Raw genomic sequence first — 54025 nt, 5'->3', positions numbered from 1 at the left:
ATCATGACGTCCACCGACTGGCCCGTCTACAGCCCCTTCGCCCGCGAACACTACGGCCGCGGCCTCGAAGAAGGCCAGATCAAGGGCAAAGCGCAAGGCCGAGCAGAAGGCAAAGCTGAGGGTAAGGTCGAGGGCAAGGCGGAAGAGGGGGCCAAGTCGATCCTGCTCGTGCTGACCGCCCGCGGCTTCCACGTGCCAGAGGATGCCCGCGTCCGGATCACCTCCTGCACCGACCTCGCCCAACTCGAAACCTGGCTCACCCGCGCCGCCACCGCCCACACCCTCGACGATCTGTTCATCTGAGCCCGGCCCCGCTGCACCTTCTCCAGGGCCGCGGCTCACCACGTTGCCGCGATCACCATGCCGACCACGATCAAGGTGGCGATGGTGACGCGTAACGCGGTGAGCGCGTGCCCCCGGCCGGTGGTGGTCAACCGGGCCTCTCAGGTGTCCGTGCCGACCCGCTCCTCCAGGCGTTCGAGGCGCTGGACGAGGGGTTGCAGCTCGTTCCTGATCGCCGCGGTCAGCAGTGCCTGGACCTGGGCCTGACCCTGCCCCTGCCCTGGAGCCGGGGTGCTCTGCTGCTGGGCCTGGGCGCGTAGGTGGACGTAGCCGGCCAGAGCGGCGGTGACGGCGCGGCGGGTGAGCCGGGAGTCGGCGCCCAGTGCGCGCAGGACCTGGCCGGCGCTCCCGTCGGGCTCGGCGACCAGGCCGAGCAGCAGGTGCTCGCAGCCGACGTAGTTGTGGCCGAGGGAGGTGGCCTCGGTGACGGCGAACTCGAGGGCGTTGGCGGCGTCCCCGCTGAACGTGCGCGGCCCGGCGGCGGCCGGCTCGGAGGTGGCCGACCCGGGGGTGGCGGATCCGGAGGTGGCCGACCCGGAGGTGGCGGATCCGGCAGGGGCCGGCTCGGGGGTGGGGAGGTGGCGGGCGAGGTCGCGGCCGACCTGGTCGACGTCGATGTCCATGGCCTCCAGGACGCGCAGCGCCAGGTTGCCGCCCTCCGCCAGCATGCCGGCGAGCAGGTGCTCGGTCCCGACGCTCGCCGCCCCCTCGGCCCCCGCCCGGTCGGCGGCGAGCTTGAGGACGGCGCGCGCCCGCTGCGTCAGGTGGGTCAGCGCTCCCGACGGCTGGTCCCAGTCGACGTCAGCCAGGACGGTCTGCCTGATGGCGGTCACCCGCCGCACCGCCTGCTCCAGCGCGCGCTGGCAGACGGCCGACACCGGCACGCCGCTCTCCTTGACGGCTTCGGCGAGCTCGTCCGGCAAATACACGTTGATCTTCGGCATGCCCCCACTGTAACCCCCTAGGGGTTACAGGACAATCCCCGGCTCAGGATCGGTCGCACGTCGCGGGGCAGAAGGTCACCTCGGGGTAGCGCGAGGACGGCTTGTCCAGGAGGGGCCGCGGCTGCGACTTCAGGTGTCTGTCCAGGAAGGCCGCCACGTACGTCCGGGTCAGCTCGGAGGAGCGCGCCGCCGCCATGACGCCGTAAGCGGGCTCGACGCCGTAGGCGCCCGTCAGCAAGGGGCCGTCGGTGAAGGACTGGTGTTCCGCGCCCGACAGCACGAGCCAGCGCTTCCACCCGGTCAGCAGCTTCCAGTCGCGGTCCCACGAGGGGTCGCGCCCGCCCACGGTGTGCTGCGGCGACCCCATGAACATGAACGGCCGGGAGAACCCGCTCTTGGGGATCCGGGCGTACGTGGTGCCGTCCATGTCGATCCCGGCGCGCACGCGCGGGTCCTTCACCATGGCCGCGATGGCGCCGGCCCCGCCGATCGACTGGCCGACCATCGCGATCCTGGACAGGTCGAGCACGCGCGACCCGTCCCACCTCGACGGCAACCGGTCGAGCACGTACGAGACGTCGGCCGCCCGCCCCTGGACCACCAAGGGGCCGAAGCCGGGGTCGGTGTCGCTGTCGCACGCGAGGCACTCGGCGACCCGCCCGTCGGCGAGGGTCGTGGCGTAGCTCTCGTAGGTGTGGTCGATACCGGCCACGACGTACCCGCGGCTGGCCAGGTCCTCGGCCAGGGACGTGAGCGTGCTCACGGGCTTGGTGAAGCCGGGCGAGAGCACCACCAGCGGCAGCCTCCGCCCCGCGGGCTTCGCGTCCTTGAAGGCGTTCGTACGCGTCCTGCTCAGCGCGTCGAACGGTATGGCCGCGATCTTCGAGCCCTTCAGCACGAGCTCCGACTCCTCGGGCGTCATGTACGGCGCCCGCTCCCCGTCCCGCTGCTCGGTCGGGTACCACAGGGTGACCTTGAGTTCCCGGGCGTCGGCGTCGAGGTTCCAGGGGTCGGGGCGGGAGGTGTCCGTCAGGTACAGGGCGGTGGTGCCGACCGGATGGTCGCCGGTGGGGGCCGGCAGGGTGGCGGGGCCGGTCGGCTTGGCCGAGGGGACGGTGTCGGACCGGGGCGGCACGGGCGCGGAGCAGGCGGACGCGGCGAGGACGGCCAGTCCCGCGGCGACGGCCAGGAGGTGTCTCATCGGGAGGTCCCTTCACTGGTGCAGCAAGGTCAGCGCCTTGGCCAGCACGGGGTCGCGCCCGGCGGCCGCGTCCTTCGGGGTCGTCGGCACGTAGTGGTCGGGCGCCACGCCGATCCGGTCGATCACCTCGCGATCCGGCCCCAGGTGGTGCCTCGCGGGGAGGCTCAGCATGGTGTTGTTGCGCAGCAGGTACGACTGCGCCGGCCCGGAGATGACGCCGGCGGTCCTGGTGCCGATCAGCCGGCCGAAGCCCAGGTCCTTGGCCGCCGAGCTGAAGTGCTCGCACGCCGAGGCGCAGCCGCGGTCGGTGAGCGCCATCAGCGGCAGGCCGACCAGCTCGACGGTGTCGTCGGTCCGCAGGGCCTGGCACGTGCCGTCCACGGCGCAGGTGTAGGCGGTGGCCTTGCCGTGCACGAACGCGCTCACCAGCCGGACCGCCTCCGTCGGGCTGCCGCCGCCGTTGCCGCGCAGGTCCAGCACGACGCCGGACAGCGTCCGGCCCTCGCGCAGCCTGGCGATGGCCTTGAGCACCCGGTCCGCCGAGTCCGGCGCGAACCCGCGCATCCGCACGTACGCGACGCCATCGTCCAGCAGCTTCGACTGCACCACCTGGAGCTCGGCCAGGTTCCGCTGGTAGAGGCCGGGCTTGAGCGTCACGCTCCAGCGGCGGCCGGTGGTCCGGCGCAGGAGCCGCAGCCGGACCGGGCGCGCCTCCGGGTAGCGCGGGTAGAGGGCGGGGATCGCGGGGGTGGGCTCGCCGTCGATGAAGGGTGCGGAGCCGTTGACCGCTTCGATGACGTCTCCCGGCCGCAGCCCGGCGGCCCGCGCCGCGCCGCCCTGCACGGTGGTGACGAACAGCGGGGGCAGGGCGACGCCGGGATTGCCGTCCAGCTGCGGGCCGTAGACGCTGGCCTGGAGGCCCAGGCCGTAGCCGTCGCCGTCGTAGTAGCCGGGCGGGCGCTCGCCGCCGCCGTGCGCCCAGCTGGCGTGATCGTCGCCGAGGGCGGCCACGAGGGCTTCGAGGGTGACGACGGCCAGCGTGTCGCGCAGGTCGGGCACCTGATCGGTGATCTTCCGGTAGGCGGTCTCGAACGCGGCCCAGTCGGCCTTCCGGTCGCCGGCCAGCGCGGGCATGGTGGCCTCGGGCAGGTCGTGCCCGTTGCGGTTGAGCTCCCGCGTCAGGGCGACGAATCCGGCGAGCAGCAGCGAGCGGGCGTCGAGGGTGGAGCCGCTGTAGTAGGTGCCGAGGATGCAGAAGTACGCCTGCTCGATGACGTCGATCGTGGTGGGCGTCTCCGCCTCGGGGGGTTTCTGGGGCGGCGCGCAGACCGTGCCGCCCGGCGCGCTCGCATGACTGCGCGGCGGCGTCGGCGCGGTGCAGGCCGCCGCCAGCAGGAGGGCGAGCCCGGCGGCCGCGGCCCTCACGGCGTTCATGACAGGCGCCTTCTGATCCACCAGAAGGAGAACCAGGTGAGGCCGGCGGTGAGCAGGGCGTAGATCCCGGTCTCGATCCACTGGAAGGGCCAGAAGCGCTCAAGGGGCTGGTAGGTCGCCTGCTGCCGGTAGCCGAGCCGGTTGATCTCGACCAGGCACAGGTCCATGCCGGTCCCTCCCGACGGTGCGCACGGTCCCGACGTCGTGGAGACCTCGATGGGCGCCCCCTGGCCGGCGCCGGCGATCGGGCGTCCCGACGGATCGAGCAGCTCGTTGGAGAGCACCCAGGCGCCCGCGTCGCCGGGAACGGCGTCCTTCAGGGCGATGTCCGGGGGCCCGGCTCCGTGCCGGGGGATGCCGAAGTGGTCCATGTTGCTCTCGCTGAGCTCGAAGGTGCCCGTGACCGGCGGCATCAGGTGGGGACGGACCAGCAGCGGCATGGCGAGCTGGAGCGCGGCGAAGACGGCCAGGGTGAGGGCCATGGCGGGCAGCGTGCGGCGCACCAGCATGCCCACGGTCACGCCGAGGGCGAAGGCGAAGGCCGCGTACCCCATCGGGGCGATGCCGCGCGCCCCGAACACCAGCGGAGCCATCAGGGCCAGCTCCTCGGGGGCCGACTTGTCGAGTGGGCTCGACCACCAGGTCACCGCGAGGCCGCACAGGCACGTGGCGGCCATCGCGACCAGGCCGATGAGCCCGAGCTTGACCGTCAGCCAGCGGGCGCGGGTGATGCCCTGGTTCCACACCAGCAGGTGCGTGCCCGCCTCCAGCTCGCGGGTGATCAGCGGCGCTCCCCAGAAGAGCCCGACGAGGGCGGGCAGGAGCAGCACGACCAGGCTGACGGCCAGGAAGGGGAGCTGGTACGTGCCGAAGAACTGGTCGTAGAAGTTCTTGCAGCTGTCGCTCTGCACGCAGGAGGCGATTCCGGTGGAGTAGCCGGAGGACAGGCCGGGGCCGGTCAGGGCCAGGGCGACGGCGAGCACGACGAGCACGGCGGCCGTCATCGCGGCCGCCCCGCGGAACTGGCGCCAGGTCAGCCAGATCATCGCCGCACCTCCAGGGCGACCCGCCGGTTCTCCACGGTGCGCCTGTCCATGTAGGCGAGGACGAGGTCCTCCAGGCTGAGCCCGGTGACCGTCCAGGCGGGGTCGTGGATCGGGGCGTCGGTACGGATCACGTACGTGCTCTGCCGCTCGGTGTGGCTGGCGGAGATGACGTGCTGGTCGGCGGGCAGCCGGTCGGGATCGCGGCGCGGGCCGGTGAGCCGGTAGTGGGTGGCCAGCAGCTTGTCGGTCTCCCCCGCCACCTGGACGCGGGAGTCGACGATGACGATCAGGAAGTCGCAGACCCGTTCCAGGTCGGAGACCAGATGGGACGAGAGCACGACGCTGAACTCGTGCTCGACGGTGGCCTCCATGAGCCCCTGCATGAACTCCCGGCGGGCCAGGGGGTCGAGCGAGGCCACGGGCTCGTCCAGGATCAGCAGCTCGGGCCGCTTGGCCAGGCCCAGGGTGAGGGCGAGCTGGGCGCGCTGGCCGCCCGACAGCTTGCCGGCGCGCTGGGCCGGGGCGAGGCCGAGCCGGGCGATGCGCTCCCGCGCCATGGCGGCGTCCCAGCGGAGGTTGAGCCGCGCGCCCAGCCGCAGGTGGTCGGCGACGCTCAGCCCGGCGTAGACGGGGGTGTCCTGCGCGACGAAGCCGACCTTGGCGAGCTGCGCGCGGCCGCCGGCGGGGCGGCCGCCCAGCACGGTGATGCCGCCCGTCGTGGGCTCCAGCTGGCCGCTGGCCAGCTTCAGCAGCGTGGTCTTGCCGGCTCCGTTGGGGCCCACGAGCCCGACGACGTGGCCCGCCGGGATGTCGATGCTGCACTCGCGCAGCGCCCAGCGCCTGCCGTATCTCTTGCCCAGTCCATGGGCCTCCAGGACGGACGTCATGAGAGCTCCTCCGGAGCCTTCATGACGTAGGCGCTGTGCCTGCTGGTGGCCTCGCTTCGCTCGGTCACGCTATGTCCTCCTCAGCGGCGGTCCGAAAAGTGGTCATGAAGAGGGCCTCGATGCTCTCGTCGTCGAGGCCCGCCCTGCGGGCCTTGGCCAGCCACCGCCGCAGCTCCAGCCGCAGCGGGCCGTGCGCGGCCAGCGAGGTGTCGGTGAGCGTCGCCGTCACGAACGTCCCGACCCCCGGCCGGGCGGCGACCAGGCCCTCGTGCTCGAGCTCCCGGTACGCCTTGAGGACGGTGTTGGCGTTGATCGCCAGTTGCGCCACGACCTCCTTGACGGTCGGCAGCTGGTCGCCCTCCCGCAGCATGCCGAGCCGGAGCGCGTGCCGTACCTGCTGGACCAGCTGCAGGTACGGCGAGAGGCCGGACTTCGCATCCAGATGGAACTCGATCACCGAAATCTCCATTTATCTACTGTCCTAGGACTTTAGATTCTTACATGTATGGAGCCGGTAAAGAAGGCAGGCGAAGGCGACCGGGCGTCCCCGGGACTCTCAGGCGGGTGTCAGCGCAGGAGCAGGCGGTCGCGCAGGCGGGTGGTGAGCGGGGTCGCGGCGCGTACGGCCCGGCGGACGGCGTCGCTGCGCTGCCAGGCGGCGGTGGCGGCGTCCTCGGTGGCCGTGTCCGGCGCGTACCGGACATAGTTAAAGATTTCCGCCAACGGCGCGATATTTGCGGCTATCTCGCCGGATTGCTGGACGACGACGTCCTCGGCCGTGAGCGCGTCCCGGCCCTTGAGACCCAGATCGTCGCAGGCCTGCCGCCACGCGCCCAGCACGCGCAGCTCCGGCCCCTGCGCCCGGCGGCGCCGGCGCCGCCGCCACCACGGCAGGGCCACCACCACCCCCGCGTACGCCGCCAGCAGCGCCCCGCCCGCAACCGACGCCCACACCCAGGCCGGCGGGCCGCTCGCGGGCTCCTCACCGTTCCCCGTGGGCTTCGGCCGGGACGGCTCGGCCCGGTCGCTCCCGCCCTTGCCGAGCTCGCTCTCCAGCTTCTCGCTCTCCTCGATGGACGAGGACACGACGTCGTGGTCGTCCTTGGCGCCGCTGCGCCCCGGCGTGGGGTAGAACGGCCGCCAGCCCAGCCCGTCGAACTTGATCTCCGCCCACGCCATCACGTGGCCCGACCTGACGTGGTAGACCCCACCGGACTCCTGCCCGGGCCGGAAGCCCACCACGACCCGTGACGGCAGCCCGAGCGTCCTCGCCATGAGCGCGAACGCGGACGCGAACTGCTCCGACGTCCCCCGGTGCGTCGTCTGCAGGAAGAACTCCAGCCCCTTGAGCGAGTGCCCCGGGGGCGCGGTGACGTCGTAGCTCGCGCTGGTGCGCAGGTAGCGCTGCAGCCGGTACGCCTGCGTGATCGGCGTGGTCGCGCCCTTGGTGGCCTCCTGGGCGAGCCGCTGGAACAGCCGCTCCTGCGGCCCGGCCGGGAACGCCGTCAGGCTCGGGTCGTTCGCGGGGGTGGCGGCGAGCAGGTCCTCCTTGGACGGCTTGGGCACCCGCGAGGTCACCTCGTAGCTCGTCCCCCTGGCGGGCGCCCGCTCGGCGATCAGCGCCCCGCTATCGGGGTCGACCGCGAGGCCGCGCACGCCGCTGACCTGCTCGGGCCGCTCGGCGGCGGGCAGCCAGGTGCCCGGCAGGCCGTCGAACGTCACCCTCTGCCGGACGACGTCCACCTCGCCCGTCCACTCACCCTCGGGCACCTGGCCGCCGGTGGCCCGGAAGCTCGCGCCGGAGGTCCAGCGCACGCCGTCGTACCGGTCGAGCACGGCCAGCCGCCAGTTGAGCGGTTCGCCGGCCTCGACGGTGAACAGCTCCCTGTCGGGGATCTGCAGCCACGCCGAGACCCGGTCCAGCGGGCTGACGCTGTCGACCTGCCGGGGCGGCGGGAGGTCGGCGGCGTCGCGCGGGTTGTACGGGCGGGCGGCGATCGGCAGCAGCGGGCCCACGACCAGCGCCAGCGCGGCCAGCGCGGCGGCGGCCGGGATGCCGGCGAGCAGCCAGAGCGGCGGCCGGTCGTCGCGCAGCAGCGCCAGCGCCGCGACGAGCACGAACAGCGCCGCCGCGACCGGCAGGTTCGAGCCCTCGCCGTCCACGCCCAGGAGCAGCGCCGCGCCGAAGACGAGCAAGGCGGGGACGGCGGCCACGATCCTGGTACGGGTCCTCGCCACGGTCTCGGCGCCGATCGTGGCGGCCGCCCAGACGAGGGTGTGCACGAGGACGAGCAGGCGCGGCTCGGGTTGGGCGGGGAGGAGGGTGGTGAGCAGCGCGTGCCAGGAGTTCGCCACGTCGGCGACGATCCCGGGCTCGACGCCCTGGTAGAGGGGGATGGTGCCGGCGAACCAGAGGACGACGTCGAGGGCGAGGGCCAGCCACAGGGGGCGGCTGCGGGCGAGGGCGGCGACGGCCGCGGGCGCGGTGGCCGCCGGGACGACGGCGAGCAGCAGGCCGGGGTCGGGGAAGACGCGGTGGAAGCCCCAGCCCGCGGTGCCGGCGACGGCCGCGACCAGCGCCGCTCCGGCCGCCCGCCGCCACAACGCCGTCCCGTCCCGCCGGCCCTGCACCGTCCCGTCCCGCCGGCCCTGCACCGTGCCGTCCCGCCGCCCCTGCACCGTGCCGTCCCGCCGTTCCTGTGCGGAACCGTCCCGCCACGTCTCCGCGGGCGCGGGCGGGCCGGGGCGCGAGGCGTGGCGGGTCATCGGGACCTCCACGCGAGCGGCAGCTCCTCCAGCGCGGCCATCGGCAGGACGGTGACGCCGGGCACGGCGACCTGTCCCGCGCCGACGTACACGCAGATCACCCGGTCGAAGCGGCGGCGGACCCCGGCGGCGCGCCCGGCCTCCGCCGGGTCCGCCGTGACGAGGACCAGGGAGCCGCCGCCCCTGGCCACCCGCATCGGCTCCGTGACCCCGGCCGTGCCCGCCCGCACGAGGGCCAGGCGGTCCAGCACCGATTCGGGGTCCTTGATGTCCGGTACGGGTCCTTCGCCGGTGATGAGCCGTACCGGGAAGCCGGCCCTGGCGGCGGCCAGCGCGACCGAGGCCGCGGCGTCCACGGCCGGTTCCGTCAGGTCGCGGGTGTCCAGGACGACCGTGGTGGTCGGCAGGCTCGCGTCGATGAGCTGGCGGACCATGAGCGTGCCCGTGCGGGCGCTGGATCGCCAGTGGACGTGGCGCAGGTCGTCGCCGACCACGTACTCGCGCAGGGTGTGGAAGGTGACCGTGCCGCTGGGCGCGTTGTCGCTGGTGGGGCCCTCCAGGTGGTGGGCCCGGCCGGACGGCGGGACGGGCAGCGCGACCGTGCGGGGCCGTACCAGGAGGGTGACGGGCGAGCCGTACTCCCTGACGCGGCGCGTGAGCCCGAACGGGTCGGCCCGCACGAGCAGCAGCGGCCCCACCGGGATCTCGCCGCGCACGTCCGTCGGCAGCGGGTACGACACCGTGCGCGCGCCCCCCTTCGGCAGTCTGGGCAGGTCGACCGTGTGCTCCGAGGCGCCGATCCGGTCCTGGGCCCGCAGCCCCGACAGGGCGCGGCGGCCGAGGTTGGTGACGTTGAGCACGGCCACGGCGGCCTCCCCGCGCGGCACCTTCAGCGGCGTGACCTCGCGGCGCACCTCCAGGCGCGGCTTGGGAGCGGTCCAGGCGAGCGCGAGCGCCAGGGCGAGCAGGCCGCCGGTGGCGAGCACGACCGGCTCGGGGTAGCCGAGCGCGAACCCGGCCGCGTACAGCACGGCGGACCCGGCCAGCGTGCCCCACCCGAGCGGGGTCAGCACCGCCGTCAGCCGGTTCACCGTCGTCGGCCGCACGCTACGCCGCCTGCGGCACCGGCATCCCGGCGAGGATCTCGCCGAGCGCGGCCGCCGCGGTGACCTCCCGCAGCTCCGCCTCGGGGGTGAGGATCAGGCGGTGCGCCAGCACCGGCACGGCCAGCGCCTTGACGTCCTCCGGCACCACGTAGTGGCGCCCGGCGGCGGCCGCCTTGACCCTGGCCGCGCGCAGCAGCGCCAGGCTGCCCCGGGGGCTGGCGCCGAGCTTGAGGTGCGGGCTGGTGCGGGTGGCCGCGCACAGCGCGACGATGTAGTCGTAGACCGGGTCGGCCACGTGGATGCGCGAGGCGAAGTCGATCATTCCCGACACGTCGGACGCGCGCGCGACCACCGGCAACCGCTCGACCTGCGGTCCCGTCGGCATGCCTTTGAGCACCTCCACCTCCGAGACGTGGTCGGGGTAGCCGACGGAGATCTTCATCAGGAACCGGTCCAGCTGCGCCTCGGGCAGCGGGTACGTGCCGTCCATGTCGACCGGGTTCTGCGTGGCCACCACCAGGAACGGCCTGGGCACCGGATGCGGCTCGGCGTCCACCGTGACCCTGCGCTCCTCCATGACCTCCAGCAGCGCGGCCTGGGTCTTCGGGGAGGCGCGGTTGATCTCGTCCGCGAGCACGATGTTGGCGAAGACAGGGCCGTGGTGGAACTCGAACTTCTGGTGCGCCTGGTTGAAGATCGACACGCCGGTGATGTCGCTCGGCAGCAGGTCGGGGGTGAACTGGATGCGCCGCCACTCGGCGTCCACGCTGGCCGCGACGGACCGGGCGAGCGTGGTCTTGCCGGTGCCCGGCACGTCCTCGACGAGGAGGTGGCCCTCGGAGAAGAGGCAGATCAGGGCCAGCTCGATCGCCTCGTGCTTGCCTCGGATGATGCGCTCGATGTTGGTGGCGAGCAGCTGGAAGCGCTGCGAGAACTGCCCGGCCAGCTGCGCGCTCTGCTGCTGCGGCTGCTGCTGGTAGGACAGCTCGGCGTGGTGCTGCGGGTAGGACTGCTCGGCGTGCTGCGGGGGCTGCTGGTAGCTCTGCTCAGAGTGCTGCGGCTGCTGCTGGTACGGCTGCGAGGTCTGCTCGAACGGGTCCTGGTAGTGGTACTGGGTCAACCGAGACCCCTCCTCAGTCGGTGCACTCGAAGAGCGGCGCGGCCGGGAAGCCGCCGCGCGGCGTGGTCATCAGGGTGTCGCTGATGTAGGCGGTGCCCCCCTTCCACTCGATCCTGTCCCAGATGCTGCTGGTCTCGTTGGACTGGTCCTCGTGCACCGACATGCCCTTGACCTGGCAGATCACCGTCAGGTTCAGGTACTTGCCCTTGTCGATCTGCCCGATCTGGCAGCCGCCCGTGGCGCACGAGTTGATCTTGGAGTTGGTCTGGTCGTTGTTGGCGTTCTTGTAGGCGTGCCTCGGGTAGGCCAGGTCCACCTCGGTCGTGGCGACGTCGGGGCTCTCGCCGGCCGCGTTCTTGGCCTTGAGCTTGAACGTGTACTTCTGGTTGTTCTTCAGCCCGCCGACCGAGAACGAGGTGCCCGTGATGCCGCTGTTCGTGGCGGCGCCGGTCAGCTCGTAGGTGACGCCGTCACCGGCGTTGGCGGGGGCGCTCCAGCTCAGGTCGGCGCCCCGGTTCTTGGCCTTGGCGGCGAACCCGCTCGGGGAGCCGGGCGCCACGCACGGCTTGGCCCCGGCGCTCGGCTCCGACTCGACCTCGCCGCCCGCCCAGTGCGCGACCACCACGAACGTGTACTCGCTCGCGCAGTCCCCGCCCGTGAACTCGAACCGGAACGGCCCGTTCGCGTCCACCGACTCCGGCATCGGCCTGCCGCCACCGGAGGTGGTCTTCAGCGTGTACCGCTCGACCTCGCCGCCGGTGGACGGGCTGAAGCTCACCGTCACCGTGCCGGGCCCGGACCTGGCGCTCACGGCGCCGGGCGGGGAGGGCGCGCTGGGCGTCGGCGTGGGGGTGGGAGTGGGCGTGGGTGACCTGGTCGGTTCGCGCGTCGGCGTGGGCTCCTCGCTCTCACGGGTACGCGTGGGGCGGGCCGGCTCCGTGCGCGTCGGGAGGGGGTCGGGCCGGTCCACCGTCTGGTCCGTGTCGTCCGTCTGGGTGGGGTCGGTGCGCGGCGTCTGCTTGGGTTTGGGGGTGCTGGTCGGCCCCGGTACGTCGGAGTCGTCCTTGTCGATGTCGTGCTTGCGGCCTTCCGGGTCGATGACGACGGCCTTGTCGCCGTTCTCGTCGTTGGCCCAGAGCAGGCCGTCCTTGACGAACACGTCCACCGGGCCCGGCTTCTCGGCCACCTGGAGGGTCGTGGGCCGGCCGCCGTCCGCGCTGTCCCAGACGATCAGCGAGCCGTGGCCCTGGTCCGGCACGTACACCTTCGTGCCCAGCACCTGCGGCACCCCGAGGTTGCCGGGGTCGTCCGCCTCGACCTTGGTGCTGAGCACCGCGTTGGAGGCGGTGTCGATGACCACGAGCAGCCCCGAGTCGCCCGGCGTCAGGATCGGGACCAGGGAGCCCTCGGTCGTGGCCGGGGTGAGCACGCCGCCCTGGGCGGCCTGGGCCACGCCCTTGGGCAGCGTGATCTCGCCGACGCCGCCGTCGGCGCCGATGATCGTGGCGGTGGCGGCGCGGGTGTTGACCACGACCGGCAGGCCGCCGGCGATGGTGACCGACAGCTCCTCGCCCGGCTCGCCGACCTTGAGCGGTGCCGCCGCCACGCCCTTGGTGACGGGCACGACCTCGCCCTTGGCGGTCACGGGCACCCACAGGCGGCCGCCGCCGTCGATGCGGGCCGCGCCGAGCGGCCCCGGCAGCGTGATCGGGGTGCCGACGGTGTTGAGGGTGACGGGGTCGATCTGCTGGACCTTGCCGGAGGCGGGGTCCACGGCGTACGCGGTCCTGCCGGACACCGCCAGTTGCAGCCCGGCCGCGCCGAGGTCGCGGGTCTGGGAGACGGTCAGCTGGCTGGGCTCGACGCGGCTGACGTAGCCGGTGCTGTCGTCGACGAGCAGCACGTTGCCGCCGTCCTGCACGACGCGCAGCTGCCGGCCCGCCTTGTCGTTCAGATAGCCGTCGACCTCGCCCGACAGGCCGTTGACGTGCACGATCTTGCCTCTGGCCGTGGTCCAGAGCCAGGCGCCGACGTCGGCCAGCTTGGGGCTGGCGCTGGACACGCCCACGCCGAACCACGCGGCCGCGGCCACCAGGATCGTGGCCACCGCGCCGGCGATCACCGCTGTGGCCCTGTCTCCTCGGAGCATGCGCCTCCGCACGCGTAACTCACCCCGTATGTACGACTACATAGCGTTTTGCCCCCGATTATCGGGCATCACATTAGCGTTCACCGGTCGCTCATGCGTAGATACTGGCTGGTAGCGCTTCTGAGGTTGCCGTCGAGTACCGAGACTGTCGGTGCGAAGCCGTACCTTAGTCCCCGTGCCGGAAGAGCCTCTGACCCTCGACGCCGTCCTCACCGACGAGGCCGTCCTGTCGACCTACCGCCGGATGTTCGCCGCGCTGGCGCGCGACAGCGGGGCGGTGGTCGACGACCCTGCCCTGGTCGACATCGCCGAGACGTTGTTCTCGGCGTTCGCGGAGGCCGGCGAGGAGTGGCTGACGCACGAGCAGATGCGCTTCGCCTGCCGGGCCTATCCGGCCGACCAGTTCGACAACCGGCTGCGGGTGCTCAAGGGGCTCGGGGCCGTCCGCGAGGTGTTCCCCAAGCCCAACCAGCTGCGTTACCGCGCCTCGTTCACCAGCGTCGTGGGGCTGATGTTCATCAGGCGGATGATGTCCGACGGCGGCCAGTCGGAGATGCACCGGCTGCTGGCGCTCGAAGACCTCAACGTCGCCGATCCGCGCACCACGATGGAGGAGGCCCGGCAGAGCGCGGTCAACCTGGCGCGGGCGTTCCGGCTGTGGGCGCTGGAGCTGATCACCCTCACCACGGGCACCATCGAGGAGCTGCGCGAGCAGGCGCCCAAGCTCTGGGGCACCGAGGAGATCGCCCGGCGCGCGCAGGGCCTGCACGGCACCATCCTGACCCGCTGGCCCGAGCTCGACCGGGTCTGCACCGACCTGCGGGCGGCGATCTACGCCTACAGCGACGCCTCCCGCCGCGCCGCCGGCCGCCTGGCCGACTCGGCCGGCACCACGCGCAACCTGACGTTGCTGCCGACCGAAACGTGGCGCACGTTCGCGCAGACCGCGTCGCGGGAGCGGCTGGCGGCCGTGCTCGACGGGTTCGTCTTCGACGCGCCCGCGCCGTGGCACGACCCGGCCGCCATCGCCAGGGCCGTGGACGAGGCCCCGCGCCCCGCCCCCGCGCAGCCCACTCCCCCGCGCTCCCACCTGCCCGATCCCGGGCCTGACTCCGCGCTCGACAGCTCGCCCGACGCGGCCGCGGAGCGGCTGCGCGAGGTGGCCGAGTCGCTGCTGGGCGACGGCTCCCGGGTCGCCCTGGCCGACGTGCTCGGCGACGACTGGCCGTCGGCGCGGCGCGTGCTCGCCGACCTGACGACCGTGGATCTGCGGCCGGAGCTTCCCTACCGGCTGGCGTGGTCCGACGGGCTCACGATCGACCCCGAGGGGGAGCCGTCCTGGCTCTCCCACGGCTACCTGGAGCGCACGTGATGACTTCCACCGACCACTCGGGCGCCGTCGCTCATGTGCGGGCGCGGGCGGGCGGGCCGCTGTGGCTGGACGCCGGCGTGCCCGCGCCGGCCGGGATGGTGCGGCTCACCCGTCCCGACGCCACAGGCCAGGCGTTGCCGGTGTGGCCCGACGGGGTGACGCCGTCGTTGCTGGAGGAGTACCAGGTGGCGCCCGTTCCGGTGGAGCGGGCCGGCGAGACGCGCCGGGTGCTGGCGGCCGTGCTCAAGTGCTGCTGGGCCGACCTGTCCGTCGACCCGTGGCCAGGCCGCCCGGCGCCCGTGGAGCTGGTGCTCGACACGTACCGCGCGCTGATCGGCCGCACCGACGACCTGATGCGCAACTGGGCGATCGGCGCGCTGCGCCGCCTGCACGACTCGGCGTGGATCGTCATGAGCGACGGCGTGGTCGTCCTCGGCCCGCGCTGCGCGCTGTGGCCGGTCGAGTCGCACGCGCAGCTGCAGGAGCTCGTACGCCGCCTGCCCGAGCCCGAGCGCCCCGAGCTGACCGTGGTCCGCGACGCCGACATCGTGGCCGCCGCCGAGTCCGCCCCCGAGGGCGCGGGCGGCCGGGTCGAGGGTGGCGCGCCGGAGTTCGGCGATGTGCTGGGAGCCTATGACGAGCGGCGGCGGGCGGAGCTGGTGGCGGCGTACATGGCGGTGGAGCACGCCGCCGAGCCGGTGCAGGAGGTGCGCTTCGCCGCCCTGCGCGACCCGGCGCTGCGTCACACGCTGGGTGAGATGCTGGCCAGGCGCGGCCGTGCCCTGATCCAGCACCGCGACCGCTGGACCTCCGGCTTCGACGACGCCCATGCCAGGGCGGCGACCACGTACGAGCCACTCACGCGGGCGGACGGTGAGGCGGGGGCCACCGTCCCGGACGCGGCGCCCGAGGCCGCCGGAGAAGCCGTGGCAGGAGCCGGCTCCCCCGATCACCACGGCACCGCGAGCGGCGACGGATCCCTGCCCCACCACGGCACCTCGATCGACGCCGGGTCTCCGCCCGGCCACCGCACCGTGGCGGGCGACGGTGGCGGCGCGGGGCGTGGGCGCCACGCCGCGGAGACGGGGCTGGGGGTGAGCGAGCGGGCGGTCCTGACGCTCGTCCTCGTCCATTCGGTCGCGATCCCGAGGGCGGAGGGGCTGCTGCCCGAGGATTCATGGCTGTCGCCGCACCCCACCCCGGTGGACGAGCTGCGCCGCCACACCCAGCTCCCCATCGGCGAGCTGGAGGCCGCGTTGCGCGGGTTGCGGCACGCGGGGCTGTTGAGCCAGGTCAAGGCCGGCGAGGAGGCGGGCGGTTACGTGCCGGGGCCGCAGTTCCACCGGCTCACTCCGGCGGCCCGGCGGCGGTTGCAGGAGGAGCTCATCCTGGCGGCCGGTCCGAGCACGCCGCTGGCGGCGGCCGTACGCGCCCGGAGATCGGCGCAGACGAGAGAACCACGGGGGTAGCAGGTGTCGCAGTTGGAGAACGTCGTCGGGGACCGCGTACTGATCGCCGTGCAGGCGGTCAACATTTCGCGGCTTTCGACCCATCCGGTGCCCACCGTGCCCGGCACCCTCATCGTCGTCGCGGGCGCCGGTCCGAAGGACTCCAACGGCGCCGGCAAGTCGTCGTTCATCGCGTCGATCACGGCGTTGCTCGGCGACGAGCAGTGGCGTTTCGCCTCCGGGGCCAAGGCGGTGTCCGAGCTGCTCTTCAACGCGGAGCTGGCCAGCGGCGCCGGGGCGCGGCAGTGGGCGAGCGCCGATCACGGCTACATCGTGGGCGTGTTCGGCCGGCCCGGCATGGACGGCTTCGACCAGCCCGGCACGGACCACCCTGAGCAACCTGCCCCGGGGGGCGTCGCTTCACCCGGCCCCGGTCCGGCGGCCGCGACCCCTGAGCGGGCGGGCGAGGGTCCGGCGGCCGGCGGCACAGGGGTGGACCGTGCCGAGGGTGAGCTCGTGCTCGAAAGCCAGGACGGCGAGTTGTTCGAGGTGCCCGACACCTCGGGCGGCGCGCTCACCGTGTGGCTCAAGGTCAACCAGGAGGCGCCGCACCTGGAGATCCGCTGGCGCGAGGGGGTGCACCTGGCGGGCTCCCCGTCCGAGGCGGAGCGGGTGGCGCGGGCCGACGAGATCTGGGCGTCCCTGCCCAAGTCGGCCGGACGGCGCGACGTGGTGGCGCGCGACCTGACCAAGGTCCTCTACGGCGACAAGGTCAGGTGCGTGTCGTTCCTGTCCACGTCCGTACGCAGCAAGGTCGCCACCAACCTGCTCTCCCAGCCGCTCAACGAGATCTCCCCCGAACGCGTCTTCGAGGCCATCGCCGCCCTGACCGGCCTCGACGCCGAGCTGGAGCAGGAGCGCGAGGCCCGCCGTGACGAGCACGCCAAGCGGGTGCGCGCGGCGCAGGCGGCCGAACGCCTGGCGGAGTTCGAGGGTGAGTCGAAGGCGCTGCTGACCACGTTCGACCGGCGCGACCAGGCGCGGGTGCGGCTGGCGGACGCGCTGCGCTGCTGGCGGGGCAGGCAGGCGCGCAAGCTGGCCGACGCGGCGGCCAAGGACGAGTCGCTGGCCGCCGATCTGGAGCGGCACCACGCGGCCGGCGAGGCGGCGGCCGAGGCGATCGCGCTGACGAGGGCGGAGATCGCCACGCTGCGGGAGGACACCCTCGACCGGCAGGTCTCGCAGGCCCGCAAGGAGCTGGCGGCGCTCCAGGCGCGGTCGGCCAAGCTCGACGCCGACCGCGCGGTGGCGGAGAACTCCGCCGACGAGCTGCGCGCGATGATCCCGGCGCTTGAGGAGACGCGGCGGTTCGCCGACGGGCGCGACGTGCCCACGGCGGAGCGGGAGCTGGAGGAGGTGCGCCTGCGGCTCAACGAGGCGCTCAAGGCGCTGGGCGTGGCCGACCAGGAGGTGGCGAGCGCGCAGGCGGCGCTGGACGACGCGGAGGGCGGGCCGGCGGCGGCCCAGCTCAACGCGCTGGCGGCGGCCGGCATCGGCGCGACGGGGCTGCTGGACGCGCTGGACGTGGCCGAGCAGGCCCGCGACGCCGCCCACACGTCCGCTGTCGCGTCACCCTCCCGTGCGGTACGCGGGCCAGGTGCCGGAGATCTCGGCCCCCGGAACGGCGACGGTGAGCGGAACGGCGACGTCCCGAATGCCGGGGCGCCTGACGTCCAGGGTGACGACGGGGCGTCGCGGGACGGCCAGGCTGGAGATGCGGAGGCTGCGCGCAGCGGGCAGAGGGCCGAGGCACTGGGAGCCGCGCTCAAGGCCCGCTACGGGAAGGCGAACGGCGGTGGGGCGAACGGCGGTGGGGCGAAGGCGGCCGGCGGGGTCGTTCTGGGCGGGCTGCGCGGCTGGCCCAACGAGCACGCGGTGATCGTGGACGCGGCGCAGCTGGGTGAGGCCGCTGCCGCGCTGGCCGGATTGCCCGGTTCCGTGCTGGTCAGCTCGGCCGGGGTGAGCGTCGTGGGGGCGTTCGACGGGGTGGCGACCGGGCGGGAAGCCCGGATCAAGGCGGCCGAGCAGCGGCTCAACCGGGCGAAGGACAGCCAGGAGGCGGCGGCGCAGGCCGTACACCATGGGGAGGAAGCCGTCGCCGAGGCGCAGCGGCGGCTCGAAGGGGCCAGGGCCGGGGTGCGGCTGGCCGAGCTGGAGGCGAAGCTGGGCGAGCGGCGGGCGAGGCTGGCCGAGCTCAACGCGGCGATCGAGGAGGTCGCGCCGAAGGTCGCCGAGGCCGAGCGGCAGGCTGGGGCGCTGGACTTCCGGGCCAGGACCAGGGACATGGAGATCGAACGCCTGGAGGGGCGGCGGCACCGGCACGAGGCCGAGCGCTCGCAGGCCCGCGACCAGGCCGCCAAGGTCGCCGCCGAACGCGACTCGCTCAAGCTCGACGCGCTGGCCGCCGACTGGGGCGGCACGGTGGAGATGGCACGCGCATGGCTGGACGCCCTGCCGGAGGAGGAGCGGCCGCGCGCGGCGGAGGAGTGGTGGCGGATCGCCGAGCGCCACTTCGACCAGGCGCTGCGCGACACGTTCCCGGAGGAGGACGCGGAGATCCCGGAGGAGCTGCGGTTCCTGCTGAGCGAGCGGGGCGGCAGCGCGGCGCGGGAGCAGGCGACGTTCGGGGCGGTGTGCGGGGCGCTGGCGTCCTATCTGCGGGGCCAGGAGGAGTACGAACGGCACCAGCGGCGCCAGATCGAGGCCCAGGTCGTCTCCAGGCAGCGCGACCTGGCCGCGGCGGCGCGGGGCGCCGAGGAGGCGGCGCAGTCGACGGCCGTGCACCGGGCGGCGCTGACGGCGGCGATCAAGGCGCGGCTCACGCGGGTGGCGGAGGAGTTCGAGAAGCTGGACACGTCGTACGGCGGGTACGGCGCGACGCTGGAGTTCCCCGTGCCGCCCGCGCCCGCCGACCCCGAGCAGCGCTGGCAGTGGCGGGTGACGCCGAAGTGGCGGCGCGGCGAGGGGCAGGGGTTCGTGCCGTACAACCGGCGGGCCAACACCGCGCTCATGGACGAGAAGGCCGTCAAACTGGTGTGCGCGGCGGCCATCGCCTCGTCAGGGGGCGGGCATCTGTGCCTGGTGCTCGACGAGCTGGGGCGCAACCTGGGCAAGGAGCACCGCCGGGAGGCGGTCGCGCTGTTCAGGCGGATCGGCGAGACGTACGGGATCACGGTGATCGGGGCGTTGCAGGACGACATGGAACCGTACGCGATCGACGCCTGCGGCCAGTACATCAAGCTGCGGCGCTCGTCGGACGCGATGCCGTACAACGAGCCGCCGGTGATCGTGGGGCACGACGAGCACGCCGAACGGGTGCGCGCCCTGGCGGCCTACGTCGAGCGCCCGGCCACCACCTGACGGGTCGGCCGGCGTCGCGTGGGGCGGTCGGCCGCCGGCCTGGTCGGGGCGGCTGCGGCGCGTAGGGCGGTCAACCGGTGACCTGGCCGGGTGGGCCGCGTCGCGTAGGGCCGCCGGCCTGGCCGGGCCGCCGGCGCACGTCCACCGCCCTGCCACCAATTAACCGGCGGGCTCGCGTACGTCGACCGTCCTGCCCCCAACGAGACAGGCAGTGTGCATGCATGCGTCGGACACCCTGGCATCGACGGCATCGGCAGCCCTGCGTGTGTGGACCGCTCGGCTGCTAAGTGGGCGTGCGTCGGGCGGTCGGCCGCTGGTGTCTGGTCGGGTGGGCTGTGTGGCTCGGACGCCCGGCCATCCACGGGTCCTGTCGGGTGCGTGGCTCGGACGGCCGTTCATGTGATCGGCGGGCCGGTGTAGGAGGCGCGTAGGCGGAGGAGGGTGCCCCGGCCGTACTCCTCCATGGCGTGCGCCAGCCAGCCCGCCGCCCTGGCCACCGCGAAGATGGCCTCGCCCGCGCCGCTCACCATGCCGCTCACTGCGGTGAGGACGGCCAGGGCGAAGTCGATGTTGCGCTCGGGAAGGCGGCGCCTGCGCATCTCCTCCAGCACCGCCACCCCGGCCGCGATCCGCTCGTGCCCCGGCGCCGCCTCCTTGACCAGGTCGAGCAGCAGGGCGCCGCGCGCGTCGCCGTTCTTGTAGACGCTGTGGCCGAAGCCGGGGATGCGCTCGCCCCGGCGGACCCGCTCGGCGACCGCCCGCGCGGCCTGGCGCGGCTCGGCGACCTCGGCGAGCAGGCGTTCCGCGCCGTACGACGCGCCGCCGTGCAGCGGGCCGCCCAGCACGCCGAGTCCGGTCAGCACGACCGCGTACGGGTCGGCCCGGGCGGACGCGGCGACCCGCGCGGCCAGCGTGGAGGCGGCCAGTTCGTGGTCGGCGAGCAGCACCAGGGCGGCCTGGACGGCGTCGAGGAGAGCCGGGGTGGCGGGGTGCGGGCACAGGCGGGACCACAGGCGCTCGGCGATCGACTCGCCCTGGGGCTCGCTGAGCTGGGGCAGGGCGTCCACAAGACCGGCGATCATGCGCCGGCCGGTGGCGGTGACAGAGGCGGGGTCGAGCTGGAAGCGCAGGGAGTCGGACGCGCCGAGGACCGTGGTGATCACCTGGAGGCGATCGAGGGGCAGGAGGTCCTCGGGGAGCCCGCGCTGCGCGGCCACGGCGGCTCGCAACGCGTCCGGCTCGCACCGCCACGGCACCGGCCACCGAACCCGCACCCCAGCACCGCCGCTTCCCTCGGTCGCCGGTGGTGCGCCGCCAGGCCCTGCGCCCTCCGGTGCGCCACCGTGACCGGCATCTCCCGGTGCGCCGGCCGGCCTGGCGCTCCTCGGCGCGTCACCGTGCCGGGCGTCCTCCGGTGCGCCGCCGTGCCGGGTGTCCTCCGGTGTGCTGCCGGGCCGAGTGCGTTCCGGGACGGCGGTGTGCCCCGGGTCGGCGGTCCAGAGCCAGGTGGCGACCGTTTCGAAGTCGCCGGTACGTGCCAGCTCCAGCCCGTCCACCCCCCGGTAGTAGGGCCGGTCCACGCCGAGCGCCGTGATGGCCGACTCGATGACCAGCTCCGGCGGCTGGCTGCGGGGCCGCCCCCGGCGGGCGAGGCGCTCGACCTCCTCCGCCGAGAAGAGGCTGCGCCGCCCGTCCTCCCCGTGCCGCCGCCGCAGCACGCCACGGCTCACGTACGCGTACAGCGTGGCCGGTTTGACGCCGAGCCGCTCGGCGGCGGTGGCCGCGTCGATCCACTCCACCCTGCACAGCCCCCTTCAATATGTTGATGAAAATCAATATTGATCCACGTTGAGCGAGCATGTCAACGTGGAGGCATGCCAAAAGTTCACTTCCTCGACGTGACCAACCGGGACGGCGTGCAGACCGCGCGCACCGGCCTGTCGAAGTTCGGCAAGACCATGGTCAACTTCTATCTGGCCAAGCTCGGCGTGGCGCAGTCCGAGATCGGCTTCCCGTTCCTGTTCCACGAGGTCCCGTACGTCAGAGCGCAGGTGGCGCTGGCCGAGGCGGGGGCGTTCGGCGGGTTGCGGCTGTCCGGATGGTGCCGGGGCGTGCCGCAGGACGTGGAGCGGGCGGCCCCGCTCGGGCTCAGGCACTACAACCTGTCCATCTCGACGTCCGACTACATGATCCAGAACAAGTTCCGTGGCCGGCTGGACAGGAGCGCGATCATCCGGGAGATGACGGCCGCGGTGCGCGCCGCCAAGGCCGCCGGCGCCGAGACCGTGGGGGTGAACGCGGAGGACGGTTCGCGTACGGACGACGGCTTCCTGCTGGAGTTCGCGCTGGCGGCCAAGGAGGCGGGCGCCGACCGGGTGCGTTACTGCGACACGATCGGCGGCGACACGCCCGACAGGATCCGCGAGCGCTTCGCCAAGCTGGCCGCCGCCACCGCGATGCCGGTCGAGACCCACTGCCACAACGACCTGGGCCTGGCCGTGGCCAACTCCGTCTCGGGCGCGCTCGGCGACCTCGACGCGGGCCAGGACGCGTGGATCAACACGTGCGTGAACGGCATCGGCGAGCGCTCCGGCAACGCCGACCTGCTCTCCACCGTGCTCGCCTTCCGGCACGGGTTCGGGCTCGACGCGGAGATCGGCGACGCGCTCGACCTGTCGTGGGCGCGCAGGTTCGCGTTGTGGGCGAGTTACGCGTTCGGGCAGCCGCTGCCGTACAACCAGGTCGGGGTGGGGCGCAACGCGTTCGCGCACGAGAGCGGCATCCACGCCGACGGCGCGCTGAAGGACCACGGCAACTACGAGCTGTACGACGAGGCCACGCTGGGCCCGTTCCCCGAGGACCGGCACGCGCGGGCCGGCCGGGTCGTGCTGACCGGCGAGTACGGCGGCAAGGCCGGCTTCCGGCACGTCATGGACGGGCTGGGCGTGGAGGTACGGGAGGAGGACCTGGCGTTCCGGCTGGTGCAGCTCTGCAACGCCATGACCGGCCGCCCGCTCACCGACGACGAGCTGCGCCTGATCGCCGCGTACCCGCGCGAGCTGTCCCTGCTGTTCCCCGGCTACGACACTCCTTAGAACAGCCGGTCAGAGGGATTCCTCGCCCGTCTCGGGCAGCGCCAGCAGGCAGAGCAGGCTCAGCACGGCCATCGCCGCGACGTACACGCCGACGGCCATGACGCCCAGCCCGCTCGCCTGCATGCCGGTGGCCACCAGCGGGGGCACCGCGCCGCCGAGCACGCCGCCGAGGCTGTAGGCGACCGAGGCGCCGCTGTAGCGGAACTGGGTCCTGAACAGCTCCGGCAGGTACGCGCCCATCGGCCCGAAGATCAGCCCCATCAGGCCGAGCGCGCCCGCCAGGGCCAGCCCGACCAGGAGGACGGACCCGGTCTCCATCAGCGGGAACATCACCAGCCCCCACACGATCGCCACGCCCGTCCCGGCGATCAGGGTGCGGCGGCGGCCCAGGCGGTCGGAGACCATCGCGGAGGCCACCGTGCCCGCGGCCATGAACACGACTCCCACCATGGTCAGGGCGAGCATGGTGGTCTTCGGGATCTCCAGCGTGTTGGTGCCGTACGCCAGGCAGTAGGTGGTGGCGGTGTAGAAGAGCGTGTACGCCACGGTCATGGCGCCGGCGCCGAGCAGCACGCGCCTCCACTGGTGCCGCATGAGCCCGGCGAACGGCACCCTGGCGATCCGCCGCTCGTCCATGGCGGCCTGGAAGACCGGGGTCTCGGAGATCTTGAGCCGTACGTACAGGCCGACGATCACGAGCAGCAGGCTCGCCACGAACGGCAGCCGCCACCCCCACGCCCCGAACTCCCCGTCGCTGAGCGTCTCGCCGAGGACGAGGAACAGGCCGTTCGCCACCACGAACCCGACGGACGGGCCGAGCTGCGGGAACATCGCGTAGAGCCCGCGCTTGCCGGGCGGGGCGTGCTCGGTGGCCAGCAGCGCGGCGCCGCCCCACTCGCCCCCGAGCCCGATGCCCTGGGTGAAGCGCAGCAGGACCAGCAGCACCGGCGCGGCCACGCCGATCGACGCGTAGCCGGGCAGCAGCCCGATCACGACCGTGGAGAGGCCCATCACCAGCAGCGACACGACCAGCATCGACTTTCGGCCGACCCGGTCGCCCCAGTGCCCGAACAGGGCGGAGCCGAGCGGGCGGGACAGGAACGCCACGGCGAACGTCGAGAACGCCGCCAGGCTGCCCGCCACGGAGTCCATCTTGGGGAAGAACGCGGTGTTGAGCACCAGCGCCGCCGCCGTGCCGTAGATGTAGAAGTCGTAGAACTCGATCGCGGTGCCGATGAGGCTGGCGGCCGCGATCCTGGACCTGCTGGGCGCGGCGAGCTGGGGGGACGTCGTCATGGTGTCTCACTATGCGGACTAGCGTCTTGTGACGTGATACTGAGAAGCTATCACCCGCGATATGTCACATGGGAAGGGATTCGGGTTGGCTGTCGATCTGGTCATCTTCGACTGCGACGGAGTGCTCGTGGACAGCGAGCCGATCTCCGTGCGCGTGGGCACGGCGGCGCTGCGGCGCCTGGGCTGGACGATCGAGGAGGCGGAGTACGCCGAGCGGTTCGTCGGCTGCTCGAACGAGTACTGGGAGCAGCAGGTGGGCGAGACGCCCCCGGGCTGGTGGGAGCAGGTCCGCACCGAGTACGAGGCCGCGGTCAAGGCCGAGCTGTGCGCGGTCGAGGGCATCGTGGAGGCGCTCGACCGGCTGACCCTGCCCGTCTGCGTGGCCTCGAACGGCCGGCACACCACGATCCGCCGCAGCCTGGAGCTGACGGGGCTGGCCGAGCGGTTCGGCGGGCGGGTGTTCAGCGCGGAGGACGTGGCCCAGGGCAAGCCGGCGCCGGACCTGTTCCTGCACGCGGCGGCCACGCTGGGGGCGGCGCCGGAGCGGTGCGTGGTGGTGGAGGACAGCCCGTTCGGCGTGACGGCGGCGGTGAGCGCCGGCATGCGCTGCCTCGCCTTCGCGGGCGGCCTCACCCCGGCCTCGCGCCTCAACGGCCTGGGCGCCACCCTCTTCCACCACCCGGCCGCGCTGCCCGACCTGATCGACGCGCTCCGCTGAGGCGGAGGTCAGGCCGGCAGCGTGTGCCCCTCGTCGTCCAGGTAGTCGCGCCAGGTGCGCTTCGGCGTCCAGCCCAGCAGGCGGTGCGCCTTGGCGCACGAGATGCCCGAGGAGTCCTTCCGGTCGAGCGGGCGCAGCGCGATCCGGTCGCCGTAGTGCTCGCGCAGCACCGCGGCGAAGTCGTGGCCGCCCGCGTTGTCGGGCGCCGCGATGTAGAACACCTCGTGGCCGGGTAGGTCGGACTCCGTGGCCAGGACGATCGCGTCGGCGAGGTCGTACACGTCGGTGTAGCTCCACAGCCCCGCCCCGATCACGGAGGCGTCGCGCACCTGGGGGCCGATGTTGCGCTCGTAGTTGCCCTCGTGCTGCACCCAGCTCGGCCGCAGCGAGATGCACGCGATGTCGGAGCGGCGCACCGCGGCGTCCATGAGCTGCTCGCCGAAGTGCTTGGACAGCGCGTACGGGTCCTGCGGCCGGGCCGGGTGCTCCTCGTCCACCGGCGCGTAGTCGGGCAGGAACGGCCGGTCGGCGAAGAAGTAGCCGGGGACGGTCTCGCTGGAGATGTTCACGAAACGGGAGACGCCGCAGCGGACCGCGGCCTCGATCATGTTGAACGTGGCCATCAGGTTGTTGTGGAACACCACGTGCGGCGCGTTGGCCGTGGGGTCGGGGATGGCGGCGGCGTGCACGACCGCGTCCGCCCCGTGCACCACGGCGAACGCCTGCCCGGCGTCGGTCAGCTCGGCCTGCTTGTAGCCGGGCTCGTCGGGCTCGTGCCGCTCGAAGACCGGGCGCGTGACATCGACGCCGGTCACCTCGTGACCGGCCGCGGCCAGCGCCTTGACGGCCGCGCGGCCTACCTTGCCGTGGGCTCCGGTGACGACGACGCGCATGGGCTCGCTCCTTAAGGGGTTCGGTGCGAGAAATCTACGCGAGATCCGCGCCCGGCCGCTCCCCCGCCCGTCCGCCCTGCGCGTACACGGAGTGCCGGCAAGAAGATCAGATCCGGCACGTGCGGCGTCAAGGGCGGTACGGGTCGGTGAAGGGGCTGGTCAGGTGGGCCGTTGCCAGGGTGGTGCGGCGTCGTCTGGCGTCCGCGAGCAGGGTACGGCGCGTTTCGGCGGCCACCGCCTGGTCGGCCTCCAGCGCGTAGCGGACGTCCGGGTTGACCAGTTGCACGGCGTGCACCAGAACGTCGCCGGTGATCATCATGCGCCGGCCGTGGCCGTCGACGAGCACCGACTGGTGCCCCACGGTGTGGCCCGGTGTCGGGATCGCGGTGAGCCGGCTGCCGCGCGCGCCCGCCAGCCGTACCTCGCCGGAGATCTCGTGGAGTTGCCCGGTGCGTTGCAAGGGGACGATCAGGTAGTCGCGCATCGGGCTGTTCTCCGCGAGCCGCGCCACCTCGGTCCGCTGGACGACGTACCGGGCGTTCGGGAACGTCGGCACCCCGTCCGTGCTCACCGACCAGCCCATGTGGTCCTCGTGGACGTGGGTCAGCACGACGAGGTCCACGTCCGCCACGTCGAGGTGGGCGGCGGCGAGCAGGTCGGGCAGGACACCGGGGGCGGCCCACGTGGAGCCGGGGCTGCCGGCCGGGCCGACCCCGGCGTCCACGAGCGCGATCCGCCCGCCGGGACGCCGCACCGCGTAGCAGCGGAAGTCGAGCTTCCAGGCCAGGCCGGGGCCGAACGCGCCGGGGTCGGCCCGGCGGGCCCGCCGCCAGTCGGCGTCCGTCGCGTCAGGGAACATCTCGGTCCGCGTGGCGGGAAAGGTGTCGGTGGAGTCGCGAAGCGCCACGACGTCGAAGGCGCCCACGGACCTTGACGTGATGGCCCCGCCCGGCGACGCCTCTGCCAGCGCGGCTCCGGGAAGGGCGGTCGCCGGCAGGAGCGCGCCCGCTCCTGCGGCCACCGCGCCCCACAGGAACGTCCGTCGTTGCACTCCGGTCATGGGTCTGTCTCCTCTGCGTTCGGCTCCGGGGATCATCCTGATCGAGGCGGCCAAGGCGGCAGGAGTAACAGGAATGTCAACATGCGCTACATTCCTGCCATGCGCAGCGTCGCTCTCCTCATGCATGACGAGATGAGCGTTCTGGACTACTCGGTGGCCTGCTGGGTGTGGGGAGCCGATCGCTCCCGCGCCGGGGTGCCGCGGTTCGACCTGCGGCTCTGCTCGGCCGACGGAGCTCCGGTCACGATGGAGCCCGCCGCGCTCGTGCGGGCCGCGCACACGCTGGACGGCCTCGCCGACGCCGACCTGATCGTCATCCCCGGCGCCGGCATCCCCCGCGAGCCGCTGGACGGGCGGCTGGCCGACGCGCTGCGCGCGGCGGCCGATCGGGGCACCGACATCGCCGCCCTGTGCAGCGGCGCCTTCGTGCTGGCCGCCGCCGGGCTGCTGGACGGGCGCCGCGCCACCACCCACTGGCTGCTGGCGGGGCGACTGGCCGAGGCGCACCCCGAGGTCACCGTCGATCCCGGCGCTCTGTTCGTGGAGGATCGCGGCATCTGGACCTCGGCGGGCGCCACCGCGGGCATCGACCTGTGCCTGCACCTCGTACGGCTGGCGCACGGCGTCAACGTGGCCAACACCATCGCCCGCCACCTGGTCGCCGCCGGTCACCGCGACGGCGCGCAGGCCCAGTACGTCGCCCGGCCGGTCCCCGCCCCGGGGTCGGCCGCCCCGGACATCGCCGCCACCCAGGCGTGGGCGCTGGAGCGTCTCGACCAGTCGCTGACCGTGGCGGACCTGGCCGCGCACGCCCGGACCAGCCCGCGCACGTTCGCCCGCCACTTCGCCGACTACACCGGCACCACCCCGGCCCAGTGGCTGCTGCACGCCCGCATCGCCCGCGCCCAGCAGTTGCTGGAGTCCACGACGCTGCCCATCGACCAGGTCGCGGCGCGCTGCGGCTTCGGCGTCACCGCGCTGCTGCGCCGCCACTTCGCCCGGCTGATCGGCACCTCGCCCGGCCGCTACCGCCGCCTGTACGGCCACTGAACCAGATCGACCTGATCCTGGTGCGTCAGCCGGCCGGCGAGTGCCGCGCGTACATCACCCGCCGGCCCGCCCGGGAGCAGGGCCCCGATCAGCTCGGCGAGGAAATCCGGCAGGCGGAGCTCATCCGGTGGTCGAGGCCGCGCGGCACGGGAGCCGGGCCGCCGCAGCGGGGGACCTCAGCGCACGCCGGCCAGTGACAGGGTGGAGCCCGTGCGGGTCTTGGTGACCTTGAGCTGGGCGGTGATCCGTGACCGCAGCTCGGCGACGTGGCTGACGATGCCCACGGCCCGCCCGCCGTCGCGCAGCCCGTCGAGGATGTCCAGCACGCCGTCGAGGGTGTCCTCGTCGAGGGTGCCGAAGCCCTCGTCCACGAACAGCGTGCCGAGCTCCGTGCCGCCGGCCTCGGCCGTGACGACGTCGGCCAGGCCCAGCGCCAGGGCCAGGGAGGTGATGAAGCTCTCGCCGCCGGACAGCGTGGCCGGGTCGCGATCGACGCCGGTCCACCCGTCGGCCACCCGCAGCCCCAGCCCGCCGCCCGAGCGCCCCCGCGACCCCGCGGTCTTCCGCAGGTCGTGCCGCAGCAGGTAGCGCCCCGCCGACATGTGGTCGAGCCGCTCGTTCGCGGCGTCCACGACCTGCCGCAGCCGCTCGCCCAGCACGAACGACGACAGGCTCATGCTCCACTGGTTGTCGCTGGACGTCCCGCTGGCCAGCGCCGCCATCCGCTCGGCCAGCCGGTGCCGCTCGGCGGCGGGGAGCCACCGCTCGATGCGCTCGCGCAGCTCGCCGTGCAGCTCCTCGAGGCGTTCCGCCCTGGCCACGGCGCGGTCGCGCTCGCTCGACAGCCGCGTGTACGCCTCCTCCGCGCCGTCGCGTTCGCTCTCGATCGCCACCAGGTCGGGCGCGGGCTCGGCGGCGGCCGCGATCAGCTCCGGACTGGCGAGGACGCTGGTCACGGCGGCGTGCTCGTCGTCCAGCCGCCGCAACGCCTCCGCCCTGCGCTCCCGCTCGGCCGGGCTCCTGACCGCCGCCTCCGCCTCCGCCACGTCCGCGAACCCCGACTCGACGGCCGCCTCGTGGGCCGCCCGCCGGGCCCTGACCAGTTCCTCGCCCGCCGCCAGCGCCGCCTGCGTCGCCTCCAGCGCCTCGCGCAGCAGCTCGGCCTCGTCGTGCAGCCTGGACAGGCGCGCGGTCAGGGTGGCGTCGTCGCCCCGCGCGGCGTCCAGCCGCGCGCCGAGCCGCCCGGCGTCGCCGCTCAGCTCTTCGTGCCTCGTGCGGCAGGCCGCGAGCCGCGCCGCCACCCGGCGCCCGCGCTCCTCCAGCTCCAGGCGCTCCTTGCCGAGCGCCGCCGCCTCCCGTGCCAGCACCGGCTCCTCACCGGACGACGCCCGCAACCTGCGCAGTTCGCGCTCGGCACGGTCGAGCAGGACAGGCCCGTCCGCCCCCTCCGGCCCGGAGCCGCCGCCGGGCGCCGGAGCGTCCCCTTCTGCGCCCGCCACCCCGGCGTCCCGCCCGATGCCGGGCGGCCCAGCCACCGCGCCGGGAGCACCGCTCGCCACGGCGGCGCTCTCCTGGGCGGGCCGGAAGCCGGCGGGATCGGCGACCGTCTCCGCATCCGGAGGCTCGATGAGGCGGGTGTGGAGGCGGGCGCGTTCGGACTCCAGGTGGGTGCGGTGGGCGCGGTGGGCCGCGAGGGCCTCGGCGATCTCCCTGGCCTGGTCTCTCACCCGTTCGCGTTCGGTCTCGATCCGGTCGAGGGCGGCGGCCAGGGCGGGCTCGCGGTCGGCCACCGCCTGGAGGCGGGCCACCTCCTCCTCCGCCCCCAGCACTTGGGCCTCCGCCGTCGGCACGTCCAGCCCCTCCGTGGCCTCCAGCGCGTCGGCGTGCCGGGACTCGAGGGAGGCGAGGGCGCGTTCGGCCGCCTCGCGTTCGGTCAGGGCGGCTTCGTGGGCGGCCTCGGCCGCGTGCTCGTCGTCGGCCGAAGGGGCGCTGGGGGCCGGAGAGGCGGGATGGGGGTGGTGGTCGGAGCCGCAGACGGCGCACGGCCGCCCCTCCGTCAGGTCGCGGGCCAGCTCCGCCGCCATGCCGTCGATGCGGGCCTGACGCAGGTCGAGCCAGCGTTCGCGCAGCGCCTGGGCGTGGTCGACGAGCACCTGGTGGGCGGCGACGGCGGCCTCCAGCTCCACGGCCAGGGCGTCGCGGCGGCGGGTGGCCTCGAGCGTGGCCCTGGCGGCGTCGAGGCTCGCGGAAGCCGCCGGGACGGCCGCCGCCTGCGCCCGCACCTCCGCCAGCGCCGCCCCGGCGTCGGCGACGCGGCCGGGCAGCTCGGCCTCGGCGGCCGACACCTCGGCCTCGCGCTGTGCCAGCGCGTCGAGCTCTCCGGCCAGCGCGGCCAGCTCGTCGTCGATCTCGATGAGATGGGCGGCGGCATCGCGTACGGCCTGCGCGGCGGGGATCCTGGCGGCGTCCACCCGCGCCTGCGCCAGCCTGGCCTCCGCGCGTTCGATGAGCCCGGGGAGGACGGCCAGCCGCGCGCTCACGGCCTCGTCGGCGCCGACCAGCTCCGCCAGCTCCTCCTCGACCCGCAGCAGGTCGCGCCGCACCACCGACAGCCTGGCCTCTTCGGTGAGCAGCTCCGACAGCCGCGCGATCTCCGCCTGCCGCTCCCGCTCCAGCCGCGCCAGCTCATCCGCCGGAGCACCGTCCGCCCAGGAATCTCCTACCGGGGACGCGGCGCCAGGGCCGGACGCCGTCTCCGAGCCGCCTGAGCCGCGATCGGCGCCACGGCCGGACGCCGTCTCAGCCGTCTCAGCCGTCTCCGAGCCGCCTGAGCCCGGACCGGGACCATAGGCGGGGGCCGGCCCGGGCGCCGGGCGTTCCCGTTCAGCCTGCCGGGTCAGCAGGGGACGGGCCCGGGCGAGGGCGTCGGCGGCCAGGGCGCGTGCCTTGGTGGCGGCCTCCGAGCGCTGCCTGACCGCCGTGATCAGGGGCAGCACCCGGTCGGCCCGCGCGGCGTCGTCGAGGATGGCCTGCAGGTCGGCTCGCTCGTCCGCCCGCTCGTCGAGAGTGCGGCGCACGGTGAGCGCCTCGGCGTAGCGGTGCTGCCGGTCGGCCAGCGCGGCTGCCTGCTCGAACCGCAGCCGCGCCGCCCGCAGCGCCCGCCCGGCCGACGCGTGATCCTCGCCGATCCTGGTCACGACGGCCCGCGCCGCGTCGAGCAGCGCCCCCGCCCATCGCACGGGATCGTCCTCGGGCGTGGGCACCGCGTCGTCGTGCGCGACGCCGGCCGCCGATGCGGCATCCGGATCGGGCGTCGCCTCGCCCAGCGCGTGGAGGGCGTCGCCAGCCGCCTCCTCCACCCGCTTGACCGCGAAGTCGACCTCCTGCCGGAGCTCCTGCGCCTCCCGCCACGCCAGCTTGCGGTGCTCGGCCAGCCACGACTCGGCCTGGGTGAAGACCTTGACCGTGAAGAGCCGCTCCAGCAGCTTGGCCCGGTCGTCGCCGTCCGCGCGCAGGAACCGCGCGAAATCCCCCTGCGGCAACATCGCCACCTGGCAGAACTGGTCGGCGTTCATGCCCAGCAGCCCGCCCACCAGGTCGCCCGCCTCGTCGAGCCGGGTCGTCAGCCCCTGCCACTCGGCCCCGTGCCGCTCCGACACGACGACCTTGGCCTTCTCCTCCGTGAAGCCGGCGCCGCGCAGCTTGGGCCGCCGCCACGCGGGTGAGCGCTGGATGCGGAGTAACCGGCCGCGGATGGACACCTCCAGCGTCACCGACGGCCCGGTCGTGGGCGCGGCGTGGTCGCAGCGGAGGCTGCGGGCGCTGTTGCGCTGGCCGGGGACCTGGCCGTAGAGGGCGAAGCAGAGCGCGTCGAGAATCGTGGTCTTGCCCGCGCCCGTGGGCCCGTGGACCAGGAAAAGGCCCGCCTCGGCCAGCGCGTCGAAGTCGACCGTCTCCGAGCCCGGGAACGACCCGAACGCCGTCAGCGAGAGCCGGTGCGGCCGCATCTACGCCATCGTCTCCTTCACCCTGGACGCCTCGATGGCCTGTCTTAGCAGGTCTTCCTCCTCAGGTGCGGCAGGCTCGCCGCGAACCTCCCTGACGAAATCGAGCGCCACCTCCGCCTCCGGCCGCCCGCTGAGGCGTACGGGCTGGGCGGCGGGCGCGGCGCCGACCGGCTCGAAGGACAGGGCGAGGGTATGGGGGAAGCGGGCGCGCAGGCGGTCCATGGCGGACTTGGGGCGGACCGCGTCGGTGAGGACGACCTGCAGCCAGTGGTCCTCGTACGCCGCGTGCCGGGGCGAGGTCAGCAGCTCCTCCAGCTCGCCCCGCAGCCGCCCCACCGGCCGGGGCACGGGCGCCGGCACGAACTCCGCCCCGCCGCCCAGGGTGACCAGCCACGAGCCCTTGACGTGGCCGACCTCCGAGAACGAGTAGGCCAGCGGGGAGCCGGAGTAGCGCACGGTCTCCGACATGCGCTGCCGCCCGTGCAGGTGCCCCAGCGCGACGTAGGACACCCCGTCGAAGGCCGACAGCGGCACGTGCGCCACCCCGCCCACGCTGATGTCGCGCTCGCTGTCGCTGGCCTGCCCGCCGGTGACGAAGCAGTGCGACAGCACGACGGACGCGCGGTGGCGGGCGGCGTCGGCCCTGATCCGGTCCATCGCGTACGTGATGGCGGCGGTGTGGCTGCGGTCGGGCAGCTCCCAGGCGGCGCGGACCAGCTCGGGCTCGAGGTAGGGGATGCCATAAAAGGCCACGTCGCCGACCGTCACCGGCTCCCACGACCGGTCGGGCGAGGTGCGCACGTGGACGCCGGCGGCCTCGAAGAGCGCCGAGCCGAAGCGCAGCCGCAACGCGGAGTCGTGGTTGCCGCTGATCAGCACCACCCGGGCGCCGGCCGCGCGCAGCCGCGCGAGCGCCTCGTCGAGCAGCGCGACCGCGTCGACGGGCGGCAGCGCCCGGTCGTAGACGTCACCCGCGACCGCGACCACGTCGACCCGCTCCGAGCGCACCGTCTCGACCAGGTGGTCGACGAACGCCGCCTGCCCGGCGAGCAGGCTCTCGCGATGGAACGAGCGCCCGAGGTGCCAGTCGGAGGTGTGCAGGATCCGCATGTCGCAGGAAGCTAACAGGTCCCACTGACATATGCGGTCGCTTCCGCCCCAGGCGCCGGGAGTACGCTTGCTGATCGGCGGGCAAACCAACGCACATGGGGAGGCCGATGCGCACAGGCCGTGGCACCTTGAGCGTCGCCGCCGGCCTGGTGCTGGTGGCTCTGGCGACGGTCGGATACGTCCTACCTCCAGCGTTCGATCCGCCGCCGCTCAAGGTCGATCCCACCTTCCAGTCGATCCCGGCGCAGCCGGCCGCCGAGCTGCGGCCGGTGGTCGCGGTCGACCCCGTCCGCAGGGAGGAGATCTCCGTCGCGGCGGAGGGCCAGCGCCTGTATGGAACGTTACGGGTGCCGCTGACGCCCGGCCGCCATCCGGCGATGGTGTTCGTGTCGGGGTCGGGCAACGGGTCGCGGACGGAGTTCACGCCGCAGGCGGAGTTCCTGGCGAAGGCGGGCGTGGTGACGATCGCGTTCGACAAGCGCACGGTCGGCTACGACTTCCGTCATCGCGACTTCTCGCTGCTCGCCGACGACGCGCTGCGCATGGTGGAGTACCTGCGCACCCGTCCGGAGGTTGACCCGGACCGGGTCGGACTGTGGGGCGTCAGCGAGGGCGGCTGGGTGGTGCCGATCGCGGCGGGCAAGAGCCCCGACGTGGGGTTCGTGATCCTCGTGTCGTCCCCGAACGTCTCCCCGCTGCGCCAGGTCGCCTGGGCGCTGAACGAGCAGTTGCTCAGGCTGCGCGCCCCGATCGGCGCCCGCGACCTGCTGACCAGGGCGATGGGCGGGGTCGGCTTCGACTTCCTGAGATATGACGCGCTGCCCGCGTTGAGCCGGATCAAGCAGCCGGTGCTGGCGTTCTACGGCACGATGGACCCCTCGATCCCCTTCGTGGAGTCCACCCAGGCCCTCGTCACGGGCATGCGCCGGGCGGGCAACGACGACTACACGATCCGCTTCATGGCCAGGGGCGACCACGCCATGCGGGTCAACGGCGGCGACTTCACCGCCGGCTACCTCGAGACCATGGGCAACTGGATCATCGGGCTGCCCGGCACGGCCCGCCCGGCCGTGCACATGGCGGGCACCACGCCGGTGCAGCGGTTCGAGGCGAGCGACGTGCCGGCCGCCCCCTGGTACGCGGGCGGCACGATGCTGGGGCTGACGATCTGCCTGGCCGCCGTCGGCTACGTGGCCGGCCCGGTCGCGGCCATGGTCGTACGGCTGCGCGGCCGCACCCGCGAACCCGCCGAGATCAACGCCGTGCTGTGGCCGCCGATCAGGCGCAGGCTGCGGCGGATGGCCTGGACGGCTCTGGGCCTGCTGGCGTCGGTGGTGGCGTTCATCACGCTGCTGGTGCTGTTCTCGGTCAACCAGGCCGGCGCCTGGCCGGCCGTGCTGGCGGGCTGGCTGGTCGTCCGCGCCCTGGCCGTGCTGATGCTGATCCAGGAGGTCACCGCGGTGGCGGCGTTCCTGTCGGCGCTGCGCGAGGGCATGCGTCCGGGGCGCTGGCAGCACGTCGCGGTCGCGGGCGTGCTCGGCGGCACCGGCCTGCTGCTGGTCGCCGCCGCCTACTACGGCCTCTTCTCGTTCCCCTGGTGAACGTAGGTGGTCATCCAGCGGTCCAGCTCGGCGAAGACCTGCTTGCGCACCGGCTCGGCCGACAGCACGAGGTCGTGTACGCCGTCCTGGATGCGTACGCACGTGACGTGCGGGCCCACCTGCGTGGACCAGCGGGCGATCTGCCGCGGATCGAGCACGACGTCCGCGGAGCGCGCCTCGGGCACGAAGTCGCGCACCCGGAGGCCGGTGGCTGAGGCGAGCACGAGCACCGGCACGTCCACGGAGAGCCCCGCGTGCAGCCGCCGCTGCGCCCGGCGGATGGCGGCCAGCCACATGGAGTGCACCGAGAAGCCGGCCAGCGGCTTGAGATCCAGGTCGTAGTCCCACTCGCCGCCTTCGCTGCGGTGCAGCGTCTGCCCGTAGACGGTGTTGAGGCCGAGCGGGAGCGCCTTCTTCGTGTACGAGAGCGGCGTCCTGAGCAGGTCGGCGGCCAGGCGGAGCGGGGCGGGCACGTTCAGGTCGAAGAACGGGCTGTTGAGCGCCAGCCCCTGCACCAGCCCCCGGCCCCTGACCCGGTCGGCCCACAGGGCGGCGACGAGGCCGCCGGTGGAGTGGGCGTTGATCGTCACCTCGTCGTGGTCCCGCCTGATGAGGCGGACGGCCTCGTCGATCTCGGGGAAGTAGTCGGTGACGCTCCTGATCAGGCCCCTGGTCTGGTGCGGCAGCAGCGAGCGGCCGTACTTGCGCAGGTCGAGCGCGTAGAAGTCGATGCCGCGCTCGACGTAGTGCTCGGCCAGGTGGTCCTGGAAGAAGTAGTCGGTGAACCCGTGCAGGTAGAGCACGGCCCTGCGGGATCCCGCCGTCCTGGAGATCAGCGTGGCGACGACCTCGCCCTCGAAGTCGTCGGGCATGCGGAGCACGGAGATCTCGTACATGTAAGACACCTTAGAGATTGTCCGGCGGATGGGGGATACCGGGCGGCTCGCGTGGCGTGGCGCTGGAGGTCCGTGATCTCGTCCCCAAGTGTTCATTTTCCGATAGATACATATTTCGCGTGAAATGCGTAGGCTGCCGCCGCTGTACGAGCCGAATCGGGGAACGGGGAACGTGTGCGGCAGGCAAAGAAGCCGGCGAACGCCGGAGCGGTGCTCGGCTGGCTCGCGCTGGCGGCGCTGGCGCCAGGGGCCGCACATCTGCGCGCCGGCCGGCGCAGGACCGGGCTCACGCTGCTCTCCTGCTACGCGGCCGTCCTGCTCGCGTTACTCGCGGTGGCGCTGACGACCGACAACCTGCTGGGCTCCCTCACCGAGGACTCCTGGCTGACGGCCATCCTGGTGGGCGCCGCCGTACTGGGCGCGGCGTGGTTCGCGCTGGTGGTGCACTCGTTCGTCGTGCTGCGGCCCGGACGGCTGCCGCAGTCCGGGCAGATCGTCACCGGCACGCTGGCGGGGCTGCTCGCGGTCGCGGTGGTGATCCCGTTCGGGATGGTCTCGCAGCTGGCGTGGACCTCGCGCAGGACGATCGAAGGGATCTTCGCCGAGGCCCCGTCCGATGCCCCTTCACCCGGCACCGGGGAGCGCCCCGAGGACCCGTGGGCGGGGCGGGAGCGGGTCAACATCCTGCTGCTCGGCGGCGACGCCGACGACAACCGGATCGGCGTCCGTACCGACAGCATGAACCTGGCCAGCGTCGACGTGAGGACCGGCGATACCGTGCTGTTCAGCCTGCCGCGCAACCTGGAGGACGTGCGCTTCCGCCCCGGCACGCCGATGGCGCGGCGCTTCCCCGACGGCTTCACCCTCCCGCCCGACCCGGGCGGCGGGCGCAGCGACCTGCTCAACAGCGTCTGGGAGTACGCCGACGCGCACCCGGAACTCTTCGACGGCAAGCAGCACCAGGGCCCCCAGGTGCTGATGGACACCGTCGGCTACACCCTCGGGCTCCAGGTCGACTGGTACGTCCTGGTCAACATCTGGGGGTTCGCCCGCATCATCGACGCCATCGGCGGCGTCACGATCACCGTCGAGCAGGACGTGGTGTTCGGCAAGTACAACGAGGGCCTGGTCAAGGCCGGCACGCGCAAGCTGAAGGGCGCCGACGCGATGTGGTACGCGCGCTCGCGGACGTACAGCGACGACTACACCCGGATGCGCCGCCAGCGGTGCGTGCTCGGCGCGCTGCTCGACCAGGCGGACCCGGCGACGGTGCTGGCCCGCTTCAACCGGATCGCGCTGGCCACCAAGGAGCTGATCAGGACCGACATCCCGCGGCCCATGCTCAAGCACCTGGTGCCGCTGGCGCTGAAGGTGAAGAACGCCGAGGTGTCGAGCGTGCAGTTCGTGCCACCGCTGATCAACACCGGCCGCCCGGACTGGAAGGAGATCCGCGACATCGCGGACAAGGCGCTGCGCGACTCGACCGGGACCGCGTCGCCGGTGGCCACCCCTTCGTCGACGCCTTCACGGAAGAAGCCGGCCACCCCGAAGGCCGAGTCCGGGAACCCCGTCCAGAGGATCACCGAGGGCTGCGGCGGCCCCCTCTGACCCCCGCCCCCTCTTGCCGCCGGGGGCGCCTGTCCTGGGAGGCAGCCCCCCGGGCCGGCCCTGGGAAGCGGCCGCTTTGAAGATCGAGGTGTCGAGCTCGAACCGTCACGGCCGCCGAAAACCGATTGCCCGTGCCGGCGCGGGCGGTCCAGGATGGCGGGCGATGGGCGCGACGAAGAGGGATGCCGACGAGGCCAGGACGGACGTCCCGCTCGTCCGGCGGTTGATCGCGGGGCAGTTCCCGCGGTGGGCGGGCCTGCCGATCGAACGGGTCGACCACTACGGCACAGATCACGACATCTATCGACTCGGCGATCAGCTGTCCGTACGCATGCCTCGCCGCGGCTGGGCCGCCGGACAGGCCGCCAAGGAGCGGCGGTGGCTGCCGAGGCTGGCGCCGCACCTGCCGCTGGCCGTCCCCGTGCAGCTGGCGATGGGCGAGCCGGCCGAGGGCTACCCTTTCGCCTGGTCCGTCTACGAGTGGCTGCCGGGCGCGAACGCCAACGGCACCCTCAACGACCTTGACCAGGCGGCCGTCGATCTGGCCGCGTTCGTGACGGCGCTGCGGCGGGCCGACAGCACGGGTGCCCATCCGCGGCCAACCGGCGCCCGCGGCGGCCCGCTGGCGGAGAGCGACGAGCCGGTACGCCGGTCGATCGCCCGGCTCGGCGACCGGATCGACGGCAAGGCGGCGCTGCGTTCCTGGGAGGAGTCGCTCGAGGCCCCGGTCTGGGACGGCCCGGAGGTGTGGGTCCACGGCGACCTGCTGCCCGGCAACCTCCTCGTCGTCGAGGGCCGCCTGTCGGCGATCATCGACTTCGGCGCCCTGAACGTGGGCGACCCGGCCTGCGACCTCCAGCCGGCGTGGAACGTGTTCGCGGGCGAGAACCGGGCGCGCTTCCGGGCCGAGCTCGGGGTGGACGACGCGTCGTGGCTGCGCGGGCGCGGCTGGGCACTGTCGCAGGCGGTGAACGCGCTGGCGTACTACTGGGACACCAACGCCGGGATGGTGCGGCAGACCTCGCACGCGCTGGCCCAGGTGCTCGCGGAAGACGGCGAGCGGTGAGCGCCACCGTGCGGTGAGACGCGCGACGGCGGGGCGCGCTCCCTCCTGACCACGTCACCGGCAATGGGATCGCCGGCGAATGTGTAAAAAGACTTATTGGATTGCCCCACACCACGCCGTACGCTCATTCCAACGCGGCCCGGGAAAAAGTCGGATCAGCCCGAGAAGGTCAGGTTCCGACGCGGCCGTTTCATGGTGGGCGCCCCGATGAATATTCGGCGGCACGCCATTACGGGGAGGGCGACATGGTGGATTCCGGTATTTATGGGCCGGGCGGGAAATGGGAAGAGATCAATCGGCCGTACCGGCCGGACAATAGCGGCGGGGGAGGCGGCTGCGGCGGCTGCCTCACCGGCATCCTCATCATGTACGGGATGGCCCTGTTCGTCATATGGCTGAGCTCAGGGGCTCCTCTTCCCTGGTGAGCGAGGAGGCCACCCATGCGCTACGACTGGACCGAATACGCCAATCCCTGGGTGTACGCGCGGCTGACCTTCCAACCGGCGACCGCGGACACCGACCGGCCGTTCCAGCGACTCTCCGACTGGCGCGCGAGACTCGGCGCCGCGTTCGTCATCTATCTGAGCGTCCCGTTCTCCGACTGGCGCACCGTCTTCTGGGACATCGTGGGGAACGCGTCGATAAGCCTTTTTCTCGGGGCCTTCGTCGCCGTCGCCGCCGTGCTGCTTTTCTGGCTCGGTGCTTCCCGCCCGCTCTCGCCGGCCACGAAGTATTACCTGTCGGCGGCGCTCAAACGCGCGGCGCTGTCCCTTGCCGTCACCATGGGAATGGGGGTGATGGTGAGGGTCACCAATGTGTTCTCCGTCTGGGTCATCGGATGGATCATCGGCTGGTGGCTGATCATCTTCTCCTTCGCCATGATGTGGTACTGCCTGCGATGGGTGTTCGGCGTCAGCGAGGTCAGCCCGTTGCTCGGGCCGGTGGTCAGCGCGGTCACGGTGACATTCGCCTTCACGGCGCAGGCGATCGTCAACGACTCCGGCCTGCCCGGCGACACCCAGAAGGTCATCAACTTGTCGGGGCTCGCGACGTGTGCCTGCTCGCGCTGTGCGAGTTCCTGTACGAGGCGTACGCCGGCAGGCGTGCCGCGGCGCTCTACCCGTCGCATCCCGGCTACACAGGCCATGCGCCTGCCTCGTTCCGTTACGCGGGCGCGAGATGGAACGGTTTCGCGATCGCCTCTCTGGCTCTGGCCATGGTGTGCTGGCCGGTGTCCGTCGTGTTCGCGGTCCTGGCGCTGCGGCAGGTGCGTGAGACGGGCGAGCGGGGCGCGGGCCTGGCCTGGGCGTCACTCGCCACGACCGCCGCGTTCTTCCTCTTCATGTGCGTCGTGCTCGTGGCCAGGTCAGGCTGGTGGGCGCCCTGACGACCACCTGGCGTCAGGCGGTGCGCATGAGGATTGTCCGCGCATCACCTCTGGAGAGCCCGCCCCCTGGGCGCGGCTTCCGTCCATCGCCGATGGTCCTACGGGGTGTCCACGGGTCGGCCGAGATCGGCCTACTCCGGGTGCAGGGCGGTCCAGACGGCGGCCGGGGTCAGGGGCATGTCGATGTGGTCCAGGTCGAGGGCGTCGCAGACGGCGTTGACGATGGCGGGTGGGATGCCGATGCAGCCGGCCTCCCCCGCTCCCTTCGCGCCCAGGGGCGTGTTCGGGTTGGGGGTGGCGGTCTCCAGGAGGGTGATCGGGGGCATGTCGGCGGATGTCGGCAGGAGGTAGTCCAGGAGGGTCGAGGCGTACGGCAGGCCGTCCGCTCCGATGACCGCCTGCTCGTACAGCGCCTGCCCGAGGCCCTGGGCGATCGAGCCGTAGCCCTGGCCGTCGACGATCATGGGGTTGACGACCACGCCGTAGTCGTCCACGGCCACGAGGCGGCGTACGTGGACGGTGCCGAGGTCCGGGTCCACCTCCACGACCGCCACATGAGTGCCGTACGGGAAGGCCTGAGGTGGGGCGGCGATCTCGTCGGCGCGGAGCGGGCCCGTGCGGGCCACCAACTCGCCGATCGGGAGGCCGGGGAGCGGCCCGGCGGCGACGCCCGCGGCCTCGGCGCCCGAAGGCGCGGTGGCGGCGGGTGTCCTCGGCGGCTCCGGGGCCGCGGGCGGCTCCGGTACGTGTTCCGTGTCGCACTGGAGGGCCCCCGGCGCGGTGCCGCCCACCACCAGCCGGCCCGCCGCGTACGCGACCTCCTCCTCCCCCACCCCCAGCAGCCCGGCGCACCGCCGGCGGGCGGCGGCCACGAGGGCCTCGGCGGCCCGCCACAGCGCCGCCCCGCCCACCTGCATGGAGCGGCTGCCGAAGGTGGCGTAGCCGTACGGCACCTCGCCGGTGTCGCCTTCGACGACGCGGACCCGGTTCACCTCCACGTCGAGGACGGAGGCCACCACCTGGGCGAACGCGGTGAAGTGGCCCTGCCCGGTGGACGTGGAGCCGACGCGGGCGATGAAGCCGCCGTCGGGGCACGCCTCGACGCTGCCGAACTCGTCGCTGTCCGGCGGCCCTCCGGAGCGCTCGACGTACGTGGCGATGCCCACCCCGAGCGGCGGCCCGCCGTCCGCGCGGCGGCGGGCCTGCTCGGCGCGGAGCTCGTCGTAGCCGACAGCGGCGAGGGCCTTGGCGAGCGCGGCGGCGTAGTCGCCCGAGTCGTACGTCCGGCCGGTCGGCGTCCGGTACGGGAACTGGTCGGGCCGGATGAGGTTGCGCCGGCGCAGCTCGGCGGGGTCCATGCCGAGGCGGCGGGCGAGCCGGTCCACGGTGCGTTCGAGGGCGTAGGCGGCCTCCGGGCGGCCCGCGCCGCGGTAGGAGGTGGTCGGCGCGGTGTTGGTGAGGACACAGCGCACCCGCGTGTGCACCCGGGGCGTGCGGTAGGCGCCGGTGCTCATCGCTCCGGTCATCATCGGGACGAACGAGCCGATGTGCGGGTAGGCACCGATCCCGGCCTCCACCAGCAGCTCGTACGCGAGGAAGGTGCCGTCCTCGTCGGCCGCCAGCCGTACGCGCTGGGCCTGGCCACGGCCGCGCGGCCCCGCCAGCATGGCCTCGGCGCGGTCCTCGCACCAGCGGACGGGGCGGCGCAGGTGGACGGCGAGCAGGGCGGCGACCAGGTACTCGGGGTAGGTCTGGCTCTTGGCGCCGAACGCGCCGCCGGTGGCGGGGACGATGACCCGCACCCGGTCCTGGTCGAGGCCGAGCGCCGTGGCGAGCGCGGTGCGCAGCCGGTGCTGGGCCTGGTGGGAGACCCACACGGTGAGGCGGCCGTCGCGTCCGGGGTCGACGAGCACGGCCCGCGGCTCCAGGGAGGTGGGCAGCAGGAGCTGCTCCCGGTAGGCGGCCTCCACCACGACCGGGGCGGTCGCGAACACGTCGTCGGCGGGCGCGCCGAAGGTGGCGTCGACCACCACGTTGTCCCGGTCCTCGAACAACCGCGGCGGCCCCGAGGTGCCTGCCGCGGCCCCGGGCGCGGCCGGGAGGCGGCCCGCGCCGCCCCGATCCGCGGCCGGCTGCCCAGGGGCGAGTGTGAAGGGCAGGGGCTCCAGGTCCAGGCGGACGGCCTCGGCCCCGTCCTCCGCGTGGGCGCGCGTGTCGGCCGCCACCACGGCCAGCGCCTCCCCCGGGTGGCGGACGCGCCCGGTGGCGAGCAGCGGCCACGGCGGCCCGCCCTGCCGGCCGGGCACCTCGCGCGCGGCGAGGTACGGCAGGCCGGCCGCGGACCACGCGCCGGCGACCCCGTCCTCCTTGAGGGCGGCGGCGACGTCCACCCCGCGGATCCGCGCGTGCGGCACGGGCGCGCGGGTGAACGCCAGCTCCAGCGTGCCGGGCAGCTCCAGGTCGGCGACCCTGGGGGCCCGGCCGGTGACCAGGTCGCGATCCTCGCGCCGCGCGAGCGGCATCCCGATGTACCGCAATGTTTGGACACCCCCGCTTTCGGTACCAACGTCGGTATCGGATGCCCGGGATGGGGGACATGAAACCGGCACAATTCGACTACGTCGCGCCCGGCTCCGTGCCGGAGGCGGTGGCGGTGCTGGCCGGGCGCGGGCCGGAGAGCCGGGTGCTGGCCGGCGGCCAGAGCCTGCTCATCGAGCTGCGCTACCGGACCGCGCGCCCGGCGCTGGTGGTGGACGTCAACGGCATCCCGGGTCTGGCGGAGATCGCGGTCGAGGACGGCTCCGTCCACGTCGGCGCGCTGGTCCGGCACGCCCAGCTGGAGCGGGCCCGGTTCGACGACCCGCTGGCGGGGCTGTTCCGCGAGGTCGCGCCGTACGTCGGCCACCCGCCCATCCGGGCGCGCGGCACCTTCGCCGGCAGCCTGGCCTGGGCGCACCCGGCGTCGGAGTGGTGCGCGCTGGCCATGGCCATGGGCGCGGGGATCGAGCTGGAGGGCCCGGCGGGACGCCGTACGGTGCCCGCGGACTCGTGGTTCCGCGGCCGGTTCGCCACGGCGTGCCTGCCGGAGGAGCTGGTCACCGGCGTCCGGCTGCCGCGCCCGCCGGCCGGCGCCGTCCCGGCGTTCGCCGAGCTCCGCCGTACCCACGGCAGCTTCGCCCTCGCCGCGGCGCTGGTCGTGCTCCGGCTGGTGGACGGCCGGGTCGACTGGGTGCGCGTCGGCCTCGCGAACGCGGCGGACGTGCCGCTCCGCGCCGTCGAGGCCGAGCGGCTGATGGTGGGCGAGCCGCCGGAGCCGGAGCTGCTGGCGGAGGCCGCGGCGCGGGCCGCCGCCGAGGCGAACCCGCCGGACGAGCCGCACGCTCCCGCCGCCTACCGCCGCCACGCCCTGGCCACGCTGGTACGGCGCTGCCTCACCCGGGCCGTCCGCGCCCGGCACGAACACCCGGGAGCCGCATGAACGTGACCATCGAGCTCACGGTCAACGGCCGCGCCCACCGGCTCGACGTGGAGCCGAGGACCAGCCTGGCCGACGCCCTGCGGGAGCAGCTCGGGCTCGTCGGCACCACGCTGGGGTGCGAGCACGGGGTGTGCGGCTCGTGCACCGTGCTGGTGGACGGCACCGCCGTCCGCTCCTGCCTGGCCCTGGCCGTCCAGGCGCGCGACGCCGACATCCGTACGGTCGAGGGGCTGGCCGACGGCGACCGGCCGCACCCCCTGCAGGAGGCGTTCGCCGCCGAGCACGCGCTCCAGTGCGGCTTCTGCACGCCCGGCTTCCTCATGTTGCTGGCCGGAGCGCTGGCCGACGATCCCGAGCTGGACCGGGACGAGCGGCGGCTGGAGGAGGTGCTCGCCTCCAACCTGTGCCGCTGCACCGGGTACGCGGGCATCCGCCGCGCCGCCGTGCGCGCCGCGGCCCGCATGCGCGGGGAGGGCGAGCGGGACTCAGCTGGGCACGCGGGATGACCGGGCGGGGGCGGCGAGGCTGCCCAGCAGCTTGAGCGCCTGCTCGGAGGCGCTGCCCGGCTGGGCCATCAGGGTGATGAGCTGCAGCCCCTCGACGCTGTTCACCGAGAAGATCTCGCAGGTCAGCTCCAGCTCCCCGACCTCCTGGTGGTTCATGCGCTTGACCTCGCCGACCTTGCTGGAGACGTCGTGGCGGGCCCACAGCCGCCGGAAGTCGGCGCTCTTGACGGACAGCTCCCCCACGAGCTCGGTCAGGCGGTGGTCGTCGAGCAGCACTCCGGCGGCGAGGCGCAGGTGGGCGACCTTGGAACGGGCCGACTTCCCCCATTCGGGGTAGAAGTCGCGGGCCACCGGATCCAGGAAGATCATGCGCAGCAGGTTGTCGCGCTCCTCGAACCCGCTGTACAGGGCGTCGGCCAGGCGGTTCGCGGCCATGACGTTCATCAGGCCGTCGCAGATCAGCGCGGGCGTGTCGGGCCAGCTGTCGATCAGCTTGCGCAGGTCGGAGCTGAGCCGCCGCGCCGGCGCGCGCGCCGGCCGCAGCAGGGGGTGGGCCAGCGCGTGCATGTGCGCGGTGGCCTCGGGCGTGAGGTCGAACACGCGGGCGAGCGCCCCCAGCACGCGCTCCGACGGGTGGCGTTCCCTGCCTTGTTCGAGGCGTATGTAATAGTCGGTGCTGACGTGGGCCATCATCGCCACCTCTTCGCGCCGCAGTCCCGGCGTCCGGCGTGGTCCCCCGTCCACGAGTCCCGCCTGCGCCGGAGTCGTGACCTCTCTCCGCGCGCGAAGGAACTCCCCCAACAACTTGTTGTGGTCCATTTGAGCACGATATGTCCGAATTTGGGGTCCAAGGTGGGTGTGTCACTCCCACGATGAGGCGGCATCGCCGTAGCCGTAGGCGATGGCGCGGGTGTGCAAAATTCCTGGGTGTCACACGCCCACCCTGGTCACGGCGTCGCGGCCTACCGTCGAACGAAAGGGATGACGGAAGGAGACGGTGACCTTGATTCCCTACCCCCGATCCATCCGGGCGCGCTCCGTGCTGGTCGCATCGGCGCTCTCCCTGATCGCGCTGGTGATCGTGGGCGTCACCTCCTCGCTCGCGATCCGCTACCGCCTTCAGGACGACGCCTTCAACCACGTCGAGAAGATCGCCAGCCGGTGGAGCGCGGCGACCCGCGCCGGCACGATCCCCAAGGTTCTCCCGACCTCGGGCGAGATCCAGCTGATCCAGCTGGTCGACACGCGCGGGCGCGTCCTCGCCGCCACCCGCGCGGGATGGGAGCGCCCGGCCCTGACCTCGCTGCGGCCCGCCCCGGACGACCGCGTCCAGCGCAGGGCGACCAAGTGCCACCTGCTGGTCGCCATCCGCACCACCACGGCGCCCGATGCGCCGGTGGTGCTGGCGCAGCGCCCCGAGCCCACGCTGCTGCGCGGTCACATCCTGGAGTACGTGCTCGCCGGCGCGGTGCTGGCCCTCCTCGCCCTCGTGTCCTGGACCGCCTGGCGGACGGTGGGCCGCACGCTGCGGCCGGTCGAGGCGATCCGCGCGCGGCTGGCCGAGATCACCGTCAGCGACCTCAGCCTGCGGATGCCCGAGCCGCCGGGGGACGACGAGATGGCCAGGCTGGTGCGTACCGCCAACCAGACTCTCGACCGGCTCGACGAGGCCGTGGCGCAGCAGCGCAGGTTCGCCTCCACCACCTCGCACGAGCTCAGGAACCCGATCGCCGGCCTGCGCGCGCAACTGGAGGAGGCCCTGCTCAACCCGGACGAGGTGGACCCGCACGAGAGCATCCGCTCGGCCCTCGCGGTCACCGACCGGCTCGATGCCATCGTCGGCGACCTGCTGGTGCTCGCGCGGCTGCAGGCCGGCGCCCAGGCGCCGCGCGAGCTGGTCGACCTCGGCCTGCTGGCGAGGGAGGAGGCGCCGAAGGCGAGCCGGGTGCCCGTACGGGTGCGGGCCGAGCCGAACGTGTGGGTGTGCGGGTGCCACATCCGCCTCGCCCGGGTCCTCGGCAACCTGGTGAACAACGCGGTACGGCACGCCGACGGTGCCGTGGACGTCCACGTGACCGCGTCGGGCGCGGACGCCGTGCTGACAGTGACGGACGACGGCGCCGGCATCGCGCCCGCCGACCGCGAGCGGATCTTCGAACGCTTCACCCGCCTGGAGGACGGCCTCCGCCGCGACGCCGGGGGCAGCGGGCTCGGCCTGGCCATCTCCCGTGACATCGCCGAGAGCCTCGGCGGGACGCTCAAGGTGGAGGACTCCCCGCGCGGCGCCCGGTTCGTCCTGCGGCTCCCTCGCCTCGACAGCCGCCCCGCCGAGCCCGCCGGACACCTGGGCGCGGTCGCCCAGGGCACCGTCCGGAGCGGCGTCTAGAGCGGGGTTCAGAGCACTCTGAGGTCGTCCATCGCGTCCCTGTCCCAGGCGATGCCCAGCCCGGGGACGTCCGGGGCGACGGCGTGACCGTCCTCGATCGGGAGCTCGGCCCGCGTGATGGCGCGCAGCTGCGGGATGTGCTCGACGTACGCCCCGGCGGGCACCGCCGCCACCAGGCTGACGTGCAGCTCCATCAGGAAGTGCGGGCACAGGACGACGTTGAACGCCTCCGCCAGGTGCGCCACCTTCAGCCACGGCGTGATGCCGCCGACCCTGGCCACGTCCGCCTGCACCACCGAGGCGGCCCCGCGCGCCAGGTAGTCGCGGAACTGGCCCACCGAGTACATCGACTCCCCCACCGCCACGGGGATCGTGGTGGAGCGGGCCAGCTCCCTGTGCCCCTGCACGTCGTCGGCGGGCAGCGGCTCCTCGAAGAAGTACACCCCGTGCGGCTCCAGCAGGTGCGCCCGCCGCCTGGCCTCCGCGTACGTCATGGACTGGTTGGCGTCCACCATGATGTCCAGGCCGGGACCGACGGCGGCGCGGACGGCGGCGACGCGCTCGGCGTCCTCCTCGGGCCGCGGCCTGCCGATCTTCAGCTTGACGCCGCGCAGCCCGGCCTCCTGGGCCGCCAGCGCCCCGCGCACCAGGTCGTCGGTGGGCAGGTGCAGCCAGCCGCCCTCGGTGTCGTACACGGGCACGGCCTGCCTGAACCCGCCCGCGAGCCGCCACAGCGGCTCGCCCGCGCGCAGGCAGCGCAGGTCCCACAGCGCGGTGTCGACGGCGGCCAGCGCGAGCGAGGTGATCGCGCCGACCGTGGTGGCCCGCGTCGAGGCGAACAGGTCGTGCCAGAGGGCCTCCACGTCGCGGGCGTCGCGGCCCTCCAGCAGGGGCAGGAGGTGGTCGCGGAGCATGGACAGCACGGCGCGGCCGCCCGTGCCGATCGTGTACGAATAGCCGGTCCCGGTCAGCCCGTCGTCCGTCCGCACCTCGACGAAGATCGTCTCCTGCTTGAGGAACGCCTGCACGGCGTCCGTCCTGACGGTCTCCACGGGGATGTCGACGAGGTACGCGCCGACACTGACGATCTTCGGCATGTCAGGGTCCAATCTCGAGAAAGCGGTCACGGGCGGCCGCCAAGTGGGCCCGCATGGCCTCCGAGGCCGCCTCCTGGTCGCCTGCCGCGACGGCCTCGGCCACCCGGGAGTGCTCGACCAGCGTGCGGTCGCCGGTGTCCCGGCCCTCGTAGCCGAGCCGGAACAGGTGCAGGTGGCAGTGGGTGCGCCGGAGCGCCTCCCGCAGCGCCTCGCTGCCCGACAGCTCGGCGATCAGGTCGTGGAAGCGCGCGTCGTGCTCGGACAGGCCGTGGTAGTCCTCGTACCTCGTGCCCCGGGGCGCCTGCGGGACGGTGGCCAGCTCGGCGCGCATCCGCTCCCCCGCCCCGGCCGTCACCCGCTCGGCCGCGCGCGCCGCCGCCCACGGCTCCAGGAGCAGCCTCAGCTGGTAGAGGTCGGCGATCTGGCCGGGGCTCAGCACCGGCGCCACCGAGTAGCCGCGCAGTGCCTCCTTGGTCAGCAGGCCCTCGGACTCCAGCGCGGACAGCACCTCGCGCACCGGCGTCTGCGAGACGTCGAGGAGCCGGGCCACGGCGTAGATGTTCACGCGGGCGCCGGGCTCCAGGTCACGGTTCATGATCAGGCTCTTGACGCGCTCGTAGACGTCCTCGGTGAGCACGCTGCGCCGGGCGGCCGGTACGCGCCCCTTCAGGCGGTTTTCGAGCTCTTTGGCCACCATTCACGCTCCGAGTGCATCTTTGACGGGTCTTGACGGTTGTTGTGCCTTGTATGCACCATAGCGGAAATATCCAATAGGAAATAGTACAAAGGATCCCGATGGCCACCGCCCTCCGAACCACCGTCCGCGGCCGATTGCGCTGGTACATGATCAGCTACGTCTTCGCCGGACTCGTCATCAATTATCTCGACCGTGCCAGCCTGGGTGTGGCCCTGCCCTTCATGGGCGAGACGTTCAAGCTCTCCAAGACCGAGGAGGGCATGATCCTGGCCGCCTTCTTCTGGTCGTACGACTTCTTCCAGCTGGCCGCCGGCTGGTTCGTGGACCGGTTCGGGCCGCGCAGGACATTCACGTTCTCGGCCGTGTGGTGGTCCCTGTTCACCTCGCTGACGGCGCTGGCCAGCAGCTTCGCGTCGCTCTTCGGCGTACGGCTGCTGCTCGGCGTCGGCGAGAGCCCGGCCGCGACGACCAGCGCCAAGGTCACGGGCCGGTGGTTCCCCCGGCACGAGCGGGCGCTGGCCACCGGCATCTGGGACTCCGGCTCCCGGGTGGGCGGGGTCATCGCGCTGCCCGTGGTCACCGCGCTGATCGCGTGGGTGGGCTGGCGATGGACGTTCGCGATCATCGGCGTGGTGGGGCTGGCCTGGGCGTTCGGGTGGTGGCGCACGTACCGCGACCCGCAGGACCACCCGAGGATCAGCGAGGAGGAGCTGGCCTACCTGCGCGAGGGCGGGGCCCGCTTCGAGGGCGACGAGGACGAAAGCGCCGCGAAGCTCCGCTGGCGGGACCTGTTCCGCTACCGCACGATCTGGGCGATGATGCTGGGCTTCTTCTGCCTCAACATGGTCGTGTACTTCTTCCTCACCTTCTTCCCGACCTATCTGGTGGAGGAGCGCGGCTTCAGCCTGCTGAAGCTGGGCCTGTTCGGCGCGCTGCCCGGACTGGTCGCCATCGCCGGCGAGTGGCTGGGCGGCTGGCTGTCCGACCGCCGCATCTCCCGCGGCGACTCCCTCACCCGCGTCAGGAAGCTGTTCATCTCGGGCGGGTTCCTGGTCTCGACGGTGATCGGCATCGCGGTCTGGGTGCCGCAGGCGTGGATGGCGCTGGCACTGCTGTCGGTCGCCTACGCCGGCTCGACGTTCGCCGCCTCGAACATCTGGGCGCTGCCCGCCGACGTCGCCCCGGCCGACCGGCACGTGGCCTCGATCGGCGGCATCCAGAACTTCGCCTCGAACTTCGCCGGCATCATCAGTCCGATCATGATCGGCGTCCTGGTGGACCAGACGTCGTCGTTCGCGGTGCCGCTGATGGTGATCTCGTGCGTGGCGCTGCTCGGCGCCTTCACGTACGCGGTGATCCTCAAGCGGGTCGAGCCCCTCGGCGTGCCGCAGGGCACCGGATCGTAGGCCGCGGCTCCCGGGCCGGTGACGTCACCGCTCCTCCAGCACCACCTGGTACGGCTCGCCACGCTCCGCCTTCGCGGCCAGCTCCACCAGGTTGACGCGCTCGCCGAGCGGCCCGACCAGCTCGCGCTGGGCGAACGGGTGCTCGTGCACGTACCCCTTACGCCGCAGCGCCACGTCGAACACCGGCATCAGCGCGCACACGCCGGGCGTGGGGTGCGGGCAGGGCTGCTCGTTGTGCCACCAGTCGAGCTCCTTGGCCCGGCCGGCGACCGCCAGATCGACGACGTCGATGGGGCCCGCCCGGCGGCCGAGCAGCCTGGTGGCCGCCTCCAGCACGAGGTCGCGCTGGAACTCGCCGGCCGCGGCCCACTCCTCCGCCGGGACGTCCGCCATCCGGTACGGCCGCGCGCGCGGCGCCAAACCGCCCCGGCCGAGCAGCTTGTGGGTGATGACCTTGCCGAGCCGGGTTCCGAACTCGCCGGGCACCTCCGGCAGCACCCCAGGGGGCGCCAGGGTGATCGGCTGGTCGAGATCCGGCCCGATCGCCTCGGTCGCGTCGGGAGCGGGACTGATGGGCTGCGCGCGGGTCAGCAGCCCGTCCGTCTCGATCTTCCACTGGAAGCTCTCGTAGACGTCCAGGGCGGCGCCCCTGCGCGCGAACGGCGCGGCATAGCGGCACACGTGCCAGTCGAAGGCCCCCGCCACGAGCAGCTCGGCCCCCACGCCCGCGAGGAACCGCTCGTTCCCGACGATGGCGCGAACCTCGGCCCACAGCGCCTTGCGCAGCTGCTCGCTCACCTCGCGCAGCCAGGGGCGGTCCGGGTGGTGCGCCTGGAACAGGTGCACGGCCCACCTTCAGCGCCGGCCGTCCGGTACGGTTCCGGGCGCCGACCACCTCGGCCCAGGCGGACACGTACACCTTCGGCACGGTGTCGACCCCGGCGAGCCGTGCCGCGTCCATGACCAGCTCGCGGAGCCGCGGATGGCGGTCCAGCGGGAGCACGGGACAGCGCCACGAGAATCGCCGCGGCCACTGGTCCGCCACGAAGACGGCCGCGCAGGCGCCGAACGCGACGGCCACGATCAGCACCGCTTCCGGGCTCTCGTAGGCGCCGCTCCCCAGCAGCAGGCCGACGCCCAGCCCCAAGATCGCGGCGACGCCGAGCAAGATCTTGCTCCAGCCGGCGAGGAAGCAGGAGAGGAGATCTCTCGTCAGGAGCAACCCGAGGACCCGCCACCGGACCAGCCGCATGCCCACCCACCGTCTCTTGATCGGATAGGCACCCTACGCGTGGAACGAGTCCTTCGCCAGCCTTCGCACCCGGTTCTCGTCGATGTCGTGACCCAGCCCCGACTGGGTGAGGGGCACGGCGATGACGCCGGCGTTGGCGCCCACGATCGGCGTGACGATCTGGTTCTGGCGCGGCGGCTGCGTCACGTCGCACGGCAGCGTGCAGCCCGGCAGACTGGCCACCGCCACCGTCGCCGCCCTGGCCAGCCCCGCGCCCTGGCCGCCCGCGCACTGGATGTCCCAGCCGGCCGCCGCGGCCCGGTCGTGGGCGCGGCGGGCATCCGACAGCGACAGGAAGGCGGAGGGCCGCAGCAGCAGCACCTTGGCGGCGCGCACCGTCAGGTAGTCGTCCAGCTCGGCCGTGGAGGCCACCTCGACCGCGACCGAGGCGGCCACCTCGTCCTGCAGCGAGGCGTGCGCGTAGACGTCGCCGGCGGCGAAGGGCCGCTCGATGACCTCGAGGCCGTAGGAGTCGAGCGCGACGAGCTGGCCCTGCTCGGAGTAGGCGTTGCCGCAGTCGACGGCCAGGGTCAGCGCCGGGTACGCCTGGCGCACCGCGCGCACGGGCTCGACGTCCCAGCCGGGCCTGACGTCCAGCGTGACGTGCCCGTATCCGGCGCAGACCTGCTGGTTGACGCGGGAGACCAGGCTTTCGAGCGACGGGTCGGGGGCCAGCCGGACGGTGGCCATGAGCGAGGTGCGGGTGCCGCCGATCGCCTCGGCGAGCGGCACCCCCCGCATCCTGGTCCACAGGTCCCAGCAGGCCATGTCGACCGCGGAGTCGCCGCCGAGCACCGTGTCGGGGTGCTCCCAGTCGACGCCGATCAGCCGGGCGGCCAGCGTCTCCTCCAGCCGCGACCACGTCTTGGGCTGGGGGGAGACGGCCTCGCCCCAGCCGGTCATGCCGCCGTGGTCGGTGAGCTTCACGAGCAGGGTCTCCGACCTCCTGCCGAACGGCAGGACCAGCCGGAAGACCTCAAGCTCCCGCACTCGCGGCATGTACCCCCCTTTTATGACGCGGCTCCCTCCAGTGTGCCCGTTGCGCGGGATTGGGCAAAACGCGGGGCCAGCAGGAAGGCCACGACCGCGAGCGCGGCGGTGAAGGCGAGGCCGATCGCGTAGTTCTCCCCGGTGGCCGTGAACAGCGCGCCGCTGATCGCGACGGCCACCACGGTGAACACCGACTCGCCGACGCCCACGGCCGCGCTGTTCTGGCCCTCCTCGCCCTCCTTGGACATCTCCAGGACGAGGACCGACACCGTCGGGTGCAGCGCGCCGATGCCGAGCCCGGCGATGGCCATGGCCACGTACGCGATCGCGATGGGCAGCGAGTCGACCAGCACGAGCGTCACCAGAGCGATCCCGATGGCGATCATGGCGGCGCCGCCCCGGATGGCGGTGATGTGGGAGATCGTGCCGCGCCCCTTGATCCAGGAGCCGGTGGACCAGCCGAGTGCCCCGATGGTGAGGACGACGCCCGCTCCCGTGGCGGTGAGGCCGCGCTCGTTGATCAGCATGAGCGGGATCAGCACTTCGGCCGCCGTCAGCGAGCCGAAGGCGAGGCCGCGCAGCACGGGCGCGGTCGGCAGGCCCGGCGCGGCCCTGAGCGAGCCGGGCAGCAGCAGCTTGGGCAGCGCCACGGCCAGCAGAACCACACCGGCCACGAGCAGGGGCAGGCCCGGGAGCTTGAGCGCGCTGCCGTACTGGATGAGCGCGGCGGACACGGCGGTCAGCGTGGCCCACACCAGCTTGCGGCCGAGGCCGGGGGCGGGCTCGGCGATGATGTTCGCCACCTCGCGCCCGGCTGTGCCGCGCCAGAGCAGCAGCGCCGACGGGACGACGATCAGCGAGACGCCGATGAAGATCCACCGCCAGTCGATGTTCTCCACGACGAAACCGGCGATCGCGGGGCCGACCATGGAGGGCACCACCCAGGCCGCCGAGAACAGGGCGAACACCTTGGGGTGCATGGCTCCGGGATAGACCCGGGCGACCAGCACGTACAAGGAGACCTGGATCAATCCGGCGCCGAGCCCCTGCACGAACCGGCCCGCGACGAACACCTCCATGTTCGGCGCGAACCCGGCCACCAGCAGCCCGGCCACAAAACCCGCCACGCCCACCGCGATCGGCTGCAGCGGCCCGCGTACGTCGCTCCACCGGCCGCCCAGCACCGTCGCGATCACGCTGGCCGCCAGGGTGGCGCTGAAGGCCAGGTTGTACAGGTCCATGCCGCCGAGGTCGCGGGCCACGACCGGCATCGCCGTGGACACCGCCATCGCCTCGAACGCCACCAGCATGACCAGCGCCACCAGCCCGATGCTGAGTGCCCGGTACTGCGGGGACACCACGCCGGCCGGAGGTCTTTCGATAGTCGTCGTCATGTTCGGAAAGATATGGCGAATCGCCACGTCGGCGCATCGGGCGCGGGGCCTAGGCATTTGGGCCTAGGGAACGCGAGCCTGGGGAACGCGGGCCGAGGGAACGCGGGCCTACGGCATGCGGACTTACGGCATGGATCTACGGCATGCGGGCTTCGATGCCGTCCAGGATGAGCTCCAAGCCGTACCGGAAGCGGTCCTCGCCGTCGTCGGCGATCAGGTCGTCCACGAACCTGCTGATGTGCGGGAAGCGGCTCGACGGCAGCGCCCGGTAGTAGGAGGCGATCTGCCCGACGAAGGACTCGAAGTACTCCCGCGGGTCGTCCAGCCCGGCCGCCCGCATCCTCGCGTGGTGCAGCGAGCCCTCGTACGCGTCGCCGACGATGTACAGGGACAGGCGGTCCATCGACAGCGACGCCTCCCTCGGTGACATGCCGGCCTCGATCAGCAGGCCGAAGACGAACTCGCCGGCGCGCAACGAGTTCTCCCCCGACGGGATGGTGGCCAGCGCCACCCGCGCCACGTCGGAGTGGGTGGTCAGCACCCGGTGGGCCTCCCGCGCGTACGCACGGAGCTGATCCTTCCAGCGGCTCGGCTCGCGCTCGGGCAGCTTGATCTCGCCGAGCACCCGGTCGTAGATCAGCTCCAGCAGCTCCTCCTTGTTGGCCACGTGGGCGTACAGGGAGGCGGGGCCGGTGTCGAACTCCTGGGCTATCCGCCTCATGCTCAGCGCGTCGAGCCCCTCGGTGTCGGCGATCCGCAACCCGGCCTCGACGATCAGATCCTGGCTGAGCTGCCGCCTGATTGGCGCCGGCTTGCGGGACTTGCGCCAGGGGGGCGACGGGAGGTCCTGGGAGTCTGCCATGCGAGCCATCATACGAACAGCGTACTTGACACGAACAGTGTTCGCCATTAAAACGTTGTTCGTGACGAACACCGTTCGTCTAATAGAACACTGTTTAAGGAGTCCCCCCATGACAGTCGCCGCGACAGCGGAGACGGCCCAGGTCCAGCCCTACCGCTGGCGTTGGGTCGCACTGTTCGTGATCCTGGCCGCCGAGGTCATGGATCTGCTCGACGCGCTCGTGACCACGATCGCCGCCCCCACGATCCAGAAGGACCTGGGCGGCAGCGACAGCATCGTGCAGTGGCTCGGCGCCGGGTACACGCTGGCCATGGCCGTCGGCCTGATCACCGGTGGCCGGCTCGGCGACCTGTTCGGCAGGAAGCGCATGTTCGTGATCGGCGCCCTCGGCTTCACCGCCGCCTCGCTGCTGTGCGGCATCGCGACGGGGCCGGAGATGCTGATCGGCAGCCGGGTGCTGCAGGGCCTGTTCGGGGCCGTGATGCTGCCGCAGGGCCTGGGGCTGATCAAGGAGATGTTCCCGCCGCAGGACCTCGGCAAGGCGTTCGGCATGTTCGGCCCCGTGATGACCATCTCGTCCGTGGGCGGCCCCGTGCTGGCCGGCTGGCTGGTCGACGCCGACTTCTTCGGTACGGGCTGGCGCATGATCTTCCTGATCAACCTGCCCCTCGGCCTGGCCGCCGCGCTGGCCGGGATGCGTTTCCTGCCCGAATACCGCCTCTCGAACGCCACCAGGCTCGACCTCGTCGGCGTCGTGCTCGTGTCGGTGGCCTCGTTCCTGCTGATCTACCCGCTCATCCAGGGCCGCGAGCTGGACTGGCCCGCGTGGACGTTCGTGTCGATGGCCGCCTCGATCGTGATGTTCGCCGTCTTCGGCCGCTACGAGTCGCGGCGCG

Annotated in this window: 42 protein-coding genes and 1 pseudogene (1 of these 43 running past the window's edge); 17 read left to right on the top strand and 26 right to left on the bottom strand. The window is 73.1% G+C overall.

Translation table 11 applies throughout. The features are described 5' to 3' along the window. Positions 1-303 (top strand): annotated as a pseudogene (locus FH608_RS27565) (hypothetical protein); the annotation flags it as partial. Between the two features lie 140 nt (positions 304-443). Here FH608_RS27565 and FH608_RS27560 read toward each other — a convergent pair. The 10 genes from FH608_RS27560 to FH608_RS27515 form a co-directional block, all read right to left on the bottom strand. Further along, positions 444-1286: a Clp protease N-terminal domain-containing protein gene (locus FH608_RS27560; protein WP_139633478.1), complete on the bottom strand. Its 843-nt coding sequence runs from the start codon at positions 1284-1286 to the stop codon at positions 444-446. 43 nt (positions 1287-1329) lie between these two features. Beyond that, positions 1330-2487: an alpha/beta hydrolase family protein gene (locus FH608_RS27555; protein ID WP_139633477.1), complete on the bottom strand. Its 1158-nt coding sequence runs from the start codon at positions 2485-2487 to the stop codon at positions 1330-1332. A gap of 12 nt (positions 2488-2499) precedes the next feature. Continuing rightward, entirely contained in the window at positions 2500-3921 is a 1422-nt protein-coding gene (locus FH608_RS27550) for a S41 family peptidase (protein WP_139633476.1), read from the bottom strand. Then, a complete protein-coding gene (locus FH608_RS27545) occupies positions 3918-4967 on the bottom strand; it encodes an ABC-2 transporter permease (protein ID WP_139633475.1) in 1050 nt (349 codons plus the stop codon). The genes FH608_RS27550 and FH608_RS27545 overlap by 4 nt, the downstream gene beginning before the upstream one ends. Continuing rightward, positions 4964-5854 (bottom strand): ABC transporter ATP-binding protein, encoded by an 891-nt coding sequence (locus FH608_RS27540; RefSeq protein WP_139633474.1) that lies wholly within the window; start codon positions 5852-5854, stop codon positions 4964-4966. The genes FH608_RS27545 and FH608_RS27540 overlap by 4 nt, the downstream gene beginning before the upstream one ends. 64 nt (positions 5855-5918) lie before the next feature. Then, positions 5919-6311: a GntR family transcriptional regulator gene (locus FH608_RS27535; RefSeq protein WP_226899963.1), complete on the bottom strand. Its 393-nt coding sequence runs from the start codon at positions 6309-6311 to the stop codon at positions 5919-5921. Positions 6312-6421: 110 nt separating this feature from the next. Continuing rightward, on the bottom strand, positions 6422-8620 hold the full coding sequence (locus tag FH608_RS27530; RefSeq protein WP_139633472.1) for a DUF3488 and transglutaminase-like domain-containing protein: 2199 nt from the start codon (positions 8618-8620) through the stop codon (positions 6422-6424). Continuing rightward, the gene (locus FH608_RS27525) at positions 8617-9726 is read right to left on the bottom strand and encodes a DUF58 domain-containing protein (protein WP_226899962.1); all 1110 of its coding nucleotides are present in this window, start codon (positions 9724-9726) and stop codon (positions 8617-8619) included. Before FH608_RS27525 ends, FH608_RS27530 begins: the two co-directional genes overlap by 4 nt. A gap of 1 nt (position 9727) precedes the next feature. Then, positions 9728-10846, bottom strand: coding sequence for an AAA family ATPase (locus FH608_RS27520; protein WP_226899961.1), 1119 nt, complete (start codon positions 10844-10846; stop codon positions 9728-9730). Between the two features lie 13 nt (positions 10847-10859). Then, positions 10860-12995 (bottom strand): fibronectin type III domain-containing protein, encoded by a 2136-nt coding sequence (locus FH608_RS27515; protein ID WP_139633471.1) that lies wholly within the window; start codon positions 12993-12995, stop codon positions 10860-10862. A 175-nt stretch (positions 12996-13170) separates the two neighbouring features. Here FH608_RS27515 and FH608_RS27510 point away from each other — a divergent pair, with 175 nt between their 5' ends. From FH608_RS27510 to FH608_RS27485, 3 genes are read left to right on the top strand one after another with little or no spacing between them, the layout of a single operon-like run. Next, positions 13171-14367, top strand: coding sequence for a hypothetical protein (locus FH608_RS27510; protein WP_139633470.1), 1197 nt, complete (start codon positions 13171-13173; stop codon positions 14365-14367). Then, the gene (locus tag FH608_RS52985; protein WP_226899960.1) at positions 14367-15836 is read left to right on the top strand and encodes a hypothetical protein; all 1470 of its coding nucleotides are present in this window, start codon (positions 14367-14369) and stop codon (positions 15834-15836) included. Before FH608_RS27510 ends, FH608_RS52985 begins: the two co-directional genes overlap by 1 nt. Positions 15837-15839: 3 nt before the next feature. Beyond that, complete coding sequence (locus FH608_RS27485) at positions 15840-19235, top strand: coiled-coil domain-containing protein (RefSeq protein WP_394367704.1); 3396 nt, start codon at positions 15840-15842, stop codon at positions 19233-19235. A gap of 395 nt (positions 19236-19630) precedes the next feature. Here the strand turns inward: FH608_RS27485 and FH608_RS27480 are convergent, their stop codons facing one another. After that, positions 19631-21034, bottom strand: coding sequence for a citrate synthase (locus tag FH608_RS27480; protein WP_139633469.1), 1404 nt, complete (start codon positions 21032-21034; stop codon positions 19631-19633). Positions 21035-21109: 75 nt separating this feature from the next. Here FH608_RS27480 and FH608_RS27475 point away from each other — a divergent pair, with 75 nt between their 5' ends. Next, positions 21110-22330: a LeuA family protein gene (locus FH608_RS27475; protein WP_139633468.1), complete on the top strand. Its 1221-nt coding sequence runs from the start codon at positions 21110-21112 to the stop codon at positions 22328-22330. Between the two features lie 9 nt (positions 22331-22339). On the opposite strand, the gene FH608_RS27470 is transcribed toward FH608_RS27475, so the two are convergent. Next, positions 22340-23626 (bottom strand): MFS transporter, encoded by a 1287-nt coding sequence (locus tag FH608_RS27470; protein WP_139633467.1) that lies wholly within the window; start codon positions 23624-23626, stop codon positions 22340-22342. Between the two features lie 85 nt (positions 23627-23711). Here FH608_RS27470 and FH608_RS27465 point away from each other — a divergent pair, with 85 nt between their 5' ends. Then, positions 23712-24344, top strand: a complete 633-nt coding sequence (locus FH608_RS27465) for an HAD family hydrolase (RefSeq protein WP_226899958.1) — start codon at positions 23712-23714, stop codon at positions 24342-24344. Between the two features lie 8 nt (positions 24345-24352). Here FH608_RS27465 and FH608_RS27460 read toward each other — a convergent pair whose 3' ends face one another. Together FH608_RS27460 and FH608_RS27455 are read right to left on the bottom strand one after the other, a co-directional pair. Further along, positions 24353-25237, bottom strand: a complete 885-nt coding sequence (locus FH608_RS27460) for an NAD-dependent epimerase/dehydratase family protein (RefSeq protein ID WP_139633465.1) — start codon at positions 25235-25237, stop codon at positions 24353-24355. Positions 25238-25364: 127 nt separating this feature from the next. Continuing rightward, positions 25365-26297: an MBL fold metallo-hydrolase gene (locus FH608_RS27455; protein ID WP_139633464.1), complete on the bottom strand. Its 933-nt coding sequence runs from the start codon at positions 26295-26297 to the stop codon at positions 25365-25367. A gap of 99 nt (positions 26298-26396) precedes the next feature. Here FH608_RS27455 and FH608_RS27450 point away from each other — a divergent pair, with 99 nt between their 5' ends. Next, a complete protein-coding gene (locus FH608_RS27450; protein WP_139633463.1) occupies positions 26397-27347 on the top strand; it encodes a GlxA family transcriptional regulator in 951 nt (316 codons plus the stop codon). Positions 27348-27523: 176 nt separating this feature from the next. Here FH608_RS27450 and FH608_RS27445 read toward each other — a convergent pair whose 3' ends face one another. Then, entirely contained in the window at positions 27524-31354 is a 3831-nt protein-coding gene (locus tag FH608_RS27445; RefSeq protein ID WP_139633462.1) for an AAA family ATPase, read from the bottom strand. Further along, a complete protein-coding gene (locus tag FH608_RS27440; RefSeq protein ID WP_139633461.1) occupies positions 31355-32464 on the bottom strand; it encodes an exonuclease SbcCD subunit D in 1110 nt (369 codons plus the stop codon). A 107-nt stretch (positions 32465-32571) separates the two neighbouring features. Between FH608_RS27440 and FH608_RS27435 the strand changes: the two genes are divergently transcribed. Then, a complete protein-coding gene (locus FH608_RS27435; RefSeq protein WP_139633460.1) occupies positions 32572-34065 on the top strand; it encodes an alpha/beta hydrolase family protein in 1494 nt (497 codons plus the stop codon). On the opposite strand, the gene FH608_RS27430 is transcribed toward FH608_RS27435, so the two are convergent. Then, positions 34038-34961, bottom strand: coding sequence for an alpha/beta hydrolase (locus tag FH608_RS27430; protein WP_139633459.1), 924 nt, complete (start codon positions 34959-34961; stop codon positions 34038-34040). The two genes, FH608_RS27435 and FH608_RS27430, sit on opposite strands and share 28 nt — an antisense overlap. A gap of 174 nt (positions 34962-35135) precedes the next feature. Here FH608_RS27430 and FH608_RS27425 point away from each other — a divergent pair, with 174 nt between their 5' ends. The 3 genes from FH608_RS27425 to FH608_RS27415 all read left to right on the top strand — a co-directional run bounded on the left by FH608_RS27425 (position 35136) and on the right by FH608_RS27415 (position 38060). Continuing rightward, entirely contained in the window at positions 35136-36569 is a 1434-nt protein-coding gene (locus FH608_RS27425) for an LCP family protein (RefSeq protein WP_139633458.1), read from the top strand. A 163-nt stretch (positions 36570-36732) separates the two neighbouring features. Beyond that, on the top strand, positions 36733-37635 hold the full coding sequence (locus FH608_RS27420; protein ID WP_139633457.1) for an aminoglycoside phosphotransferase family protein: 903 nt from the start codon (positions 36733-36735) through the stop codon (positions 37633-37635). 245 nt (positions 37636-37880) lie between these two features. Next, complete coding sequence (locus FH608_RS27415) at positions 37881-38060, top strand: hypothetical protein (RefSeq protein WP_139633456.1); 180 nt, start codon at positions 37881-37883, stop codon at positions 38058-38060. Between the two features lie 308 nt (positions 38061-38368). Here the strand turns inward: FH608_RS27415 and FH608_RS27410 are convergent, their stop codons facing one another. Then, on the bottom strand, positions 38369-38665 hold the full coding sequence (locus FH608_RS27410) for a hypothetical protein (RefSeq protein ID WP_139633455.1): 297 nt from the start codon (positions 38663-38665) through the stop codon (positions 38369-38371). Between the two features lie 21 nt (positions 38666-38686). Here FH608_RS27410 and FH608_RS27405 point away from each other — a divergent pair, with 21 nt between their 5' ends. Then, the gene (locus FH608_RS27405; protein WP_139633454.1) at positions 38687-39022 is read left to right on the top strand and encodes a DUF4190 domain-containing protein; all 336 of its coding nucleotides are present in this window, start codon (positions 38687-38689) and stop codon (positions 39020-39022) included. Between the two features lie 131 nt (positions 39023-39153). Here FH608_RS27405 and FH608_RS27400 read toward each other — a convergent pair whose 3' ends face one another. Then, positions 39154-41559 (bottom strand): xanthine dehydrogenase family protein molybdopterin-binding subunit, encoded by a 2406-nt coding sequence (locus FH608_RS27400; RefSeq protein ID WP_226899957.1) that lies wholly within the window; start codon positions 41557-41559, stop codon positions 39154-39156. Positions 41560-41618: 59 nt separating this feature from the next. Between FH608_RS27400 and FH608_RS27395 the strand changes: the two genes are divergently transcribed. After that, on the top strand, positions 41619-42500 hold the full coding sequence (locus FH608_RS27395) for an FAD binding domain-containing protein (protein WP_193318640.1): 882 nt from the start codon (positions 41619-41621) through the stop codon (positions 42498-42500). Continuing rightward, entirely contained in the window at positions 42497-43006 is a 510-nt protein-coding gene (locus tag FH608_RS27390) for a (2Fe-2S)-binding protein (RefSeq protein WP_139633452.1), read from the top strand. Before FH608_RS27395 ends, FH608_RS27390 begins: the two co-directional genes overlap by 4 nt. Here the strand turns inward: FH608_RS27390 and FH608_RS27385 are convergent. Further along, a complete protein-coding gene (locus tag FH608_RS27385; RefSeq protein WP_139633451.1) occupies positions 42986-43825 on the bottom strand; it encodes a helix-turn-helix transcriptional regulator in 840 nt (279 codons plus the stop codon). The genes FH608_RS27390 and FH608_RS27385 overlap by 21 nt on opposite strands. A gap of 178 nt (positions 43826-44003) precedes the next feature. Between FH608_RS27385 and FH608_RS27380 the strand changes: the two genes are divergently transcribed. Further along, positions 44004-45392, top strand: coding sequence for a sensor histidine kinase (locus FH608_RS27380; RefSeq protein ID WP_226899956.1), 1389 nt, complete (start codon positions 44004-44006; stop codon positions 45390-45392). Between the two features lie 8 nt (positions 45393-45400). On the opposite strand, the gene FH608_RS27375 is transcribed toward FH608_RS27380, so the two are convergent. Together FH608_RS27375 and FH608_RS27370 are read right to left on the bottom strand one after the other, a co-directional pair. Continuing rightward, positions 45401-46489, bottom strand: a complete 1089-nt coding sequence (locus FH608_RS27375; RefSeq protein WP_139633450.1) for a mandelate racemase/muconate lactonizing enzyme family protein — start codon at positions 46487-46489, stop codon at positions 45401-45403. Position 46490: 1 nt separating this feature from the next. Next, complete coding sequence (locus tag FH608_RS27370; protein WP_139633449.1) at positions 46491-47186, bottom strand: GntR family transcriptional regulator; 696 nt, start codon at positions 47184-47186, stop codon at positions 46491-46493. A 98-nt stretch (positions 47187-47284) separates the two neighbouring features. Between FH608_RS27370 and FH608_RS27365 the strand changes: the two genes are divergently transcribed. After that, positions 47285-48592 carry an MFS transporter gene (locus FH608_RS27365; RefSeq protein WP_139633448.1) on the top strand — a complete coding sequence of 436 codons (1308 nt, stop codon included), beginning with the start codon at positions 47285-47287 and terminating at the stop codon, positions 48590-48592. A 24-nt stretch (positions 48593-48616) separates the two neighbouring features. Here the strand turns inward: FH608_RS27365 and FH608_RS27360 are convergent, their stop codons facing one another. The 4 genes from FH608_RS27360 to FH608_RS27345 form a co-directional block, all read right to left on the bottom strand. Further along, the gene (locus FH608_RS27360; RefSeq protein ID WP_139633447.1) at positions 48617-49438 is read right to left on the bottom strand and encodes a hypothetical protein; all 822 of its coding nucleotides are present in this window, start codon (positions 49436-49438) and stop codon (positions 48617-48619) included. 439 nt (positions 49439-49877) lie between these two features. Then, complete coding sequence (locus FH608_RS27355; protein ID WP_193318639.1) at positions 49878-50882, bottom strand: enolase C-terminal domain-like protein; 1005 nt, start codon at positions 50880-50882, stop codon at positions 49878-49880. A gap of 11 nt (positions 50883-50893) precedes the next feature. Then, entirely contained in the window at positions 50894-52267 is a 1374-nt protein-coding gene (locus FH608_RS27350; RefSeq protein ID WP_226899955.1) for an MFS transporter, read from the bottom strand. A 136-nt stretch (positions 52268-52403) separates the two neighbouring features. Further along, on the bottom strand, positions 52404-53129 hold the full coding sequence (locus tag FH608_RS27345; RefSeq protein ID WP_226899954.1) for a TetR/AcrR family transcriptional regulator: 726 nt from the start codon (positions 53127-53129) through the stop codon (positions 52404-52406). Positions 53130-53238: 109 nt separating this feature from the next. On the opposite strand from FH608_RS27345, the gene FH608_RS27340 reads away from it, so the two are divergent. Then, positions 53239-54025: the 5' portion of an MFS transporter gene (locus FH608_RS27340; RefSeq protein WP_139633446.1), read on the top strand. It continues 659 nt past the right edge of the window; 787 of the gene's 1446 nt are visible here — the first part of the coding sequence; its start codon is at positions 53239-53241; its stop codon lies beyond the right edge, outside the window.

The sequence above is a fragment of the Nonomuraea phyllanthi genome, assembly GCF_006334985.2.
Taxonomy (GTDB): domain Bacteria; phylum Actinomycetota; class Actinomycetes; order Streptosporangiales; family Streptosporangiaceae; genus Nonomuraea; species Nonomuraea phyllanthi.
This window is presented reverse-complemented; position numbering and strand designations above follow the sequence as displayed.

Bases quoted from the DNA above. Each gene is read 5' to 3' on its own strand.
- FH608_RS27560 (WP_139633478.1), bottom strand. From the start codon at position 1,286: ATGCCGAAGATCAACGTGTATTTGCCGGACGAGCTCGCCGAAGCCGTC.
- FH608_RS27555 (WP_139633477.1), bottom strand. From the start codon at position 2,487: ATGAGACACCTCCTGGCCGTCGCCGCGGGACTGGCCGTCCTCGCCGCG.
- FH608_RS27550 (WP_139633476.1), bottom strand. From the start codon at position 3,921: ATGAACGCCGTGAGGGCCGCGGCCGCCGGGCTCGCCCTCCTGCTGGCG.
- FH608_RS27545 (WP_139633475.1), bottom strand. From the start codon at position 4,967: ATGATCTGGCTGACCTGGCGCCAGTTCCGCGGGGCGGCCGCGATGACG.
- FH608_RS27540 (WP_139633474.1), bottom strand. From the start codon at position 5,854: ATGACGTCCGTCCTGGAGGCCCATGGACTGGGCAAGAGATACGGCAGG.
- FH608_RS27530 (WP_139633472.1), bottom strand. From the start codon at position 8,620: ATGACCCGCCACGCCTCGCGCCCCGGCCCGCCCGCGCCCGCGGAGACG.
- FH608_RS27515 (WP_139633471.1), bottom strand. From the start codon at position 12,995: ATGCTCCGAGGAGACAGGGCCACAGCGGTGATCGCCGGCGCGGTGGCC.
- FH608_RS52985 (WP_226899960.1), top strand. From the start codon at position 14,367: ATGACTTCCACCGACCACTCGGGCGCCGTCGCTCATGTGCGGGCGCGG.
- FH608_RS27475 (WP_139633468.1), top strand. From the start codon at position 21,110: ATGCCAAAAGTTCACTTCCTCGACGTGACCAACCGGGACGGCGTGCAG.
- FH608_RS27470 (WP_139633467.1), bottom strand. From the start codon at position 23,626: ATGACGACGTCCCCCCAGCTCGCCGCGCCCAGCAGGTCCAGGATCGCG.
- FH608_RS27460 (WP_139633465.1), bottom strand. From the start codon at position 25,237: ATGCGCGTCGTCGTCACCGGAGCCCACGGCAAGGTAGGCCGCGCGGCC.
- FH608_RS27455 (WP_139633464.1), bottom strand. From the start codon at position 26,297: ATGACCGGAGTGCAACGACGGACGTTCCTGTGGGGCGCGGTGGCCGCA.
- FH608_RS27450 (WP_139633463.1), top strand. From the start codon at position 26,397: ATGCGCAGCGTCGCTCTCCTCATGCATGACGAGATGAGCGTTCTGGAC.
- FH608_RS27445 (WP_139633462.1), bottom strand. From the start codon at position 31,354: ATGCGGCCGCACCGGCTCTCGCTGACGGCGTTCGGGTCGTTCCCGGGC.
- FH608_RS27440 (WP_139633461.1), bottom strand. From the start codon at position 32,464: ATGCGGATCCTGCACACCTCCGACTGGCACCTCGGGCGCTCGTTCCAT.
- FH608_RS27435 (WP_139633460.1), top strand. From the start codon at position 32,572: ATGCGCACAGGCCGTGGCACCTTGAGCGTCGCCGCCGGCCTGGTGCTG.
- FH608_RS27430 (WP_139633459.1), bottom strand. From the start codon at position 34,961: ATGTACGAGATCTCCGTGCTCCGCATGCCCGACGACTTCGAGGGCGAG.
- FH608_RS27420 (WP_139633457.1), top strand. From the start codon at position 36,733: ATGGGCGCGACGAAGAGGGATGCCGACGAGGCCAGGACGGACGTCCCG.
- FH608_RS27415 (WP_139633456.1), top strand. From the start codon at position 37,881: ATGGTGGATTCCGGTATTTATGGGCCGGGCGGGAAATGGGAAGAGATC.
- FH608_RS27410 (WP_139633455.1), bottom strand. From the start codon at position 38,665: ATGACCTTCTGGGTGTCGCCGGGCAGGCCGGAGTCGTTGACGATCGCC.
- FH608_RS27395 (WP_193318640.1), top strand. From the start codon at position 41,619: ATGAAACCGGCACAATTCGACTACGTCGCGCCCGGCTCCGTGCCGGAG.
- FH608_RS27390 (WP_139633452.1), top strand. From the start codon at position 42,497: ATGAACGTGACCATCGAGCTCACGGTCAACGGCCGCGCCCACCGGCTC.
- FH608_RS27385 (WP_139633451.1), bottom strand. From the start codon at position 43,825: ATGGACCACAACAAGTTGTTGGGGGAGTTCCTTCGCGCGCGGAGAGAG.
- FH608_RS27375 (WP_139633450.1), bottom strand. From the start codon at position 46,489: ATGCCGAAGATCGTCAGTGTCGGCGCGTACCTCGTCGACATCCCCGTG.
- FH608_RS27370 (WP_139633449.1), bottom strand. From the start codon at position 47,186: ATGGTGGCCAAAGAGCTCGAAAACCGCCTGAAGGGGCGCGTACCGGCC.
- FH608_RS27365 (WP_139633448.1), top strand. From the start codon at position 47,285: ATGGCCACCGCCCTCCGAACCACCGTCCGCGGCCGATTGCGCTGGTAC.
- FH608_RS27355 (WP_193318639.1), bottom strand. From the start codon at position 50,882: ATGCCGCGAGTGCGGGAGCTTGAGGTCTTCCGGCTGGTCCTGCCGTTC.
- FH608_RS27350 (WP_226899955.1), bottom strand. From the start codon at position 52,267: ATGACGACGACTATCGAAAGACCTCCGGCCGGCGTGGTGTCCCCGCAG.
- FH608_RS27345 (WP_226899954.1), bottom strand. From the start codon at position 53,129: ATGGCAGACTCCCAGGACCTCCCGTCGCCCCCCTGGCGCAAGTCCCGC.